Source organism: Vreelandella sulfidaeris Esulfide1 (assembly GCF_054072535.1).
On record NZ_CM133364.1, the window covers coordinates 2,576,860 to 2,634,530 of the forward strand.

The 57,671-nt window shown below is 53.4% G+C and carries 52 protein-coding genes and 4 tRNA genes (2 of these 56 only partly in view); 17 read left to right on the forward strand and 39 right to left on the reverse strand.

All coding sequences use genetic code 11. The features are described from left to right. The 4 genes from ACW44H_RS12085 to ACW44H_RS12100 all read right to left on the reverse strand — a co-directional run. Positions 1-1,508, reverse strand: the 5' portion of a protein-coding gene (locus ACW44H_RS12085) for an acyl-CoA dehydrogenase C-terminal domain-containing protein (protein ID WP_457504711.1). The gene continues 298 nt to the left of window position 1, outside the view; 1,508 of the gene's 1,806 nt are visible here — the first part of the coding sequence; it begins with the start codon at positions 1,506-1,508; its stop codon lies off the left edge, out of view. 261 nt (positions 1,509-1,769) lie between these two features. Next, positions 1,770-2,537, reverse strand: coding sequence for an SDR family NAD(P)-dependent oxidoreductase (locus ACW44H_RS12090; protein WP_457504712.1), 768 nt, complete (start codon positions 2,535-2,537; stop codon positions 1,770-1,772). 26 nt (positions 2,538-2,563) lie between these two features. After that, positions 2,564-4,234 (reverse strand): AMP-binding protein, encoded by a 1,671-nt coding sequence (locus ACW44H_RS12095; RefSeq protein WP_457504714.1) that lies wholly within the window; start codon positions 4,232-4,234, stop codon positions 2,564-2,566. A 191-nt stretch (positions 4,235-4,425) separates the two neighbouring features. Then, entirely contained in the window at positions 4,426-4,995 is a 570-nt protein-coding gene (locus ACW44H_RS12100; RefSeq protein ID WP_113270936.1) for a TetR/AcrR family transcriptional regulator, read from the reverse strand. A 126-nt stretch (positions 4,996-5,121) separates the two neighbouring features. On the opposite strand from ACW44H_RS12100, the gene ACW44H_RS12105 reads away from it, so the two are divergent. Beyond that, a complete protein-coding gene (locus ACW44H_RS12105; protein WP_113270935.1) occupies positions 5,122-6,309 on the forward strand; it encodes an acetyl-CoA C-acyltransferase in 1,188 nt (395 codons plus the stop codon). 84 nt (positions 6,310-6,393) lie between these two features. On the opposite strand, the gene ACW44H_RS12110 is transcribed toward ACW44H_RS12105, so the two are convergent. Then, positions 6,394-8,091: a methyl-accepting chemotaxis protein gene (locus ACW44H_RS12110; protein WP_113270934.1), complete on the reverse strand. Its 1,698-nt coding sequence runs from the start codon at positions 8,089-8,091 to the stop codon at positions 6,394-6,396. A gap of 24 nt (positions 8,092-8,115) precedes the next feature. Then, the gene (locus tag ACW44H_RS12115; protein ID WP_457504717.1) at positions 8,116-8,529 is read right to left on the reverse strand and encodes an arsenate reductase ArsC; all 414 of its coding nucleotides are present in this window, start codon (positions 8,527-8,529) and stop codon (positions 8,116-8,118) included. A 152-nt stretch (positions 8,530-8,681) separates the two neighbouring features. Between ACW44H_RS12115 and arsH the strand changes: the two genes are divergently transcribed. Further along, on the forward strand, positions 8,682-9,419 hold the full coding sequence (arsH, locus tag ACW44H_RS12120; RefSeq protein ID WP_457504719.1) for an arsenical resistance protein ArsH: 738 nt from the start codon (positions 8,682-8,684) through the stop codon (positions 9,417-9,419). A gap of 12 nt (positions 9,420-9,431) precedes the next feature. Next, positions 9,432-10,502 (forward strand): ACR3 family arsenite efflux transporter, encoded by a 1,071-nt coding sequence (gene arsB / locus ACW44H_RS12125; RefSeq protein ID WP_457504720.1) that lies wholly within the window; start codon positions 9,432-9,434, stop codon positions 10,500-10,502. A gap of 3 nt (positions 10,503-10,505) precedes the next feature. On the opposite strand, the gene arsJ is transcribed toward arsB, so the two are convergent. The 16 genes from arsJ to ACW44H_RS12205 form a co-directional block, all read right to left on the reverse strand. Beyond that, positions 10,506-11,732, reverse strand: coding sequence for an organoarsenical effux MFS transporter ArsJ (arsJ, locus tag ACW44H_RS12130; protein ID WP_457509021.1), 1,227 nt, complete (start codon positions 11,730-11,732; stop codon positions 10,506-10,508). 34 nt (positions 11,733-11,766) lie between these two features. Beyond that, positions 11,767-12,783, reverse strand: a complete 1,017-nt coding sequence (locus ACW44H_RS12135) for an ArsJ-associated glyceraldehyde-3-phosphate dehydrogenase (protein WP_457504721.1) — start codon at positions 12,781-12,783, stop codon at positions 11,767-11,769. A gap of 159 nt (positions 12,784-12,942) precedes the next feature. Further along, positions 12,943-13,782 (reverse strand): phosphate ABC transporter ATP-binding protein PstB, encoded by an 840-nt coding sequence (gene pstB, locus ACW44H_RS12140; protein ID WP_113270931.1) that lies wholly within the window; start codon positions 13,780-13,782, stop codon positions 12,943-12,945. A gap of 26 nt (positions 13,783-13,808) precedes the next feature. Next, a complete protein-coding gene (gene pstA, locus ACW44H_RS12145; protein ID WP_457504724.1) occupies positions 13,809-14,975 on the reverse strand; it encodes a phosphate ABC transporter permease PstA in 1,167 nt (388 codons plus the stop codon). An 18-nt stretch (positions 14,976-14,993) separates the two neighbouring features. Then, a complete protein-coding gene (pstC, locus tag ACW44H_RS12150) occupies positions 14,994-16,244 on the reverse strand; it encodes a phosphate ABC transporter permease subunit PstC (protein WP_113270929.1) in 1,251 nt (416 codons plus the stop codon). Between the two features lie 154 nt (positions 16,245-16,398). Next, on the reverse strand, positions 16,399-17,409 hold the full coding sequence (locus ACW44H_RS12155; protein ID WP_457504726.1) for a PstS family phosphate ABC transporter substrate-binding protein: 1,011 nt from the start codon (positions 17,407-17,409) through the stop codon (positions 16,399-16,401). 126 nt (positions 17,410-17,535) lie between these two features. Continuing rightward, on the reverse strand, positions 17,536-18,270 hold the full coding sequence (locus ACW44H_RS12160) for a sulfite exporter TauE/SafE family protein (protein ID WP_457504727.1): 735 nt from the start codon (positions 18,268-18,270) through the stop codon (positions 17,536-17,538). Continuing rightward, positions 18,267-19,463 (reverse strand): multidrug effflux MFS transporter, encoded by a 1,197-nt coding sequence (locus ACW44H_RS12165; protein WP_457504729.1) that lies wholly within the window; start codon positions 19,461-19,463, stop codon positions 18,267-18,269. Before ACW44H_RS12165 ends, ACW44H_RS12160 begins: the two co-directional genes overlap by 4 nt. A gap of 139 nt (positions 19,464-19,602) precedes the next feature. Then, entirely contained in the window at positions 19,603-20,121 is a 519-nt protein-coding gene (locus tag ACW44H_RS12170; RefSeq protein WP_457504730.1) for an STAS domain-containing protein, read from the reverse strand. Then, a complete protein-coding gene (locus tag ACW44H_RS12175) occupies positions 20,111-21,304 on the reverse strand; it encodes a PP2C family protein-serine/threonine phosphatase (RefSeq protein ID WP_457504731.1) in 1,194 nt (397 codons plus the stop codon). Before ACW44H_RS12175 ends, ACW44H_RS12170 begins: the two co-directional genes overlap by 11 nt. 8 nt (positions 21,305-21,312) lie before the next feature. Then, on the reverse strand, positions 21,313-22,182 hold the full coding sequence (locus ACW44H_RS12180; RefSeq protein WP_457504732.1) for an MlaA family lipoprotein: 870 nt from the start codon (positions 22,180-22,182) through the stop codon (positions 21,313-21,315). A 40-nt stretch (positions 22,183-22,222) separates the two neighbouring features. Next, complete coding sequence (locus ACW44H_RS12185; protein WP_457504733.1) at positions 22,223-23,344, reverse strand: beta-ketoacyl-ACP synthase III; 1,122 nt, start codon at positions 23,342-23,344, stop codon at positions 22,223-22,225. Positions 23,345-23,513: 169 nt separating this feature from the next. After that, complete coding sequence (gene hrpA / locus ACW44H_RS12190; RefSeq protein WP_457504735.1) at positions 23,514-27,518, reverse strand: ATP-dependent RNA helicase HrpA; 4,005 nt, start codon at positions 27,516-27,518, stop codon at positions 23,514-23,516. 131 nt (positions 27,519-27,649) lie between these two features. Beyond that, complete coding sequence (locus tag ACW44H_RS12195; protein ID WP_457504737.1) at positions 27,650-29,320, reverse strand: AMP-binding protein; 1,671 nt, start codon at positions 29,318-29,320, stop codon at positions 27,650-27,652. 204 nt (positions 29,321-29,524) lie between these two features. Further along, on the reverse strand, positions 29,525-30,304 hold the full coding sequence (locus ACW44H_RS12200; protein ID WP_113270920.1) for a class II glutamine amidotransferase: 780 nt from the start codon (positions 30,302-30,304) through the stop codon (positions 29,525-29,527). Between the two features lie 46 nt (positions 30,305-30,350). Then, the gene (locus tag ACW44H_RS12205; protein WP_113270919.1) at positions 30,351-30,776 is read right to left on the reverse strand and encodes a hypothetical protein; all 426 of its coding nucleotides are present in this window, start codon (positions 30,774-30,776) and stop codon (positions 30,351-30,353) included. 62 nt (positions 30,777-30,838) lie between these two features. Here ACW44H_RS12205 and ACW44H_RS12210 point away from each other — a divergent pair, with 62 nt between their 5' ends. Continuing rightward, positions 30,839-32,932, forward strand: coding sequence for a S9 family peptidase (locus tag ACW44H_RS12210; RefSeq protein WP_457504740.1), 2,094 nt, complete (start codon positions 30,839-30,841; stop codon positions 32,930-32,932). Between the two features lie 179 nt (positions 32,933-33,111). Then, positions 33,112-33,267 carry a hypothetical protein gene (locus tag ACW44H_RS12215; protein ID WP_457504741.1) on the forward strand — a complete coding sequence of 52 codons (156 nt, stop codon included), beginning with the start codon at positions 33,112-33,114 and terminating at the stop codon, positions 33,265-33,267. 11 nt (positions 33,268-33,278) lie between these two features. Here the strand turns inward: ACW44H_RS12215 and ACW44H_RS12220 are convergent, their stop codons facing one another. The 8 genes from ACW44H_RS12220 to grxD form a co-directional block, all read right to left on the reverse strand. After that, positions 33,279-33,734, reverse strand: coding sequence for a YcgN family cysteine cluster protein (locus ACW44H_RS12220; RefSeq protein WP_457504742.1), 456 nt, complete (start codon positions 33,732-33,734; stop codon positions 33,279-33,281). Between the two features lie 34 nt (positions 33,735-33,768). Beyond that, positions 33,769-34,344: an acyl carrier protein phosphodiesterase gene (locus tag ACW44H_RS12225; protein ID WP_457504743.1), complete on the reverse strand. Its 576-nt coding sequence runs from the start codon at positions 34,342-34,344 to the stop codon at positions 33,769-33,771. A 12-nt stretch (positions 34,345-34,356) separates the two neighbouring features. Next, entirely contained in the window at positions 34,357-34,671 is a 315-nt protein-coding gene (locus ACW44H_RS12230) for a YcgL domain-containing protein (RefSeq protein WP_113270915.1), read from the reverse strand. Further along, positions 34,668-35,804 (reverse strand): ribonuclease D, encoded by a 1,137-nt coding sequence (rnd, locus tag ACW44H_RS12235; RefSeq protein ID WP_457504745.1) that lies wholly within the window; start codon positions 35,802-35,804, stop codon positions 34,668-34,670. Before rnd ends, ACW44H_RS12230 begins: the two co-directional genes overlap by 4 nt. A gap of 46 nt (positions 35,805-35,850) precedes the next feature. Continuing rightward, complete coding sequence (gene recR, locus ACW44H_RS12240; RefSeq protein ID WP_113270913.1) at positions 35,851-36,456, reverse strand: recombination mediator RecR; 606 nt, start codon at positions 36,454-36,456, stop codon at positions 35,851-35,853. 3 nt (positions 36,457-36,459) lie between these two features. Continuing rightward, positions 36,460-36,786 (reverse strand): YbaB/EbfC family nucleoid-associated protein, encoded by a 327-nt coding sequence (locus tag ACW44H_RS12245; protein ID WP_113270912.1) that lies wholly within the window; start codon positions 36,784-36,786, stop codon positions 36,460-36,462. A 60-nt stretch (positions 36,787-36,846) separates the two neighbouring features. Further along, positions 36,847-38,865, reverse strand: a complete 2,019-nt coding sequence (gene dnaX / locus ACW44H_RS12250; RefSeq protein WP_457504747.1) for a DNA polymerase III subunit gamma/tau — start codon at positions 38,863-38,865, stop codon at positions 36,847-36,849. A gap of 154 nt (positions 38,866-39,019) precedes the next feature. Beyond that, positions 39,020-39,370 carry a Grx4 family monothiol glutaredoxin gene (gene grxD, locus ACW44H_RS12255; protein WP_113270910.1) on the reverse strand — a complete coding sequence of 117 codons (351 nt, stop codon included), beginning with the start codon at positions 39,368-39,370 and terminating at the stop codon, positions 39,020-39,022. Between the two features lie 167 nt (positions 39,371-39,537). Here grxD and argF point away from each other — a divergent pair, with 167 nt between their 5' ends. Further along, positions 39,538-40,458, forward strand: coding sequence for an ornithine carbamoyltransferase (gene argF, locus ACW44H_RS12260; RefSeq protein ID WP_457504749.1), 921 nt, complete (start codon positions 39,538-39,540; stop codon positions 40,456-40,458). Between the two features lie 201 nt (positions 40,459-40,659). On the opposite strand, the gene ACW44H_RS12265 is transcribed toward argF, so the two are convergent. Next, positions 40,660-40,735 (reverse strand) — tRNA-Ala (locus ACW44H_RS12265). A 231-nt stretch (positions 40,736-40,966) separates the two neighbouring features. Here ACW44H_RS12265 and uvrY point away from each other — a divergent pair. From uvrY to nadB, 7 genes are all read left to right on the forward strand, one after another. After that, positions 40,967-41,611, forward strand: a complete 645-nt coding sequence (uvrY, locus tag ACW44H_RS12270; RefSeq protein WP_113270908.1) for a UvrY/SirA/GacA family response regulator transcription factor — start codon at positions 40,967-40,969, stop codon at positions 41,609-41,611. 47 nt (positions 41,612-41,658) lie between these two features. Then, on the forward strand, positions 41,659-43,473 hold the full coding sequence (gene uvrC, locus ACW44H_RS12275) for an excinuclease ABC subunit UvrC (RefSeq protein ID WP_457504751.1): 1,815 nt from the start codon (positions 41,659-41,661) through the stop codon (positions 43,471-43,473). Positions 43,474-43,569: 96 nt separating this feature from the next. Next, positions 43,570-44,118: a CDP-diacylglycerol--glycerol-3-phosphate 3-phosphatidyltransferase gene (pgsA, locus tag ACW44H_RS12280; protein WP_113270906.1), complete on the forward strand. Its 549-nt coding sequence runs from the start codon at positions 43,570-43,572 to the stop codon at positions 44,116-44,118. A gap of 84 nt (positions 44,119-44,202) precedes the next feature. Beyond that, a tRNA-Gly gene (locus ACW44H_RS12285) sits at positions 44,203-44,277 on the forward strand. A gap of 85 nt (positions 44,278-44,362) precedes the next feature. After that, a tRNA-Cys gene (locus ACW44H_RS12290) sits at positions 44,363-44,436 on the forward strand. Between the two features lie 51 nt (positions 44,437-44,487). Further along, positions 44,488-44,574: transfer RNA gene (locus tag ACW44H_RS12295), tRNA-Leu, on the forward strand. Positions 44,575-44,867: 293 nt separating this feature from the next. After that, positions 44,868-46,457, forward strand: a complete 1,590-nt coding sequence (nadB, locus tag ACW44H_RS12300) for an L-aspartate oxidase (RefSeq protein WP_457504753.1) — start codon at positions 44,868-44,870, stop codon at positions 46,455-46,457. Here nadB and ACW44H_RS12305 read toward each other — a convergent pair. Next, positions 46,434-46,892, reverse strand: a complete 459-nt coding sequence (locus ACW44H_RS12305; protein WP_457504755.1) for a hypothetical protein — start codon at positions 46,890-46,892, stop codon at positions 46,434-46,436. The genes nadB and ACW44H_RS12305 overlap by 24 nt on opposite strands. After that, a complete protein-coding gene (locus ACW44H_RS12310) occupies positions 46,852-47,145 on the reverse strand; it encodes an FAD assembly factor SdhE (protein ID WP_113270941.1) in 294 nt (97 codons plus the stop codon). Before ACW44H_RS12310 ends, ACW44H_RS12305 begins: the two co-directional genes overlap by 41 nt. A gap of 206 nt (positions 47,146-47,351) precedes the next feature. Here ACW44H_RS12310 and ACW44H_RS12315 point away from each other — a divergent pair, with 206 nt between their 5' ends. From ACW44H_RS12315 to lapB, 3 genes are all read left to right on the forward strand, one after another. Further along, positions 47,352-47,648 (forward strand): integration host factor subunit beta, encoded by a 297-nt coding sequence (locus ACW44H_RS12315; RefSeq protein ID WP_007113226.1) that lies wholly within the window; start codon positions 47,352-47,354, stop codon positions 47,646-47,648. A 97-nt stretch (positions 47,649-47,745) separates the two neighbouring features. Continuing rightward, positions 47,746-48,051: a LapA family protein gene (locus ACW44H_RS12320; RefSeq protein WP_113270903.1), complete on the forward strand. Its 306-nt coding sequence runs from the start codon at positions 47,746-47,748 to the stop codon at positions 48,049-48,051. Then, positions 48,052-49,257 (forward strand): lipopolysaccharide assembly protein LapB, encoded by a 1,206-nt coding sequence (lapB, locus tag ACW44H_RS12325; RefSeq protein WP_457504758.1) that lies wholly within the window; start codon positions 48,052-48,054, stop codon positions 49,255-49,257. A 30-nt stretch (positions 49,258-49,287) separates the two neighbouring features. Here the strand turns inward: lapB and pyrF are convergent, their stop codons facing one another. Continuing rightward, positions 49,288-49,989 carry an orotidine-5'-phosphate decarboxylase gene (gene pyrF, locus ACW44H_RS12330; RefSeq protein WP_113270901.1) on the reverse strand — a complete coding sequence of 234 codons (702 nt, stop codon included), beginning with the start codon at positions 49,987-49,989 and terminating at the stop codon, positions 49,288-49,290. Between the two features lie 269 nt (positions 49,990-50,258). On the opposite strand from pyrF, the gene ACW44H_RS12335 reads away from it, so the two are divergent. Next, positions 50,259-50,543 carry a ComEA family DNA-binding protein gene (locus ACW44H_RS12335; protein ID WP_457504761.1) on the forward strand — a complete coding sequence of 95 codons (285 nt, stop codon included), beginning with the start codon at positions 50,259-50,261 and terminating at the stop codon, positions 50,541-50,543. An 84-nt stretch (positions 50,544-50,627) separates the two neighbouring features. Here ACW44H_RS12335 and ACW44H_RS12340 read toward each other — a convergent pair whose 3' ends face one another. The 5 genes from ACW44H_RS12340 to prpB all read right to left on the reverse strand — a co-directional run. Then, positions 50,628-52,124, reverse strand: a complete 1,497-nt coding sequence (locus ACW44H_RS12340) for a bifunctional 2-methylcitrate dehydratase/aconitate hydratase (protein WP_457504763.1) — start codon at positions 52,122-52,124, stop codon at positions 50,628-50,630. Positions 52,125-52,176: 52 nt separating this feature from the next. Continuing rightward, positions 52,177-53,385: a 2-methylaconitate cis-trans isomerase PrpF gene (gene prpF / locus ACW44H_RS12345; protein ID WP_457504765.1), complete on the reverse strand. Its 1,209-nt coding sequence runs from the start codon at positions 53,383-53,385 to the stop codon at positions 52,177-52,179. A gap of 29 nt (positions 53,386-53,414) precedes the next feature. Then, positions 53,415-56,024 carry a Fe/S-dependent 2-methylisocitrate dehydratase AcnD gene (acnD, locus tag ACW44H_RS12350; protein WP_457504767.1) on the reverse strand — a complete coding sequence of 870 codons (2,610 nt, stop codon included), beginning with the start codon at positions 56,022-56,024 and terminating at the stop codon, positions 53,415-53,417. A 70-nt stretch (positions 56,025-56,094) separates the two neighbouring features. Continuing rightward, a complete protein-coding gene (gene prpC / locus ACW44H_RS12355) occupies positions 56,095-57,222 on the reverse strand; it encodes a bifunctional 2-methylcitrate synthase/citrate synthase (protein ID WP_457504768.1) in 1,128 nt (375 codons plus the stop codon). 74 nt (positions 57,223-57,296) lie between these two features. Continuing rightward, a protein-coding gene (prpB, locus tag ACW44H_RS12360) for a methylisocitrate lyase (protein ID WP_457504770.1) crosses the window boundary here: on the reverse strand, positions 57,297-57,671 show its end. The gene runs 516 nt beyond the window's last position; only the last 375 of its 891 coding nucleotides appear in the window; the start codon falls outside the window, past its right edge; it ends in the stop codon at positions 57,297-57,299.

The following is a 57,671-nucleotide window of genomic DNA, read 5'->3' on the forward strand; positions in this document are numbered from 1 at the left end:
ATAGTCAGCTCACCCCACTCTGCATTTAGCTTGGAAAGCGGCACAACAAACTCTTTAAGCGCGGGATTATCAGCTTCAGCTTTACAGAACTTATGAATCTCCTTGGTAAACACTTTCAGAGTTTCGCCCTGACTCATGAGCACTTTACGGCCCAGTAGGTCGAGCGCCTGAATGCCGGTGGTGCCTTCATATAAGCGGGTAATACGCGCATCGCGCACCAACTGCTCCATGCCCCACTCTTTTATAAAGCCGTGGCCGCCATAAATCTGCACCCCTTCATTAGTGCTCTCAAAACCGACTTCGGTCAGAAAGGCTTTAACAATGGGCGTTAGCAGACCGAGCAGGGTTTCAGCGTGATCTCGCTCTTCACCTGGCTGCCCATGCTCAACAAGGTCAAGCATTTGGGCGGTGTAAAGCACCAGCATGCGCCCACCTTCGGCAAAGGCTTTCTGAGTCAGCAGCATACGACGGACATCGGGATGGACGATGATAGGATCGGCAGGTTTATCGGGCGCCTGCTTGCCCGACAACCCACGCATCTGTAAACGATCGCGCGCGTAGCTCAGCGAGTTCTGGAAACTGGCTTCAATCAAACCCAGCCCTTGAATACCCACGCCCAGGCGGGCAGCGTTCATCATAGTGAACATGCATGCCAGGCCCTTATTCGGCGGCCCGACCAGATAACCGGTGGCACCATCGAAATTCATTACACAGGTGGCGTTACCATGGATCCCCATTTTGTGCTCAAGCGAACCACAGCTAACGGCATTGCGCTCGCCAACATTGCCTTGAGCATCAGGCAAGAACTTGGGCACCACAAACAGAGAAATGCCTTTAGAGCCTTCCGGCGCGTCAGGCAGCTTGGCCAGCACCAGGTGAATAATATTCTCGGCCAGATCGTGCTCACCGGCGGAAATAAAAATCTTGGTGCCGGTAATTGCATAGGCGTCGCCATCAGCAGGCACAGCCCGCGTCTTGATCAAACCAAGGTCAGTACCGCAGTGCGGCTCGGTCAGGCACATGGTGCCCGTCCAGACACCTTCAACCAGCTTGGTAAGATAGGTCGACTTCTGCTCATCGGTACCATGATGCTTAAGTGCATCGGCTGCACCGTGTGATAAGCCCGGATACATTCCCCACGCGAGGTTAGTGGCACAGATCATTTCCGAGAGTAGCATCGCTAGCGAAGGTGGCAGCCCCTGCCCGCCATGCTCAGGGTCGGCTGCCAGACTCGGCCAGCCACCTTCTACGTACTGCTGGTAAGCTTCTTTAAAACCATTAGGCGCTTTAACTTCGCCCCCTTCTAGTAGGCAACCCTCTTCATCGCCACTTTGATTGATGGGAAGTAGTACGTCACGGGCAAAGCGGGCCCCCTCTTCCAAAATGGCGCTGACGACATCAGGCGATGCTTCGTCACCGCTTGGCAGGCGCGCATAGTGGGTGGGGTAATCAAGCATTTCGTCCATGACGAAACGCATATCGCGCAGAGGGGCCTGATAACTGGGCATCGCATGTCTCCTAAAACGGGGGGATTGAAAGCCTAATGAATGATTCTGACCAAACGGCATTCAAACACATGTTTGAAAACTAGCGTGGGCGCCCTGCAGAGTCAAGCGACTGTTTGAATTTACTCTCTTAAACCACTACAACTTTAGTCGTTCAGTCTCTTAACATTAGGATCTTCATGTCCCTTGCCTTTGAGCACTCGACACAAAAAAACTCGCCAGCCAAAAGCTGACGAGTCATTTTAGAACCGTTACTCGAAAGGATTACTGCATCCGAATACCGCCGTCTAGGCGAATCACTTCACCATTGAGCATGGCATTGGTGATGATCTGCTCCGCTAGTTGTGCAAACTCATCCGGTCGACCCAACCGTTTAGGGAAGGGCACTGCAGCCGCTAAGGCCTGAGCAGCCTCATCAGGGATCTCGCTCATCATTGGCGTTTCAAACACACCAGGCGCAATCGCCATGACTCGAATAGCATGCCTTGAAAGCTCGCGCGCAGCGGGAAGGCTCATACCGACAACACCGGCTTTAGAGGCACTATACGCGCACTGCCCTACCTGCCCATCAAAAGCAGCAATAGATGCGGTATTAATGATCACCCCGCGCTCACCACTCTCTGTGGGGTTATTTTTAGCCATCGCCGCTGCCGCCAGGCGCATAACGTTAAAGGTACCGACCAGATTGATATTGATCGTTTTCGCATAGCTTTCTAAGTCAGCCGGGTTACCCTCGCGATCAACCAGCTTCGCCACGCTAACCACGCCCGCACAATGCACTACGCCTGAAAGGCCGCGCTCACCACCCAACGCTACCGCCGCATCGATCGCCTGCTGCATTTGCTCAGCAGAGGTGATATCTGCCATAAAGGCACGCGCATTTACCCCCAACTGTTGTGCATGACTGTTGACGCTATCGTTCAGGTCGCATAACACCACACGCGCGCCAGCGGCGACTAACCGCTCGGCGGTTGCTGCACCCAACCCTGAGGCGGCACCGGTAATTAAAAAAGTACTGTCCTTAACCTGCATAACCGTATTCCCTATGGTCGTTGTATTTATTCGCCAGTCTTAGCATCTTCCGCCGCCTGGGCACGCAATTTAAAACGCTGAATTTTGCCGCTTGGGGTTTTGGGCAGTTCATCAACAAACTCAATAATGCGAGGAAACGCGTGCGTGGAGAGCCGCTCGCGGACACGCTTGCGGATCTCTTCAGCCAACTCATCGCTGGCCTCAAAGCCTTCGCGCAGCACAACATACGATTTAATGACTTCACCCCGAATTTCATCGGGCTGCCCTACTGCTGCTGACTCTGCGACGGCAGGGTGCGTCATTACACTGTTCTCGACATCCGTTGGCCCAACCCGATAACCCGCCGTGGTAATAATATCGTCGTCACGTCCCGCAAATTGGAAGGTGCCATCTTCGTTGCGTATAACCACGTCACCCGTGAGGTAATAACCTTCCACAAACGGATTCTTCTCTTGCCAGGTATAACCCTGAAAAAAATGCGCGGGGGAGTTCTTGATATCCACGGCGAGCACGCCAGGCTCTCCGGCAGGCAGCTCATGATACTCTGCATCCAAAATCGCCAAGCGATAACCCGGCATCGGCACACCCATCGCACCCACATGCTTAAGGTGATCAAGAGAATGATGGTTGTTACAGGTCATTCCGGTTTCGGTTTGGCCGTAGTGGTCCATGACCGGGCAACCCAGCGACCTCTCCACCCAGGTGACCACTTCAGTATTCAAAGGCTCACCTGCCGAGCTGGCTGCACGCAGCTCTAGCGTTTCATAGGCGTCATCGAACAGGCCCGATGCTTTCATCAGGCGATATGCGGTCGGGGCGGCGGCAAAATTGGTAATGTGGTGACGTTTCATAAACGCCAGCGCTCCTTCGGCACTAAACCCTGCTTCGCAGAAATGAGTTGTCACACCCAACAGCAATGGGCCTGCGATGGCATAGTAAAGACCATAGGCCCAGCCAGGATCGGCCATGTTCCAGAAGCGGTCATCGTCACGTAGGTCAATGGCGAGTTCCATATAGATTGCAAAAGCGGTCATCCCCGCCAGTGGAACAGCAACGCCTTTCGGCTTGCCCACGGTACCCGAAGTGAACATTTGCAAGAACGGTTCTTCGGGTGAGAGTCGCGGCGGCTTATCGCTCATTGACGTATGCGTCAACGACGCTTGCCAATCATGGTCATCCGCGTGCTCTCTGGTTGCGCCGCCTACTGCCAATACTGGCGGGCATTGGCTGAGGCCATCGAATTTATAGCGATTGGCGTGATCGGTGATCACTAGTTTAGTGCCCGCACGTCCGAGCCGATAATCGACGGCATCGGGCCCAAATGCGGTAAACAGAGGCTGGTAAACCGCGCCAATCCGCCATGTCGCCAGCACCGCAATTAATAATTGTGGTGACCGCGGTAGCATGCAAGCAATGCGGTCGCCTTTGCCTAGCCCTTGGGCTTGAAACCACCCCGCCAACTTAGCGCTGTACTCGTCTAACTCGGCGTAGGTCAAGGTATGGATGGCCCCTTGGGTATCCTCTTGAACCAGCGCTAGCACATCGCCACGCCCGGCTCGCACATGGCGACCACAGCAGGCTTCATAAGCATTAAGCAAGCCGTCCCGATGATCATCCAGGCGGGCAATGACATTATCAATGGAGAAGGTATCTAGGTAATTCTGGTAGTCGGGTAAGGATTGTGGTGTCGCTGTCATGGTGGCTCTCTTATGTAGTTGGTAATGAGCACAGAGTAAAAAGGGCAGCTACGTATTCCGTCGTTATAATTATCCGTTGACGTTAACGGAAGCCTTAAGTTAAAAACAACGCTAAAAGTAATCGTCGCAGAGAGCAAGCACTCTTCTAAAATGTAAGGTTAGACGTTGGTCGAGGCGTCGTCAGCAAAACCTCAAGTCGAGGCAGGCATGATCATAGCGACAAGCTCATCAGCAAGGTCATCAGGTGAGCGGGGGCCATTGGGGTCGTACCAGCGCACTGTCCAGTTCAATGCGCCAAGCACAAAGCGGGATACAAGAAATCGATCACCACGGATGAGGCCTGCCTCAAGCGCATCATCAATGACGGTAACCCAGAGCGCCTCGTAGGCATCGCGTAAATGGCTAAGATGGGCACGCGCCTCTGGGTCAAGACGACGCCACTCAAAAAGCGCCACAACGTGCGCATTACGGTCAGTGAAGAGGGTTTCGAGATGAGCACGGGCCATGGTGCGCAGACGTATTTCAGGATCGGCGGCGCACTCATCCAAGGCTTTGCGGGCAATTATCAACGCATTTTGAGTGCCCTCTTCGATGACCGCTGCGAGGATTTCCTGTTTATCTTTAAAATGATGAAACAAGCTACCGGATTTAATACCCATTTCCTGCGCCAGCATTCGCACGGTGGTACGGTCAAAGCCCTCTTGGACGAATAGCTGAGCGGCCAGACGCGTCAATTCCTTGCGGCGAGGGGATGCATTCATTACATTCATGTCATTTACACTAGCGCTTGCTTGGTTACCTTTGAGAAAACCACAGCACCGCTTACGGGTCAACGTATCACCCACTACACACTATGATAATCACAATAAATTTGAAGGAGATGAGTCATGAGCAACCCCACCGACATTGTATTCTTAGCTGCTAAACGCACGCCCATGGGCGGCATGATGGGTAGCCTTGCGAGCATGACGGCACCACAGCTTGGCGCCGTCGCTATTAAAGCAGCGATCGAAGCATCAGGCATCGATCCTGCCGCGATCACCGAAGGTATTATGGGCTGCGTACTGCCAGCAGCGGTTAAGCAGGGGCCCGCTCGTCAGGCAATGCGACAAGCAGGTATTCCAGATGCCAACGGGGCCACCACCATCAATAAGTTATGTGGTTCCGGCATGAAAGCAACGATGCTTGCACACGACTTAATTAAAGCGGGCAGTGGCGATATTTTGCTCGCCGGGGGTATGGAATCCATGTCCAACGCCCCGCATGTACTTGCCAAGGCACGCGGTGGCTACCGGCTGGGTCATGGCGAACTGAAAGACCATATGTTTCTGGATGGGCTGGAAGATGCCGAAACGGGCAAACTGATGGGTGTATTTGCTCAGGATGTCGCCTCTGATCGCGGTTACACTCGCGAACGCCTGGACGATTTTGCAATTGCCTCGCTTGAACGCGCCATGGCAGCCACCAACACAGGTCACTTAGCGACCGAGATGGCCCCCGTCACTGTTACGTCCCGACAAGGCGAAACCTTGGTCGAACACGACGAGCAGCCCTTCCAAGCTAAGCTCGACAAAATACGTCAGCTGCGCCCCGCCTTTGCTAAAGACGGTACGATTACCGCCGCCAACGCTAGCTCAATTTCCGACGGCGCTTCCGCGCTTATTTTGGCCAGCCAGGCAGCGGCAGATCAGCATGGCATTAAGCCACTCGCCCGAATGCTGGGACATACAACCCATTCACGCCACCCCAGTGAATTCACCATTGCCCCTGTGGGGGCGATTGAAAAACTGATGAAAAATCTGGGCTGGGGCGTTAATGACGTAGACCTATTCGAGATTAACGAAGCCTTTGCGGTGGTTACACTGATGGCCATGGATGACTTGGACCTTCCCCATAGCAAGGTCAACGTCTTTGGCGGTGCCTGCGCCCAAGGCCACCCGATTGGGTCTACCGGCTCGCGCATTATCGCCACGCTGATTCACGCGCTGCGCACAAAGGGTGGCAAACGAGGTATAGCAAGTTTATGCATTGGTGGCGGCGAAGCGACGGCCGTGGCCGTCGAGCTAATCGATTAGCCAGCGATCTTTTAGGCTAATTCACCTCGATTAACGCCCTGGCGCCATGTCAGCCAGGGCGGTTTAGCAAATCGATGATCAACCTTATGAGGCGACAAGCAAACAGGCTTTACCTTCATCCTGCTGAGGACGTGCTATGGCTGATCCCTCTTGGCTAAGCTGCTCCCATTCAGGGTATTCGACACCATCTTGTTGAGCATAATGTGGACTTGCCCCAGTGGTGTCCTCGGTAACACTAAATTGACCAGCATACTCGCGCATCTGTAACGCCTCTTGGGATAGCCCTTCTGCGCTGTGGGCAGCCTGATTGACTAAGCGCATGGTCTCTTGTGTGGTGGTATCAATTTGCACGACCGCCTGATTGACCTCTTCAATGCCACGCCGCTGCTCTTCTGATGCATGAGCAATTTGCGTCATTAGCGTATTCACGTTACTCGCCGCCTGCATGATGGCACGGGTATGTTCACCTGCTTGCTGCGACAATATACTGCCTTGTTGGATACTCGCACTTGACGCTTCAATACGAGTTCGAATCTCGCTGGCGGCATTCGCACTGCGCGTTGCCAGCGCACGCACTTCATTGGCGACTACCGCAAAACCACGCCCATGCTCACCGGCACGCGCCGCTTCAACCGATGCATTGAGCGCTAAAATATTGGTTTGAAAAGCAATGCTTTCAATCATTCGAATAATGCTTTGGATCTCGTCGGAATGACCATTTATCGCCTCCATGGTGGCAATAAACTGGGTAATCACTTCATCACCCTGCTGTGCCTTATGGGACACATCCGCCGTTGACCGATTAACATGGGCCGCACTTTCGGCATTCTGATTAACCGTGGCGGTAAGCTGTTCCAAGCTCGCTGCCATCTGCTGCAAGGCGGACACTTGGGTATCGGTTTGGCTCGCCAGGAGTTGGTTCTGTTCGGTCATCTCCTGGCTGTTGCTATACACCTGCTGGCTACTGGTAGTGAGGCGATTAACAGTCGTTGTCAAAGCGAGCTGCATACTGGCTAGCTCACTAAACAGCTGACCAATTTCATTGGATGAGTGCGCCGTTACCGGCGCAGACAGATCCCCGTTAGCTATGCGCTGGAAGTGCCCAGTGATCGTCTTCAATGGGCGCAGCACGTTTTTACGCACGCCCCATACCACTACCGTCACTACCAAAAGCGCAGCACCAAGCGCTGCAATCACACCCCAAAAAAGTAGTGATGAGACCTGCTCAAAGCGTATAAGCAAGGCGTTTCCCCGCTGAGCGGAAGCGTCTAAAAAAGCCTCGGCGCTTGCCACAAAATGCTGACTACTCTCATCCACCCGCGACTCACCCGAGAAAAAACCTGATACGTCGCGCTCTTCAAGCATCATCATTTGAAGGCTGAGGTTATTGTTAACAAATGATTGAAAGTTTGACGCTAACTGATCAACTAACGCCTGCTGCTCTTGATCAAAGTCGCTGGCTGTAAATTGATTGAAATTCTCAGTCGCGGCATCAAGCAACCGCTGGGCTTCTTCTATCAATGGGTCAGGTCGATCGAACGACGGTGTGCGAATTAACTCAGCCGCACGATTCATCTGAATACGCGCACGCAAGAGCTGGGAGTAGGCGCTATCCAGGTGGCTAATTTGTGCCATGTCCCGTTCATGAAGCGACGTAAATGCTTCACGGCCAAAATGGTTGGCGAACAAACCCAGTGCGCCAATGACGACCACCAGCCCGCTAAAGGCAACTAACACGAGCGTCCAACTGGCTTTGACGCTTAAGTTGTTAATCCATTTCATCTCGACCCGCCCCTTTCAGTAAGATTAAGCAGTTGCGTGGAGGGGCAGCCAGAGCTGCAGACGCCGACGAATCTCTAATAGCGCCTGCTCATAAGCATCTGACTTGCCGATCAAACGAGGGTCACGAATATCCCAGGACAGCACTTCGCCCGCCTCCCCTTGCCAATCGCGGCAGGCTTGCTGGGCCTTGTCACAGAGCACAACGACAAAATCGAAGGTCTCGCTTTCAAACTCATCCAACGATTTACTGCGCAAGCCTTCGGTAGGGAGGCCGTGCTTGCGCAACGCTTCAAGCGTCAGCTGATGAGGCTCATCGGGTTCAGAACCGGCACTAAACGCTTCAAAACGATCATCTGCCATATGGCGAAGCAGCGCCTCTCCCATTAGAGACCGTGCAGAGTTAGCATTGCAGAGGAATAACACGCGGCGCTTCGCCATAAATAAACAGCCTCTTATGTAGTTAATGGCTGCTACTCTACGCCGGCTTCATGACGGCAATATTGCAGGGCACACAGTTGCCCTAGAAATATACGAAAAAACATATATGATGGAGTCATTAAGCTAATAAGAGACAATCCGAGTAAACCGCGATGACCTCACCGACTGATTTTTCCGACCTGAATGATCTGCCTAATATAGACGCTGCACTCTTTGAACCGCCCAGCAGCGAACAGCTGGGTATTCCACATAGCACTGAACACGCACCTAAAATATTGCTGCTATACGGCTCTCTGCGTGAGCGCTCTTTCAGCCGGTTAGCGGTTGAGGAAGCCGCACGCTTGCTCAATGCCATGGGCGCAGAAACAAGAATCTTTGATCCCAGAGGGCTGCCATTACCGGATGCTGACGATGCCAGCCACCCCAAAGTCGATGAGCTACGCCAATTGGCCCAATGGTCAGAGGGGATGGTGTGGTGCTCTCCGGAGCGACACGGCGCAATGACCGGCATTATGAAGGCTCAAATAGACTGGATACCGCTTGTCTTGGGTGGCGTCCGCCCTACTCAGGGTAAGACATTGGCAGTCATGCAGGTTTGCGGTGGTTCGCAGTCCTTCAATACGGTCAATCAGCTACGTATCTTGGGGCGTTGGATGCGTATGCTGACGATTCCCAATCAGTCCTCTGTGCCCAAAGCCTTTATGGAGTTTGATGAGAAAGATCGGATGAAGCCTTCACCGTTTTATGATCGTATCGTGGATGTCATGGAAGAGCTGGTGAAATTCACCTTACTAGTGCGTGATCGCAGTGACGTGCTGACGAATCGTTATTCGGAGCGCAAAGAGAGCGCTGCAGAACTCTCCAAGCGCGTTAACCAGCGCGCCATCTAATAGGAGCTTCATATGCCAGCACTATATGACGACGCCTCGCCCTCCACCACCGAAGGCATGGGCGTGTTTGAACGCTACCTTACGCTATGGGTAGCACTCGCCATTGTGGTGGGCATCCTAGTTGGACAATTTATCCCAGCGGTACCGGAAACGCTTTCTCGCTTTGAAGTGGCGCAGGTGTCGATTCCGGTAGCGGTACTCATCTGGGCAATGATATTTCCCATGATGGCGCAAATTGATTTCACTTCGATTCTGGGCGTACGCCGTCAGCCCAAAGGTTTGATCATCACTACATCGGTGAACTGGTTGATTAAACCCTTCACTATGTTCGCCATCTCTTGGCTATTTCTGATGGTGATCTTTCGACCGTTTATTCCCGCCGACCTAGCCAGTCAGTATCTAGCCGGTGCAATTCTGCTGGGCGCCGCGCCGTGTACCGCCATGGTGTTTGTATGGAGCTACCTGACCCGCGGCGACGCCGCCTACACCCTGGTGCAAGTGGCGCTCAACGACCTGATCATGCTGTTTGCCTTTGCCCCCATTGTGGTCTTCCTACTAGGCATCTCCAATATTCAAGTGCCCTGGGACACCGTCGCCCTGTCGGTGGTGTTGTATATTGTGATTCCACTGGCAGCGGGCTATATCACGCGGCAAAGCTTGATTAATAGGAGCGGCGCTGAGTGGTACGACAACGTGTTTATGAAGCGCGTTAGCCCGATCACCCCCATTGGCTTGATCATTACCCTGGTGCTGCTATTCGCTTTCCAGGGCGAGGTCATTCTCAATAATCCGCTGCATATCGTATTGATCGCGATACCACTGATTATTCAAACCTTTCTAATCTTTTTTATTGCCTATGGCTGGGCTAAAGCCTGGCGATTACCGCATAACATTGCCGCACCGGGGGCGATGATCGGCGCCAGCAACTTCTTTGAACTGGCGGTGGCAGCGGCTATCGCGCTATTTGGCTTACAGTCGGGCGCTGCACTGGCCACGGTCGTCGGTGTATTGGTTGAAGTCCCTTTGATGCTCGCGCTGGTAAGAATTGCCAATAAAACCCGGCATCATTTTCCAGCTGGATGACTTTCACTGACGCGTTTTAGAATCACTGCCTTGTGGCAACGCTAGCGCCATTAAGGCACTCGCTGCCACTAAGGCCGCGGACACCCACAGGCAGGCACTCAGCCCATAAGCCATATACAACCAGCCCGACAGTAGCGTGCCCATCAATCTCCCCATGGCATTGGCCATATAGTAAAAGCCGACATCCATGGAGACGCCATCGGCGCGAGCATAATGCACGATCAAATAGCTGTGCCAGCTGGAATTGATCGCAAACAGCACCCCAAAGGCGAGCAACCCAACCACCAGCCAGCCCACTTGCGCCAAGGGCAGCATCGCCAACAAAATCGCCAATACCGCCAGCGCCGCCGCCCAACCAGCAGTAAGCGCCCGCGCATCCCCTCTGATTAGCCGGGTTAATTTAGGTGCCTGGGTTTGTACACCGCCATAACCGATCACCCATATCGCCAGCAGTCCGCCCACCGTCCAGTGTGTCCAACCATGCTGGTCGTATAAAAACACCGGTAGTGCTACGACGAACCACACATCCCGCGCCGAAAACAGGCAAAAACGCGCCGCAGAGAGCACGTTAATCGCGCGTGACTTTGAGATAATTTCTGAGAACTTGGGCTTTATTTTTTGGCGGCCTAAATCCGCCTTGAGCCGTAGCAGTGAAAGTAGCAATACGCCACCCAGCATCACCGCCATCACAAATACGGCGGCCTGGAAACCAATCAACGTTAACAGCAGCCCGCCGACAAAAAAACCCAGCCCTTTTAGCGCATTCTTAGAGCCGGTTAGCATCGCTACCCAGCGGTAAAGCGCGCTATTGGCATTGACGCTCTCTTTGGGCACCAACACCTTAACCGCACTTTTAGCGCTCATTTTATTAAGGTCTTTGGCAATCCCCGACAGCGCCTGAGCGGCCATTACCCAAGCGACTGTCAACAGGCTAGCGGGCACCATCAGCATGGCGAGGGCAATAATTTGCAGTCCCAGCCCTACGTTCATCGTGCGGTTGAGCCCTAACCGCGCACCCAACCAGCCACCTACCAGGTTAGTCACCACGCCGAAAGCTTCGTAAAACAGAAACAGCATGGCTATTTCTAGCGGCGAGTAGCCCAACTGGTGAAAGTGCATGACCACCAGCATGCGCAAGGCGCCATCCGTGATCGTGAACGCCCAGTAGTTGCCGGTAATCAGCATGTACTGGCGCACCTCGAAAGGTAGCGCCTTTACCCTTCCCAGCATTGATTCAGCCACGAGCCACCTGCTCACCGCCTACCTACTCACGCCCGACGATTAGCGCCAGCTCAGCGGTACGATTGGCGTAGCCCCACTCATTGTCATACCAGGCATAGAGTTTTAACTGAGTGCCGTTGACTACCATGGTAGAGAGTGCATCAATAATCGAGCTGCGCGGGTCGGTGCGGTAATCAATCGATACCAGCGGGCGCTCTTCGTAGCCCAGGATACCGGCAAGCTCACCATCGGCGGCAGCTTTAAGCGCCTGATTAACCTGATCTACCGTCACTTCCTGCGCAAGCTCGAACACCATATCGGTAAGGGAAGCGTTAGCCAGGGGCACACGAATCGCATGGCCATTTAGCTTACCTTCCAGCTCTGGAAAAATGGCTGTGATGGCTTTTGCTGAACCGGTGGTGGTGGGTATTAAGCTCATGCCGCAAGCGCGCGCACGACGCAGATCTTTATGCGGGGCATCCAGAATCGTTTGGGTATTGGTGATGTCGTGCACGGTAGTCATGGAACCGTGGCGGATACCAAACGTTTCCTGAATGACCTTGACCACCGGTGCCAGGCAGTTGGTGGTGCAGCTGGCAGCAGTGACGATCTTATGTTGAGCTGGGTCGTAAAGATGATCATTTACTCCCACCACCACATTGAGCACGCTCGCTTCTTTCATAGGCGCACTCACTACTACACGTCCGACGCCTTGGTCGAGATACGCTTGAAGCTTTTCAGTGGTTTTCATTTTGCCAGAGCATTCGATAACGACATCGCTGCCTGACCAGTCGCTATCGGCAATTGCTTTATTAGCGCTAAAAGCAATAGATTTACCATCGATAACGATCGCGTTATCAGTTGCCGCGATGCCCTGCCCTGGGACCCAATGGCCGTGTACCGAATCAAACTCCAGCAGGTGGGCAAATGTTGCCGCATCACCGCCAGGGTCATTGATACGTGAAAGCTCAACGCTGCCCGCCTCAATCTGCGGCCACAGACTGCGTAGCGTTAAGCGCCCAATACGCCCAAAACCATTAATACCAATACGCAGTGCCATAATGACTCCTAATCTTAATTTGCTCGGCGCCCGTTTTGCTGCGCTATCTGTATCTCGAAAGCTGCCCCAAATATACGCCAAAACATATATTTGTGATTAAAAAAATACAAAATCAAGCAGGCCCACTGTTCTATTGTGGGCCTGCTAAGTAGGCGTTAATTAGCCATAACGACCGGAGATATAATCTTCGGTTTTTTTCTTGGCCGGGGTTGAGAACATTACTTTCGTATCGTTGTACTCAATGATTTCCCCCAGGTGGAAAAAGGCCGTATAGTCCGCTACCCGCGCCGCCTGCTGCATGTTATGCGTCACCGTAATAATGGTGAACTGCTCTTTCAGCTTATCCATTAAATCTTCGATAGTCGCTGTCGAAATTGGGTCAAGCGCTGAGGTTGGCTCATCCATCAGAATCACATCGGGTTGAACCGCAATGGCACGGGCAATACACAACCGCTGCTGCTGACCACCTGACAGAGAGGTGCCCGGTTCCTGCAGTTTGTCTTTCACTTCGTTCCACAGCCCCGCGTCGCGCAATGCTTTTTCAACCAGTTCATCCTGCTCAGCTTTACGGCTTACCAAGTCGTGCATACGCGGCGCGTAGGCTACATTTTCATAAATGGATTTCGGAAAGGGATTTGGCTTTTGGAATACCATCCCTACCCGCCGGCGCAGCGCCACTTCGTCCATTTTAGACGCGTTAACGTCACGCCCATCCATCTCGACCAACCCTTCCGTACGCACGCTAGGAATCAAATCGTTCATGCGGTTGAGGCAGCGTAAGAAGGTCGATTTACCACACCCGGAAGGGCCAATCAGCGCCGTCACATTTTTCTGGAATAGATCAATATTAAGATTCTTCAGCGCTTGGTTTTTGCCATACCACAGGTTCAAATCGCGGACCCGGATGCTTAAATCATGGCAGGCCTGATTGTTACGTGTATAGGGCTGCCCAACGGCTGGTTCATGCTGGTCGTTCATTACAGGTGCTTGGCTATTCATAGCAATGTCCTCTATAACGCACTGGCCTACCAGCGGCGCTCAAATTTCTTACGTAACACAACGGCAAAAGCGTTGAGTGAAATGAGTATGGTGAGTAGTACCAAAATACCGCCGGCCGTTTTCTCTACGAACGCCTGCTCAGGTTCACCTGACCAAGTAAATATTTGCGCAGGTAACACTGTCGCTGCTTCGGTAAATGAAGCGCTCACATCAGGAATAAACGCCACCATCCCAACAATAATCAGCGGCGCCGTTTCACCCATCGCTTGCGCAAGGCCGATAATGGAGCCGGTCATAATGCCAGGCATGGCTAACGGTAAAACATGATCACGTACGACCTGCCAGCGTGAACAGCCTACCCCAAATGCAGCGTGACGAATGGAATCCGGCACACTGCGCAGCGCTGTCCGCGTGGAAATGATAATGACCGGCAATGTCATCAGCGCAAGCGTCATACCACCGGCTAACGGCGACGAACGCGGCACTCCGAAGAAGTTAATAAAGATCGCCAAACCTAGCAAACCGAATAGGATCGACGGAATCGCGGCCAGGTTATTGATATTGATTTCAATAGCTTGGGTAAAGCGGTTATCCGGCGCGAACTCTTCCAAATAGACCGCCGTCATGACGCCAATAGGAAACGAAATTGCCAGCGTTACGATCATGGTCATCACGGTACCGACCACGGCCGATAAAATCCCTGCATACTCAGCAATCTTTGAATCACCATTGGTAAAAAACGTTTTATTAAACCGTAAATCTACCTTGCCAGACTCTACCAACGCATCAATGGTCTCTTGCTGCTCGGTGCTCAATCTATTGCGGTGGCCCTTTAGGTATTGATCCACCTCGCTGGTCGCCAACACCCACTGTTCTTCACTGGTACCGATCATGCCGGGATTGTTGCGAAGCTCCATCGGGATCACACGCACCATCGTTCGACTGATAATGGGAAGTAACTCTTCATCGAACGCTTGGCGTCCGTCGGTTGCTGCTTCTTCGGTATAGTTGATCTCTACTTGTACGTACGCTTGCTGGAAAGCAGGCAGCCCCTTAGTCAGCATGTCGGCAAAAAACAACACTAGGAATAAGCCTGCCAGGCCCAACGATCCCATGGAAATCCACTTTAAGCGGGCAGATTTGCGGTGACGCCGCTTAAGCTGCTGGCTGATTTCGTCAAAAGTATGGCTCATCGAAACAGTTCCTCAGCGTTAAAGGTTATTCACGCGATATTTTTCGCGGAAGCGACGGATCATCAGCACAGACACCAAGTTAAGTGTGAGCGTGACAGCAAACAGAACTAAACCAAGTGCGAAGGCAGACAGCGTCTCCGCGCTTTCAAACTCTTGGTCGCCCGTCAAAGCCGCCACAATACGCACTGTCACCGTGGTCATATCTTCCAGCGGATTAGCGGTCAAGTTGGGGCGCATACCTGCGGCCATTACCACTATCATGGTTTCACCCAGCGCCCGCGACATACCTAGCAGCGCTGCTGAGATAATCCCTGGCAACGCGGCAGGGATGACTACATCACGAATGGTTTCCCCTTTAGTCATCCCCAATGCCAGCGACCCTTGACGCATGCTATCCGGTACCGAGTTGATCACATCATCGGAGAGCGATGAGATAAACGGTATGATCATAATACCCATCACCACACCTGGCGCGACGGCGTTATTGTAAGAAGCATCAAGGCCAAAAAATCCGGCGATGTTGACGATAATCGGCGCCACCGTAATCGCCGCGAAAAAGCCGTATACAACAGTGGGTATACCCGCCAATACTTCCAAAACCGGTTTCGCGATAGTGCGCACATTACGCGGCGCGTACTCTGACATGTAAATCGCTGACAGCAAACCGATAGGCACCGCCACCAGCATAGCGATGGCGGTAATCATAAAGGTACCGGCGAATAGCGGTACTGAGCCGAATTCTGCACCAGCCCCGTCTCCACGACCCGCTGATGCTAAAAAGCTTGCGCCGGGATTCCATGTAGTGCCGGTAATAAATTCCCAAAAGCTGTGCATTTGGAAAAAACGCAGCGCCTCGGAAATGATCGAGAACAAAATACCGAACGTCGTGAAAATCGAGATTAACGCTGCCCCGGCCAAGACCAAGCGGATTACCCGCTCAATGGCCTGACGGGCGTGAAAATCAGGTTTGACTTGATTCAGACTCACCATCAGCCCTATGGCTGCTATCACTAAGCTCGCCGCCAGCAGATAAAGCGTTGGAATGTCTGCGCCCATTATTAGCAAAACAAAAGCGCCCAGCGTACTCACTAGCACGGCTGGCCCGGCGGTCGAGAGCACGGTAAACCAAGCGTATTGATCTGGCTGAGCAAACATAGCCGTTCCAGCACTGCGTAGGCGGGCGGCTTTTGAACGGCCAGCAAAAAACGCTAGCAGCCCCAGCAGCAGTAACGCACCGCAAAAAATCAGAAGAAGCTGGTTAGTCTGCATCGAATTTCTCTCGCATTACCTAATGAAATCGTATTGGCGACTACTTTGGGGCACAAACATTACAGCAATGTGACAAACGCCAATATATAACTGCCGCAAAGACGAAAGGCCGACAGCTTACGCTGTCGGCCATTTTTATTTCTAACGAAACTAATTACTTAAGAACATCTGCTGACATGGTAGTGCGGTCTGCTACCGCCTGACGCCACTCTTCACGCTCATCTTCCGGCAGAACGATCAGGCCGATATCACGCAGGTAACCATCTTCGCCAATCATCTGCTCGCTCATAAACATGTCGACATAGTCATACATTGGCGGCACTTCTTCAGCGTGCTGGTTCTTCACATAGAACCACAGTGAGCGTGCAATCGGGTATTCACCTGAGCTAATCGCATCAGCCTCTGGCGCGACACCTTCAATGCTGGCGGCGCTAATCGTGTCAGTGTTCTCTTCGAGGAAAGAGTAGCCGAAGATACCAAAGGCACCGGTGTCTTCAGACAGGCGCTGAACGATCAGGTTGTCGTTTTCACCGGCATCAATGTAAACACCGTCAGAGCGAATTTCGGTATAGGCTTCTTCATACTCGTCCATCTCTTCAGAAGCCGTTTCCATGACCAGTTCTTCAAACGCGTCACGGGTACCAGAGGTAGTCGGCGGACCATAGATGGAGATTTCACGGTCTGGTAGCGATGAGTCGATATCACTCCAATTGGTGTAGGGGTTATCGACCAGCTCGCCGTCCTGAGGCACTTGTGCCGCAACGGCCAGGAAAAGCTGCTCTAGAGTAAACTCAACGTCATCATTGGAGCTTGATTGGCCCAAAACGATACCGTCAGAACCGATTTTAGCTTCGGTAATGTCCGTAACGCCGTTCTCTTCACAACGCTCGAACTCAGACACTTTCATGCGACGTGAAGCGTTGGTGATATCAGGGGTGCCTTCACCTACACCATTACAGAACAGACGCAAGCCGCCGCCCGAACCGGTTGATTCGATAACAGGCGTGGGATTACCAGTCGTAGCACCGAACTCTTCAGTTACGTAGCTGGCAAATGGATAAACGGTACTGGAGCCTACGATACGGATTTGATCACGTGCTTGAGCAACACCGGCAACGCTCATAATGGCAGCCGCGAGCACGGTGGTTTTTAGAATACGGTTCATGCGAAATACTCCTGTTCATGTAGGGATCTGGCCTTCGCAAGGCATACCTTGCACTGGTTCGATGACAACTTCATGACAGTGAGTAAGTGGTGAGAAATTATTACCAGGCGGGTTAAACCAAATTCTTCATCGCCACAAAAGTGCTAATGCAGCGAAGGTACATAAGGCCAGCGATGCGCCTTGTAATAGGCGCCTATCCAAGCGGTGCGCAATAGCATCAGCGATAGCATTGCCGATCAACACCGAGGGTAAAAAAGTAAGCGCGACCTGAAAATGCCACAACTGGATCTGATCAGCCAAGGCGAGGGTGATTAAGGTCAACATTGAGGTCAAGATGAAAAAGGCGGCAAGGTTTCCCCGCACGCGATCAGCTGGCAAGCCGTGCATTAACAGCACCATGGGCGGACCGCCAATAGCAGCAACGGTGCCAAATATGCCAGATACCACACCGGCACCAAATAGCGTTATTCGGTTGACCGGCAATCGAAAGCGACACAGTGTAACGAGCACAGCAAACAGCACGATGACCGCAATCAGTTTTTCTAGCAGAAACATGGGAGCGGCGAGTAATAGCCAAATTCCCAACGCATTGCCAGGCAGGCGCCCCACTAATGCCATGCCGATAGAGTCGAGCCGCACCTCGTGCCAGTAGTGACGCACCATCAACAGCGAGACGGTAAAACCAAACAGCACGAGAATAACGGGCACCAGTTTTGGCTCAAGCATCAGCAGCAGAGGCGCGCCGATAACGGCCAAACCGAAGCCGGTCGCGCGCTGGACGAAGGCTCCCAGCAGCAGCACGGCTGAACAAGCTAACCAAGTATTGAGCGGTAAGTTAACCCAGGCCAGCAGGCTATTCATCCCTGTTGCTCATTTACGGCGGGGGCCCTGGTTAGTTTGCGTACGCCAATATTCCCCAGCAAAGCGGCACCCAGCATCGTCAGTACCATTGGCCAAAGATGCTCAACTTCAAACAACCCCACCATTACCCCAGCCAGAGCACCACAGGTAAATTGTATGCCTCCTAACAGTGCCGTTGCCGTAGCGCTAATATGGCCAAAATGATCCAACAACGATGAGATTGCGTTGGGCGTAATTAGTCCTATCATTCCGGTAAACAGCATAATCAGCGGCACCACAATCACTAGCGACGCAATATTGAGGGCGGTCACTGCGACTAGCCCCAGCGCAGCTATTAACTGTACGAGGAGTCCCAAGCGTAAATTTTGTTGCGGTGTACGCTTGCGCAACAAATGGATATTGACCCGATTAGAAAGCGCGATGACCACGACGTTGACGCCAAAAACGAGCGGATAGACACCGGGAGACAGGCCAAAATAGTCAAGGTAGAGAAACGGCGAAGCGGTCACAAACGCAAACAGGCCAGCGAAAGAGGCTGCCACTGCGCAAATATAGCCCATGCCTTCACGATGCTTAAGCACGCTAGCATAGTTGCGTATGACTTGGCGCGGTGATGCGGCGGGTAACGACATATCACGAGTCTCAGGCAGTCGTGTTCCCAACAACCACAGTAAAAAGGCGGCATAGACGGCTAAAAAAACAAAGATTAGCCACCAACCGGCAACATGCAGCAGCAAACTGCCCACGGCTGGCGCCACCAGCGGCGCCAGCATCATAATCATCGCCATGGTGGACATCACCTTGGCGGCCTCGCGCCCGCTAAAGCAGTCGCGCACTATTGCCGCCGAATTGACCACGCAGGCTCCGCCCCCCAGTGCTTGTATAAACCGCCATGCCAGCAATGTGGGCAAACTGTCCGCCATCGTAATGGCTAAGCTCGCCAGCATAAACACCACCAGTCCACCTAGAAGCACTGGCTTTCTGCCCATGCGATCCGAAAGCGGGCCAAAGCAGAGTTGGCCCAGCGCAAAGCCGAACAAAAATACGCTGATGGAGAGTTCAGTACGATGAATACTGGCCCCGATGCTCTCGGCAATTATACCCATGGCAGGCAAATAAGCGTCGATAGCAAAGGGTGCCAGCGCCGTATTGGCGGCCACCAACAGTGCTACCCGGCGAGGATTAAGATCCATGGGTCTCCTTAAGGCGATAATGCACGCACTGGAATAGATAGGCCGCTAATCATAGCCGATTTTAAGGCGTTTGTCGGGGTGGGTACTATCGAACAATAGCCCTTGGAGATGGCCAGGGGCTTATCAAGGTAAGGAGAGCTTAGTTGTGCGTCGTGGCGTCTTGCGACTCAAGCATCTCAACCAGCGGCTGAAACTGCTCACGGTTATGCTCGTTCATATGCATTAAAATACGGTGGGCTTCCAGAATGCGATCGCGTAGTCCTTCCTCGTCAGCGGGTTCTTCAGGCAACTCTTCAAGGGCATCGTTAAGAGTGGTTGGCTGCTGTAACGGCGCTTCCATCAGCGTGAAAAAGCGCGCAAAGCCCATCACATCCAGCATCTGCCGTACATCAGGATTATCGACAATAATTGTCGGCGACTGCTCCAGGCGTCCTTTTACCGCCATTGCGACCTTAGCCAAAAAGCCAAGCGCCGTAGAATCTACGTTGGTAGCTTCGCGCAGGTCAATCAATACGGCACGCAGACCCGGCGTCTCGGCGAGACGTTGGGCTTGGGAATCCAACGTGGCGCAGAGCGTCAAGCGCACATCACCACACAGTTTTAAAACAAAAACACCAGAATCGAACGCCGCTTTAATGCGGCCTTCTTCAATCAGCATGACCAAATCCGCTCACCATCATGATTGTTAGATCATCGGGTAAAGCATCGCGCTCTTGGTTGGCATCAAACTCCGCATCTCCTTCTGCAAGAAGTGCGTTTGTTTTGGCTAGCCGTTCGCGCAACTGCTCAAGCGTGACACTCTCGCTTACTAATTGCTCAAGTTCCTTGAGCCGCGTGTCGAGCGTTTTACCCGGCAAGCATTCCAATACTCCATCTGAGCAGAGCCATAGACGAAATTTATTCGGCAATGCACAACTCAGGGAAGGATACTCCACATCGGGGAAAAGGCCTACCGGCATTCCCTCACCTTCTAAACGGCGTAACTCTCCCTCTGCCGCTAAAAGAGGCATGGGAAGCTGTGCGCCGAGCGAATAGTGCAGAGTATGCGCCTCATGGTCAATAACACCGACAAATAAGGTGGCATGTTTGCCAATGTCGGTGCCCTGCAATTCACGGTTCATCGCCTTTAACCAATCAGGTGGCAGATTCTCCGGCTGCTGACCATCCCACTCACTCAGCCAGCGGTTGCATAAATATTTGAGCAGAACGGTAACAAACGCCGATGAGGCGCCATGCCCTGACACATCGGCGAAATAAAAGGCACTGTAGCGCTCGTTATAGCGTTGGTAATCGAGGAAATCACCGGACAAATAGAGCGAAGGCGCAAATATGTAGTCGTAATATACCCCGTTGATCACTTTGGGCCGCAGCGGTAACAAACGCCGCTGAATATGCCCCCCGCTCTGCTGATCCATCCGCAGCAACGCCAGGTGTGTCTCTAGGCTCTCATTTAACTCCGCCAGCCGCGCATGGTCACGCTCGCGCTCCAGCGCCAAATCGTTGAGTTCAATGGCCTTGCGGATCATTCGTCGTAGCAGCTCGGCGTGACGCAGGGGGTGGACTATATAGTCCACTAGCCCTACATCAACTGCTTTGATCAAGTCGGCGTCCTGACGCGAGTCACTAACCACCAGGGTCGGCAGGCGGCGCGTTAACTGCGACCACTGCTGCCTGGATACTGCACGAGCATGAGCAACAATAAGTGCCGTGTCAGCGGGCAAGTGTTCGATGTTATCCGCTGCATACACCCACATACCATCACAGGTAATCGCTTCAGCCAGTGCATCGCGCTCATGACCTGGTTCGTCGATCACCGCGATCAACTGCTTAGTATGAGCCATTATCAGCCTCAATCGGTGACGTCATTGTCACCAAAGTCGCTATTATCCCCATCACTGTTATCAACGTCGCTGTCATCGAAGTCGCTGTCATCGAAGTCGCTATCATCGAAGTCGCTATCATCAAAATCAAAGGTGTCACTGGCAAACGGATCATCACCCAATTCCCCATCGTGCACCTCAAATTGGCGGCTCTGTAAATAAGCATCACGAATAAAACGATAGCGATCACCACGAATCAACTCTTCCTGATCAAGCAAACCCGCACGCGTGTCAATCAGATTGAGTGCGGTAAGGCTTACTCGAACAGTATCGTCGTCGACATAGGTAACGGGATAGGCTGCCATATCAGCCGGCATACCGGTGGTGTCCCGCAGTGTGCTGGGGCCGAAGAAAGGTAACACCAGATAACGCGAATCTTCCCACCCCCATACCGCTAACGTTTGGCCGAAATCTTCTTCATCGGCGGTAATTTCCATACGGGTTGCAGGATCAAGCAGCCCGCCAAAACCTACCGTGGTGTTAATCAAAAAACGGGATGTGGCGAGACCCGCGTTGGCCGGTTTACCCTGCAGCACGCTATTGAGCGCATTACGCACTTCACCTAAGTTGGCGAAAAAATTGCCTACCCCGGTTTCCACCGGGTCAGGGGTAATGGTGCGATAGCCTCTTGCCACTGGCTTCAACGCATAGCGATCCAGCACATCGTTAAACGCAAACACTTTACGGTTAAAACCCTCCCATGGATCGTCAGGGTTTGCATTTTCCGCTGTTTGTGTGCTCGCGCAGCCACCGGTTGCTAGTAGCGTCACCAACAGTAGCGGTAATGCTTTGATGCGCAGCGAAAGCGCCGTTTTTTCGTTACTTAACCACTGCCACATGACATTTTCCTTTTTAATTGTGCAGCACGTATACAGAGGCTTAGAGGCGGCGAATGACGACACTGCCAGCGCTATAACCTGCCCCAAACGAACAAATCACACCAACATCACCCTCCACTAGCTGCTCGCGATGGAGATGAAAAGCAATGATGGAACCCGCTGAACTGGTATTCGCGTAGCGATCCAGAATGATCGGTGCCTGGGTTTCGCTTGGGTCGTAACCCAGTACTTTGCGGGCTATTAAATCGTTCATGTGGCGGTTGGCCTGATGTAGCCACATGCGCTTAAGATCGTCACCGCTTAATTCCAAAGACGCCAGATGCTCCGTGATCAATTGGGCAACCATCGGACAGACCTCTCTAAATACCCGCCTTCCTTCCTGCACAAAAAGCTTATCCAACGCCAGCGGGTCGCTGTCCGTTACCCGGTTGAGAAAACCAGCATTATTACGGATCGCATTGGAAAACTTGGTTATCAGGCGTGTACCAAGGATCTCAAATTGCTCATCGGCAACGGCGACGGCGCTGCTTTCAAGTACCATCGCGGTACAAGCATCACCGAAAATGAAGTGGCTGTCACGGTCTCGGAAATTCAGGTGCGCCGAGCAAATTTCCGGGTTAACTACCAGTGCACGCTTTACGCTGCCAGAGGCAATCGCGTTTGCAGCCGTTTCCAAGGCAAACGTAGCAGAGCTGCAGGCCACATTCATGTCAAACCCGTAACCACTGGTACCCAAGATTTGCTGTACTTCTACCGCCACGGCGGGGTAAGCACGCTCTAAATTCGAGCAGGCGACGATAACCAGCTCAATGTCCGCGGCATCTACCTTAGCAGCGGCCAATGCCTGTCGGGCAGCAACAGCTGCCATCTCGCACTGGATAGAAGGTTCATCATTGCCCCGGTGAGGCAGTTTAGGCCTTAGGCGCTGTGGGTCAAGAATACCCGACGCATCGAGCACATAGCGGCTCTTAATACCTGAGGCTTTTTCGATAAACTCGCTGCTGGAGTGAGCCAGCGGCTCTCGCTCACCTCGCGCAATCGCCTCAGCGTGCTGCTCATTTTCAGCGTCTACCCACGTGTTAAATGCCGCCACCAGGGCCGCATTATCAATGGCGTGTTCCGGTGTATAGAGTCCTGTACCGGTAATCACCACATGTGTCATGCCTATCTCCTCTTAGCGGCTTGCCGACGTGACTGGCCATCATCAATAGCGAGCGCGTAACTTACGGCGAACCCATACTGTTACTGTGTGCGTAAAATAGCGGTTTTTCCAGCAGCTTTTTCAACCGCTATTCTCAAATACTCATTCCAACGGCTTCTCCGGCAACTCACTAAGCGCTAACTATTTCTTGCCAACGCTTTTCAAGTCGCTTCACTGAGACTGCCATATGGGTGCCTAATTGCTGGGCGAATAGTGAGACCCTAAGCTCTTGCAACCACCAGCCAAAAGCAACCAACTCAGGGTTTTCCACTTGCCCTCGCCGTTCGCTTTCGCGGCGGGCATCAAAACGGGCTTCTAGCGCTTGGACGTCCTGCATCATCATTAGATCGCGGCCACGCTCACGGGCAGCTTTTTCAAGCCGAATCAGTGCCGCCTCGGTATAACGTGGATATTCATCCAGCCACTCTCCGGCATCACGAATAAAGCCCGGGTAGACCAGACGCTGCATCTGTGCACTAACATCGCTATACACCAGTGCCAAGGCAAAATTGAGCTTACCTTTTAGTACTTTGCTGACTGCAAGGTGGCCCTGCAGCGCGGCATCCACCTTCACTAGCAGTGCTTTGGCCTCGCCAACGAGCTGGGGCTGTGTCTCTTTTAGCCGCAGTCTGAACTCGTCATCTGAGCGCGGCAGTGGGTGCTGAGCAACCACCTGAGTAAACACGGCCAACAATAGATCGTCGATCAACGCCTGCTTGCTACCCACTTTGGCAAACAGCAGCGCGCACTTCTCTACTCCGGGCAACTGTTTGATCACTTTGGCCTGTTCGGGCAGCTTGGCGATGGCTAGCCGCGCAATGCCTTCCTGATGGGCGGCCTCTGCTTTTGCCGGGTGATCAAACAAAGCCACCTTGAACTCGCTGGCGTCGGCTACCAGGGCAGGATACGCCTCTACGCGAATGCCTGCCTGGGTAGTCACACGTGACGGGGGGAGCGGCGTTTTGGGTAGGCCTGCAACAGCAGGCTCATGACTGACCTGTTCAGCCAACGCCTGCACACCAGCGCTGGCTGCCGCTTCAAAGCGTTGCTCTAACGCACGGAGATCACGCCCCTGCCCAAGGGTTTCGCCTGCGTGATCAACTACACGAATATTCATGATTAAATGCGGTTCGAGCAGGTCTAAACGCCAGTCGTCGGGGTGTACCCGTGTCGATGTACGGCGTCGAATAAATTCCCCTAGCGCCTCGGTTAACGGGCGTTGGTCGGGCACCAGGGTTTCAAGTGCCGCGTCGACCCAATCGGGAATCGGCACTACTTGGCGGCGAATACTTTTGGGTAACGATTTCATCAGTGCAATGCATTTTTCGCGCAGCAATCCTGGCACCAGCCACTCTAGTGCGTGCACAGGCACCTGCGGAAGCATCGCGGCGGGTACGGTCAACGTGACACCATCGTCCTCCGCTTCGGGATCAAAGTGGTAGCTAACCGGGTACGCTACACCCGCCAGGGTTAAATGATCGGGGTACTGCGCCTGGGTGACGTCCCCGGCGTCACGCGCTTTAAGCGAATCCAGATCGAAATGCAACAATTTGGGGTCGCGTTGTTCGGCTTGCTTACGCCAATGCTCAAACCCCTTGCCATTGACGATTTCGGCCGGAATTCGCTGGTCATAAAAATCAAACAGCGTGTCTTCATCGACCAAAATATCACGCCGGCGAGCGCGATCTTCCAGTGCTTCAACTTCGTCAATCAACGCTCGGTTATGATCAAAAAAAGCGCCTTTGGTCTGAAACTCACCTTCGACCAGCGCACGACGAATAAACAAATCGCGTGATTCTTGTGGTGCTATCGGGCCGTAATGTACCTTGCGCCGCGCTACGATCGGCAGACCAAATAGTGTTACCTGCTCAAAAGCCACCACCTGCGCGCGCTTCATTTCCCAATGCGGTTCGCTGTAGCTACGCTTAACCAGATGCTGTGCTTGAGGTTCAATCCACTGTGGATCTATTTTGGCCACAGTACGAGCAAACAGTCTCGATGTCTCCACCATTTCGAATGCCATGATCCACTTCGGCGATTTTTTAGCCAATCCTGAGCCGGGGTGGATCATAAACTTCCGGTTGCGGGCGCCCAGATACTCCCGGTTCTCAATCAGCGTACCCAGATTGGAGAGTAGCCCAGACAGCAGCGCCTGGTGCACTTTACCGGAGGTTTTACGCCGTGCTTGGCGTGCTTGCTCTTCGCTCTCGTCTTCATCCCGCGGCGTCGGCGCGGGCACCTCAATATCCATATCGCGCAGCAATTGGCGGAGCTGGCGGAAGGTGTCGTGCCACTCGCGCATACGCAGATAGTTGATGTAGTGCTCACGACACCAACGGCGCAGCTGATTACCCGACAGCGCCTCACGGGCATTTTCAATGCCGTGCCACAGATTCAACAAGGCGACGAAGTCTGAATCGGGGTCATGCCAACGCTGATGCGCCTGATCGGCGGCTTGGCGTTTATCTGCTGGCCTATCTCGAGGGTCCTGTATGGCCAAAGCCGAGACCACAATCAGTACATCGCGCAAGCTACCGACCTCGGCGCCCGCCAACACCATTCGTGCCAGGCGTGGATCAATCGGCAACCGCGCCAACTTACGACCAAGCGGTGAGAGGTGCTGCTGTTCATCCACCGCACCAAGCTCAAACAGCAAACGAAAGCCGTCTTTGATAAAGCGACTATCGGGCGGATCAACGAACGGAAATGCTTCTATATTGCCGAGCTTAAGACCCAGCATCGATAGAATTACCGACGCCAAGTTGGTGCGCTGAATCTCAGGATCGGTAAAGCCAGGCCGGGATAAAAAATCTTCTTCGCTGTAGAGGCGAATACAAACGCCTTCGGCGATCCGACCACAACGTCCTTTACGCTGGTTAGCGCTGGCTTGGCTAACCGCTTCCACCGGCAGACGCTGGATCTTAGAGCGGTAGCTATAGCGGCTAATACGCACGAGGCCGGGATCGATCACGTAGCGTATCCCAGGCACCGTCAGCGATGTTTCGGCGACATTGGTAGCAAGCACGATTCGCCGCCCACGGTGGGACGCAAATACGCGATTTTGCTCTTCGTTCGAAAGCCGGGCGTAGAGCGGTAGAATTTCGGTACCTTTCAGCTCGGCACGGCGTAGGGTATCCGCTGTTTCACGGATTTCACGCTCGCCGGGCAAAAATATCAGTACGTCCCGAGGGCCGTGCAGCCAACCTTTCTCACGTTCAATGGTTTCAATTTCTTCCACCGCATGCAAAATTCCCTCTTGCAGAGTGCGGTCTTCTTCATCGTCCTCGTCACGCACCAGAGGCCGATAGTGCACCTCGACGGGATAGGTCCGCCCGGTGACTTCCACCACTGGCGCTGGCGTTTTCGTCGTTCCGAAATGTTGGGCAAAGCGCTCAACATCAATGGTCGCCGAGGTAATGATAACCTTTAGGTCGGGCCGCTTGGGGAGCAAGCGCTTGAGGTAGCCAAGCAGAAAATCGATATTCAGGCTTCGTTCGTGGGCCTCGTCGATAATAATCGTGTCATAACGCAACAACAGCGGATCATGTTGCGTCTCGGCCAACAAAATTCCGTCGGTCATCAATTTGACTAGTGTGCTCGGGCTACTCTGGTCGGTGAAGCGGACCTGATAGCCGACTTGGTCGCCCAGGGTGACTTCCAGCTCATCTGCCAAACGACTGGCCACGCTACGGGCGGCCAAACGACGTGGCTGGGTGTGACCAATCAAGCCCCGGCGACCTCGCCCCAGCTCCAAGCACATCTTAGGTAGCTGGGTGGTTTTGCCGGAACCGGTCTCCCCCGCCACCACCACAACCTGATGATCGCGTATGGCGTTAAGAATATCTTCGCGACGCTCTACCACCGGCAGGTCTGGCGGATAGTTAAGCGTGACTTGCTGGGCCTCACGCTGGCTAAGTTGCTGCCGAGCGCGACTGATCTCGCGCTGCACTTCCTGCAACCCACGGCTAATCGGCTTGTTATCTCGCAGACGTCGGCTCAAACCGGCCAGGCGTCGTTCCAGCCGTTCTGCATCGCGCAACATCACTTCACCTACGGCCTGTTTCAGCGCAGCGAGGCGTTGGCTATCGGAGGGAGCTGGAGATGTCTCGGTGGTCACGATTGAGTCGGCTTCCATTCGCTTGGGCATTTAACAAGAGATTTTAGTAAGAGTTATAAAAAATCAACCCGCTCAATTGAGCGGGTCGTATAGTGTAACGCTTTCAGCTCCGAGACGCCTAACCACAGCACTGAGACGTCATTTAAAGGTTACACTTTTGTGGGTTCTTCGTCGCGAAGTTGACGGCGTAGCACTTTGCCCACGTTAGTTTTAGGCAATTCATCGCGAAACTCGATGTACTTGGGCACCTTGTAACCGGTGAGCTCTTTTTTACACCACTGGCGTAGCGTCTGCTCATCAAGCTGACTATTCTTACTCACTACAAACAGTTTGATCGCCTCACCAGCATTTTCATCCGGCACGCCGACCGCCGCTGACTCAAGCACATCCGGGTGAGCAGCCACTACATCCTCGACTTCATTGGGATACACATTAAAGCCAGAGACCAGAATCATGTCTTTTTTGCGGTCCACAATCCGGATGTAACCATCCTCCTGAAGGATGGCAATATCGCCGGTGTGGAACCAGCCATCCTCATCGATAGAGGCACGGGTTTCGTCTTCGCGCTGCCAATAACCTTTCATTACCTGCGGCCCTTGGACGCATAGCTCTCCTGGCTCGCCCATTGCTACGTCCTTACCGTCTGCATCCACGACTTTCACTGCAGTGCCCGCCACGGGCTTACCAATGGTGCCTAGTTGAATCGCATCGGTGGGGTTAAAACTAACGATCGGCGATGTTTCAGTCAGACCATACCCTTCAGCAATCGGGCAACCCGTGGTTTGTTCCCAGCGCTGTGCCGCGGCTTTGGTCAGCGCCATGCCGCCTGAAATAGTCAGCTTCAGCTTGGAAAAATCGAGCTGCTTGAAGTCGTCCCGATTACACAGTGCATTAAATAGCGTGTTGAGGCCGATAAAGGCAGTGAAGGGCAGCCCTTTGAGCTCTTTAACAAAGCCATCCAGGTCACGTGGATTGGTAATGAGCAAAGAGTGATTACCTGTCTCCATCAAAAACAAGCAGTTAACGGTAAACGTATAAATATGATAAACCGGCAGTGGCGCTATGACCATTTCTTCGCCATCGGTCAGGTGGGCGCCAATAGCTTCACGGGCCTGCAACATATTGGCAACCAAGTTACGGTGCGTCAGCATTGCCCCTTTCGGTGTCCCTGTGGTGCCACCGGTGTATTGAAGCGCTGCTAAATCGTCGGGCGTCTTCTTGACCTCGGTATGGTTAAGCGAACTGCCTTTTTTCAGCGCATCGCGAAAGCCAATCGCCCCAGGCAGCGAATAGGCCGGCACCATTTTCTTAACGTGCTTTACCACCGCATTAATTAACCAGCGTTTGGGCACGTCGTGCAAATCGCCAAGCTGGGTAACTAATACATGCTTGATATCTGTTTTATCAAGTATTTTCTCAAGCTTATCCGCCATATTGGCCAAGATGAGAATGGCTTTCGCGTTGGAGTCTTTGAACTGATTTGCCATTTCCCGCTCGGTATAAAGCGGATTGGTATTGACCACCACCAAGCCTGCCCGCAGCGCGCCAAACACCGCCACAGGAAACTGCAGTACATTGGGTAGCTGAATAGCAATACGATCCCCGGGGACAAGGTCGGTTTCATGCTCTAGCCAAGCGGCAAAATCTGCAGATAAGCAATCAAGGTCGGCGAACGTGAGCGTTTTTCCCATGCAGGAAAAGGCTGGCTTATCCTTAAAACGTGCTACTGCGGTATGAAAAACATCCGTGACTGAATCGTACTGATCCAACCCTTCAAGCGCTGGGCCACGTAAAACGGCGGCGTTGGCGTGTTCGCTCATGGGCAATCTCCGCTAATCGTGTCGGCGTGATCACCGACCTTGTTGTTGTCACTAGGCTATTGTGGCTAAGTTCATCGGCCCAACGATATACGACCCACGACAGGCTGTAAAACGTTCGATTAAAACTTACGTTTCAACTTTAGCCTATTTGAAAGCACCGAAAAAAAACAAGCCTTCTCTCAATAACGTAAAGGACTCAGTCTATTATGGGCAATAACGCGCCTGGATTTCACCGTCGCACCAAACCAACAGCTCCCCCGGCACCATACGCTGCCAGACTTCATTATGAGTGAGAGGCTCAGTAGCAATTACCGACACAATATCATCAGGGGTGGTGTGTTCAGCGAAATTAACCGTCATTTCAGCGTCGGAAAGCTCGGCCTCACCGAAGGGAGCGCAACGCTTAATGTGGACCAGCTTAGTGGTGCAAAAAGTATACAAATACCGGCCATCAGACAGCAGCATATTGAAGACGCCCAGCGCTCTTAGCTGCTCACATAGCTGATGCAAGCATTTCCACAGTGTTTCAGGCTCAGTAGGCGGCGTAGGGAAAGTGCGCCTCAGCTCTCCCAATAACCAGCAAAAGGCGTGCTCACTGTCCGTGTTACCGACAGGCGTATAATTGCCTAATGCGAGACTCTCCCAGCCACTTAATTGGCCATTGTGCGCATAGCACCAAGGCCGACCCCACATTTCACGAGTGAAAGGATGGGTATTGGCGAGCCTAACGCCGCCCACGTTAGCTTGACGAATGTGACTGATCACCACGTGGGACTTAATCGGGTAGTCGCAAATCAGCCGGGCGATAGGTGAATCAACCGACGGATGTGGGTCACGAAAATCGCGGTAACCGCCCTCTTCGTAGAAGGCAATTCCCCAGCCATCTCGATGAGGGCCAGTGCCCCCACCGCGGTGCAAAAAGCCCGAAAAGCTAAAACAGATATCGGTGGGCACATTGGCACTCATGCCAAGCAGTTCACACATACGCTTCACACATGCCCAGATACCAACCAGCTTCCTAAGTGATTCATCAACCAATCACCGGTTCACGACGGCGTGGCGCTTCGTCATCATCGGCACGCTCCTCTTCCTGGGCAATATACTCAACTTCGCCAGGCCGACGCCACCACCACAATGCGACACCTATCAGCGCGCCTAGCGCCACACCCAACACCAGCCACATCAAGCCGCCACGTAATGCGGCGCCGTTGTTTTCTAAAAAGCCAACCGCTGCCACCATCGCCGAAGGTGCCCAACCGGTATAGAATTCCCCCTCCTCTATGAGCGGTAACCGGAAACTGGCGGGTGCCCATATCGCCCCAGCGACAGCCCAGGTCAGCACTAAGCGTGGCAAGCGAGGCAGAAAAGTGAACGCAAAGTAGACCGCGACAATCACTAACAACGACAGCCCGTAATAACTCAACCACAGCAGTAATGTTGAATCTGCAAACAGCATAATAACCCTCATGTGGGTGAACTCACCCGACGTTAATTTCTCGTTATGGTACCTATCAATTTATGAAAGCACAGCAAGGCATACACACAGGTTTACCCGCTGCGCGCTATTATCGCGCTAATGACCCGCAATGGCACTGGCTAGAAGCGCGCAACGACCCAGAAGTCACCGCCTTTTTAGAAGCCGCCAACCAACAACAAGCCGATTGGTTTGCTCCGCTCGCTCCGTTAGAGGAAACGTTATACCAGAGCCACCTCGCACGCCGCGAATTAGCTGTGACCAGCCTTAAGACAACGCTTGATCACTTCACGTTCTGGAGCAAGACTGGCGCCGAGGACAACTACCCAAGCTGGTGGCGTCACCCCAATAGCCAACCTGAACAACATGAATGTTTTTTCGATGTTAGCGCCCGCGCCGCAAAGCACGATTTTTACGACATGGGCGATATGGCCCTCTCACCCGATGAACAGTGGCTAGCCTGGACAGAAGATACCCAAGGCGATGAGCGGTTTACACTCTGGCTGAAAGCACTCCCCAGCGGCACGCCCATACCACTGCTTAACGATATTGGTGCGGGCCTGTGCTGGGCAGAGGACCAAACCGCCACCACGGCCACCCTGCTGTTTACTCGCTTTGATGACACGCAGCGACCCGATAGTGTTTGGCGTTTACCGCTGTCGCTAGCCGATCCTAGTGCTTCAAAAGAGCCCGTACTGGTGCTACGTGAAGAGGATCCAGAGTTTTGGCTCGGCATCGGCAAAACGCGTTCGCGGTCATGGCTGCTGCTTGAAAGTGGTTCAAAAGACACCAGCGAAATCCACTTGGTGCCCGCCCACACCCCTGCCACGAAGCCGCTATGCATTCAGACGCGCCAACCGGGGGTTGAGTACAGCATCGACCACCGCCCAGGTTTTTATTATCGCCTACATAACCAAGCAGGCGCTCATTTTCAACTCGATTATTTGCCTGATAGCCAGCCTGGCTATTCTCAAGCTAGTTGGCAAACATTAATTAGCCACCGTGAAGAGGCCACGCTGGAGGGCGTTGATGCGTTTTCTTGGGGACTGATGCTGGCTGAACGTGATCATGACCAGGCGCAGGTGCGTTTGCGGCGGTTGGTACTTGACGCACAGCATGACTGCACACTGGATGAATACCTGACATTGCCCGAGCAGCCCTGTTCGCAGATGCTTGAAGACGAGCCGCACTTCGATAGTCAGGTATTGCGCCTACGCGAAGAATCTTTTACTCAGCCACCCAGCTGGTTCGCGCTCGATCTGACCAACGGCGAACGGACACTGCTGAAACGCGCACCTGTATATGGCAACTTGCAGCCGGAACAGTTAATAAGCAAGCGTCTATGGGCGACAAGCCAGGATGGTGAGCAAGTCCCTGTCTCGGTGGTCATGCGTGCCGACCTGGCCGATCAGCCCTTACCCACGCTGTTGTATGGCTATGGTGCATACGGCGAGGCTCTCGATCCCTGGTTTTCCATCGCTCGGCTGGAACTGCTTGAACGCGGCGCGGCTTTTGCCGTCGCCCACGTAAGGGGGGGTGGTGAACGCGGTGAGCCCTGGTATTTAAACGGCAAGATGGCCCATAAAGAAAACAGCTTTAACGACTTTATGGCTGCCCGCGAAGAGCTGATTGAACAGGGCGTTAGTGACTCACAGCGAATTGTGGCCTATGGCGCCAGTGCCGGGGGGCTACTGGTGGGCACTTGTATCAATCGCGCCCCTGAAGCGTTCTGCGCCGCCCTACTAGACGTACCGTTTTTGGATGTGCTGCGTACTATGCAGAACCCCGATCTTCCTCTTACTACTGCGGAGTACAGTGAATGGGGCAACCCGGAAGAACCGGAAGTCGCCACCCGAATACGCGATTATTCGCCTATCGATAACATCCAGACTCAGTCATATCCTGCGCTTTGGATTGAAGGCAGTTGGTTTGACACCCGCGTCAGCTATTGGGAACCCGCCAAGTTTTATGCGCAAGTGGCGCAACAACAGCAGGGCTCAGCGCCTATTTTGATGCGCACGGATATGAGCAGTGGACACGGTGGCGCCTCCGGCCGCTTCAAAGCTTGGCGGGATGCCGCGCGCCAAGACGCGTTTATCCTTTGGGCGCTAGGTTTGGCACAGCCCTCGCCAACCTAGCGAGAGCTACTAACTAAGTAAATTTTCCAGGCGTTATTTTAGCAGTGCAAAGGCACTGCTTTTTAATGATAAGATGAATTTTATGAAAATAGTTTCCAAAAACTATTCCATCATCATTAATCTTACGCCATACTATACGTTAGTCGTATAAACTATCGTTTAGTCTTTAGGTGAAGCAAATGAACCATCAAGAGCACTTTCCCACTATCTGGGACACACCACGTAAACCAAAGGTAAAGGTAGCTAGCCCAACGCCCGATAAAAAAATTCTTACCCCGGTTAAAGAAGCGTTTTTATCTATTTGGGATACCCCTAAGCGACAGCCCAGTGCTTAAAACGGTAGGAATTACATAGGCAACACGGCAATGATGTGTGACTCTAGCTGCTGCTCTGGCACTTCGTCCTGCGACACGGCAAAGCTACGCACGCTAATACCCTTGCGATGCACACGCTCGGCGTCATTGCTTAAAAGCGGATGCCAACCTGCCAGTTTGCGCCCTTCCGCCACGCGCCGATAGCCACAGCTTTGTGGTAACCAAGTGAACTCTTTAACCAAGGCCGGTGTAAGCTGGGTGCAGTCAGGAACGCTGTCAAAACGATTAGAATAATCGCTACATTGGCAGCTTTTGATGTCTAACAAGCGACAGGCAACGTTAAGCACCGCCAGTTCCTGGGTGTCCTCATCATGCAACTTTAACAGGCAACATTGCCCGCAGCCGTCACACAGCGCCTCCCACTCCGGTGGCGTCAGTTCCTCCAGAGTAAAGCGCTCCCAAAAGCGTTCGCGCATCGCTGTTTCCATCGACTTCTCCTTCATGACCACACGGAAACACGTTTTATGTTGGTGTATCGGTGTGGCTTAATTCAGCCAACAGCGTTGGCCATAATGCTTGAAAATCGTTCTCTAGCACTCGGTAATCGTCACGCAGCCAGGGCACCAGGGCGGCAAGCTGATTGGGGCCAGACAAACGGCGCCCGATCCCCGCTATCGCGCGGCAAGTAAAATCAAAATCAGCGTAGCCTCTTAACCAGTCATGCTCGACGAGTAACGGCATCATACCCGCCAGCCGGTTCGGCGCAGAGCGGGTAGAGAGCAGCCGATAGCATCGCCCAATAATCTCTTCCTGATCTACCTGCCCCGCCGTATCCCGCGCCAAAAAGTGGTCCCACATCATGTCCAGGGCAATACCCGCATAGCGTCGCTGGCCGGTTGGCGCGCGCCGCCGTGCATTCACAACGCTTGGATGACTATCCACCCATGCATCGACACGGCGATGATGGCGAATCCCCTGAGCCGTGGCAACGGGCCAATCACTTAAATCGCGCCCTTTAACTCCATCGGCGATTAAATTGCCATAGAGAAAATCATCGCTACCCGCGCTGACCAGCCAGGCATGGGCAAGAAAATTCATAAACGGCTGTCGTTACTCTTCATCTGCACGTGCATCAAAATGAGAGGCAACGTGTGCCCGATGCACATCAAGCAAATAAGCCTCCTTGGGCGGCGGCATTTGCAAATAAAAGCCTTTATCTTTAATTCCTTCCACGACATCCGCTGCCTTTACCCGTGACAATTTTTTGTCAGCGGTCAGCAACATGGTAAAAACCGACACAGGCTTGCCGAAGGTTTCAAGCAGTGGTTCAGGGACATTTGCTAACCCTTGACGCTTATCGACGTATAAATACATTTCATCTTTGCGTGAGCTTTTGAAAACTTCGCAAATCATTTTGTCGCTCATAATGATCGCTCCTCAAGGGCCTGGGCCAGTGCATCATTCAAGCACTCGCCCCGCCAACCAGTCGGCCAAGAGAAAGGCTCCCCGGCCAAATCCTGCATCACCAGCGTTTCAATATCGCGCCGACGCATCAACATTTCTGGCGCTACGCCCAAGTCACTGGCTTTGGCAGTCACCGCCTTCTTGAGTGCTTTAAAGCGGGACTTGAACGACGGATGCATGGGGTCTGGCCAGGGTGACGGCAAGGTAGCTTCGTCGCAGTGCTGGGCTTGTTTCACCATCGCCAGCAGTGCATCGCCCTCTTTTTTAATTAGCACTGGCTTAACGCCTTCCACTTCTGAGAGCTCGAAGCGATTACCGGGCATCTTTTCGGCGATTGCGAATAACAGCTTGTCACTGATTAACCAGTTGCGCGGCAAATCACGACGGCGTGTTTCGCCTTCCCGCCATGCGGTCATCAGCCGATACGCCTCCATTTGACGAGGCATCAAGCGCCATAGTTGGCGTTGGCGGGTATACCACTGTTGATCGTTATCAACGCTGCGGCCTGCCTGTTCAATCAAACTGGCGCACTCAGCCTCCACCCACTCGCGACGACCTAACGTAGCGAGCTTTTCAGCCTGTAGCGTCCAAACTTTTAATAAATAGATAACATCCAGCGCGGCGTAATGGCACTGCGCAGGTGTTAGAGGGCGCACTAGCCAGTTTGAGCGTGTTTCCTCTTTTGGCAGGGTTTCACCGACCCAAAATTCGACCAGTTTTTGGTACCCCATGCCCGGGTTTTCACCCAAAAAGCCTTGCACCACCTGGGTATCAATTAGCGGTACCGGCAATACGCCCGCCCAGTGCTGAAAAACCTCCAGGTCTTCGCTGCAAGCGTGAAGCAACTTAATCGCACTATTTTGCAGCAGAGCGCGGAATTTATCGGTACAAGCGATGGCGACCGGATCAATCAGATAAGCCAGCTCACCTGCGGTAAATTGGATCAGCGCAGGCACTGGAAAGAACGTGTTCTCTCGAAAAAACTCGGTATCCAGAGCAATCACAGAAGCATCGGCTACTTGATCGCAGGCGGCATCAAGCGCCTTTGGGGTATCAAGCCATTGAAAAGAGGGAGTAAGAGAGGACAAAAGCATTCTTCCAAGTTGGCGCAAACGCCTAAGCGCTTGCGTTTAGATAGGCTTATTCGCTGGCAAAAGGCAGGCGACCATTAAACGCACGGCTCAATGTGCCGCCATCAACATACTCCAGCTCTCCGCCCATAGGAACACCATAGGCAAGCCGCGAAAGTTTAACGCCGTATTCTGCTAGCTGCGAGGCAATGTAGTGTGCCGTCGCCTCCCCTTCGATCGTAGGGTTAGTCGCCAGCACCACTTCTTCGACCAACCCTTCTGCGACGCGCGCTTCCAGCAAATCCAGCCCAATTGACTCGGGGCCGATACCGTCTAGCGGCGAAAGATGACCATGCAAAACAAAATAGCGGCCTTTAAAACCTCCCGCCTCCTCAATCGCTAGTTGATCGGCAGGCGACTCCACCACACAAAGCAAGGCATCATCGCGTCGTGGGCTTTCACATAGTAGGCATACTTCGGCTTCAGTGAGCGTTCGACATCGTTGACAGTAGCCTACTTCTTCAATCGCTTGTTGGATGACCGCAGCAAGGCGTTGCCCACCCGGCCGTTCACGCTCAAGTAAGTGCATTGCCATTCGCTGAGCCGTTTTAGGCCCAACGCCTGGCAGTACGCGAAAAGCATCCATTAACTGCTCAACGAGAGGAGAGAATCGCATTGCTTAGAATGGCATCTTAAAGCCGGGCGGCAAATTCAAACCAGCCGTCGCTTCTTCCATTTTTTGTTTAGAGCTAACTTCCAATTTGCGCACAGCATCGTTGACCGCCGCCGCTAACAAATCTTCCAGTAACTCTTTGTCCTCTTCCATGACACTGGGATCGATAGACACGTTTGAAACATCGTGTCGACCGTTCATCGTCACTTTGACCATACCTGCGCCCGCTTCACCCTGCACTTCGGCTTTGGCTACTTCTTCTTGGGCACGCTGCATCTTTTCTTGCATTTCTTGGGCTTGCTTCATCAAGTCGCCCATTCCGCCTTTAAACATGGCTATATCTCCAAGGTGGTTAAAAGGTACAGCTGATATCATAGGTATATAAAGTTGAACTTAGCGCATCTCATCGGCAGGCTTAACACTGGATTCTATCAATGTTGCGCCAAATGCCTGCTGTAACTTCTGTACATGGGGGTCGTGATTGAGTAGATCAACCGCATTCGCGTGACGCTCTTGATTAAGGCGATCTTCACGTTGTCTGGGTGTTTCCAAATGGCTCGCTAATTCGGCAACGTAGAACGCTATCCGCCGCGGCATACCCTGTTCTTTCAATGCCCGCTCAATACGCGTCTGGTGCACTTCCGCCTGCATTGCCTCTTGACTAGGGTCTAAACGGAGCGTCAGCAGGGCACCGTCATCACTTTCCACTAAACAGTTGCCCGCTAAATTGCGCGTTAAGCCGCCCAGGCCCAGTGAATCAAAACATTGCAGCCATTGTGCATTATCCAGCTTGCCAGTCGTGGCCGTAACGGCAGGCGTCTCTACCGGCACAGAAACAGGCGCTGGTGTATCGGCTGGTTCTGGCGTTAAAGGTGCCGTTGGTTCCGGAGACGCTGGTGCTTCAGAAGCTGTTGCTAGCTCAGGAGTTTGCTGGGCAACGTCAGCCTCGGCCGCCTCACGTTCAGGCGTTGTCATTTCACTCTCAACAGCCCAGGGAGGCGGCTCTTGGGCAGGCGATTCTTCTTGATAAGACGACGCTTCTTGAGCCACTGGCACGGAAGACTGTGAGGCCACTTGGCTATTACTAATCTCCAGCCCTGATGAGACTGAGCTTGATTCTGCCTCAGCTTCTGGCGCTGACTTCACTTCTGGCAAGGGTTCCGGGGGTGATGAGGCCGTATCAGCAACCTGCACGGAAGCATTCGCCTCATTAGCCACAGCTTCTGAGGGAGCCACAGTTTCTGAAGGAGCCCCAGTTTCTGAGGGCTCGCGGCGCAATGGTAGCTGCGTACGTGGTGGTTTCGGCACACCCTGGGGGCGGAACGCCAGCATGCGCAGCAGCGTCATCTCTAACGCGCTGCGTAGATCAGGGGCATGCACCATGTCGCCACGCCCCTGGATACCGATTTGGTAATAGAGCTGAATATCTTCAGCGGTAAAGCGGCTCGCAAGTTGCAAGATAACGTCACGGTCACCGTGACTGTTATCAACGGCGTCCGGGACCATCTGTGCCACTGCCAAGCGGTGCAGCATGCTGGAGAGTTCATCCAACACAGCGGCAAAATCCGGCCCCTGCTCTGCTAACTGCGCCACTTCTGCCAATAACCGCTGTACATCCACATCGGCCAAGGCTTCAGCCAGGGCGAGAATATGGCGATGATCCAGTGTGCCCAGCATGGCGGCTACATCCGCGTGGCGAACGGCGCCCTGGCCAAATGCGATCGCTTGATCGGTAAGACTCATCGCATCGCGCATCGAGCCTTCCGCGGCCTTGCCCAACAGCCACAAGGCACTCTCATCAAACGCGACGCCCTCCTCCCCTAGCACATAGGTTAGGTGCTCCACCACGCGTTCTGGTGGCATATGCTTAAGAGTAAATTGGAGGCAGCGCGAGAGCACCGTCGGCGGCAGTTTTTGCGGATCGGTGGTGGCCAACAAAAATTTAACGTGAGGAGGTGGCTCTTCCAACGTTTTAAGCAGCGCATTGAAACTGCTGGTCGAGAGCATGTGCACCTCATCAATCAGGTACACTTTGTAACGCCCCTGAGTCGGTGCGTACTGCACGTTATCCAGCAGCTCGCGGGTATCTTCCACTTTGGTTCTTGACGCCGCATCGACCTCAATTAAATCAACAAAGCGCCCATCATCAATCGCCTGGCAACTGTCGCACCACCCACAGGGAGTAGAAGTAATGCCTTCATCGCCACGCCCGTTGGCCGTACAGTTCAAACACTTGGCAAGAATACGCGCCAAGGTGGTTTTACCCACGCCACGTGTACCTGTAAATAGGTACGCATGGTGCAAGCGGCCCTGATCAAGGGCATTCACCAAGGCGCGTTGAACATGGGTCTGACCAACGAGTTCGTGGAATGTGCGAGGTCGCCATTTGCGGGCCAGAACCTGATAGCTCATGAAGCTGTCTTTCCTTCGGCGGGCTAACTTACCTCACGCTTAGGCAGCGCGAAGTAAGTGCCACGATGCATAACAAAACAATGCGTGAACAAGCGTCATTCTAGCGGCTGCACCGCAGCCCGCCAACCGCCTGGGGCGGAGTGTTTGGCAACCACTAGGCGTTATCACTACCTTCCGCAGCGCCGGCGCGCTGAGCAGCCGCTTTTACCAGCTTTTCGAGTTCGCCGCTTTGATGCATTTCAACCACAATGTCGCAGCCCCCTACCAGCTCGCCTTCTACCCACAGCTGAGGGAATGTCGGCCAGTTGGCAATCTTGGGTAATTCAGCGCGAATATCCGGATTATCGAGAACGTTAACGAACGCAAAGCGCTCGCCGCAGCTCATCAGCGCTTGAACGGTCTGGGCAGAAAAACCGCACTGCGGCAGTTGGGGCGAGCCTTTCATGTAAATCAGGACCGGGTTTTCGCTAATTTGGCGCTGAATGTTTTCGGCAGTCGTGCTCATAAAATTTCCTCGCTTATCAATGGCCGAGCCCACACACTTAGCACTTAAAAAGTACCTGAATAGAGCGCTCGGCTTTAACGTGTCAGTGGTATTCTACGCATGCCGTTCGCGTTGCGCATCCCCTGCAGCATAGCTAGGATAGTGTTTTTGCGCGGAGAGAATCTCTTATGGCGACACGCCATTTCCTGACCTTGTTAGATTTGACCCCGGACGAGCTGGATTATTTGATCCAGCGCGCCATTACGATTAAAACCAATCTTAAAGCCCAAGGTCCTGTTTATACACCATTAACCAACCGCACCCTGGCGATGATTTTTGAGAAATCATCAACGCGTACGCGGGTTTCATTTGAAACGGGAATGGCACAGTTTGGCGGCCACGCGCTATTTCTCTCTCCCCGCGATACCCAACTAGGCCGCGGCGAGCCAATTGAAGACACTGCTCGCGTCCTGTCTGAAATGGTCGATGCGGTAATGATCCGCACCTTTTCACACGCCGGGCTTGAAACCTACGCCAGCGCCAGCAGCGTCCCCGTCATTAACGCACTCAGCGACGACTACCACCCGTGCCAACTACTCGCTGACATAATGACCTGGACCGAACTACGTGGCAGCGTAAAGGGTCGCACAGCGGTATGGATTGGTGATGGCAACAACATGTGCCACTCGTGGATCAATGCCGCTCGCCAGTTTGGCTTTCACCTGCGCATCTGCTGCCCGAAAGGCTATGAGCCCCGTGCCGACATCATGGCGGCAGCAGGCGATCACATCTCTTTATTACATGACCCACAAGCCGCGGTTAAAGAAGCCGACCTGATCACTACCGATGTCTGGGCCTCGATGGGCCAGGAAGAGGAACAGGCTAAACGTGAAGCAGATTTCGCTGGCTTCCAAGTAACAGAAGCCATGCTGGATCAGGCGAACCAAGATGCGCTGTTTCTGCACTGCCTGCCTGCACACCGCGGCGAAGAGATCAGCCAAACGCTTCTTGAGGACCCGCGCGCCGTCGTGTGGCAGGAAGCAGGTAATCGCCTGCATGCGCAAAAAGCATTGATTGAGTTCTTACTGCTAGGCAGGGTTGCTGAGTAAGTTGCTGAAAAATAACAAGTCAGCAAAAAACTGCTGAACTTACGCTTTTTGAATACGAAAAAAGCCTCGTTTAATCAACGAGGCTTTTTTCTATAATTTGGTGAAGCGGAATTCAGTAAAGCTGCATATTGGTGGAGCCTAGCGGGATCGAACCGCTGACCTCAACACTGCCAGTGTGCGGAATTCAGTAAAGCTGCATATTGGTGGAGCCTAGCGGGATCGAACCGCTGACCTCAACACTGCCAGTGTTGCGCTCTCCCAGCTGAGCTAAGGCCCCACATACTGTACTTTTTGACAGCGAGGCGGATACTACGTTGAACCTTCCCCTCGGTCAAGTTTTTGCACCTTCAGACCTAACTAATTCCCCTTTGCCTTCAGCTGTGGCACTCTATACGCGACTAATTAAGATCTACATGCAATTAACAAGATCTATATGCAATTAAAAAGATAGAGTAGCGAACAAGGCCAACGCCTGAGCCCATGATGTTTCCATGCAGGAGCCTGCCCCTTGATCAGTGTACTTATCGCCGATGATCATCATCTAGTAAGAACTAGCATTGCTCACCTGCTAAACGAAGAGTGTGACATTAAAATTGTGGGCGAGGTCGATGATGGCGAAACCGCGGTGACACAGTGTCGCCATTTGAAGCCCGACATCGTGTTAATGGATATTCGCATGCCTGGCATCGGCGGGCTTGAAGCCACTCGGCGCATTCACCGTACGATGGCAGACGTTAAGGTATTAATTCTAACGGCGCATATGGAAGACAGTGTGCTGCGTCGCATGTTGGAAGCCGGAGCCTCAGGCTTTCTAAGCAAAGGCGCGGATGCGATAGAAATGACCGATGCCATACGCCAAGTGTTCCACGGTCGCCGTTACGTAAGCCAGGAAATTGCTCAACGTTTGGCGCTCTCCCACTTTACCAATGAAGATAATCCCTTTAGCCACCTCTCCCACCGTGAGCTTCAGATTGCCCTCATGATTGTTAACTGCCAGCGCGTACAAGATATCTCTGATCGCCTGCATTTAAGTCCTAAAACAGTAAATACCTACCGCTATCGACTCTTTGATAAACTACAGGTTGCCACTGACGTTGAGCTGACTCATTTAGCGCTCCGTCATGGGCTGGTCGAGGGGTTTGACGCTACCTAGCTATAACCCCAACTCCCCCTGCTGTTATCGGGTACCGACACGCTGACATGACTTTTGATTCAAAACAGTTCTTGAGCTCGGTAAGCACCTCTCCTGGGGTTTATCGTATGCTTGATGAACAAAGCAATACGCTCTACGTGGGTAAAGCTAAGCGCTTAAAAGCACGCTTGGCCAGCTATTTCCGTGGCCAGTTAAACACCAAAACCCAGGCCATGGTTGGACGCATCGCCGACATCCAAGTCACCGTGACGCGCACTGAAACCGAAGCGCTTCTGCTCGAACAGACGCTAATCAAACAACTGCGTCCGCCCTACAACATTTTGCTCCGCGATGATAAATCTTACCCTTTTGTTTTTGTTACTGACCGCCATTCGTATCCTGCGCTCGAGTATAAGCGCGTCCGCCAACGCAGTGATGATGGTCGCTATCTAGGCCCCTACCCTAGCAGCGGGGCCGTGCGTGAAAGCCTTGCGTTGATGCAAAAAATATTTCGAATCCGCAATTGTGAAGATAGTGTCTTTGCCCACCGTTCACGTCCCTGTTTGCAGTATCAAATTCAGCGCTGTAGCGCCCCTTGCGTCGATTATATCTCTGCTGAAGATTATCAGCGCGACCTTGAACACGCCGTAATGTGCCTGGAAGGTAAAAGCGAGCATGTTACCGAAGAATTGATGAAAGCGATGGAAGCCGCCAGCCAAGCTCTCAATTTTGAGGAAGCCGCTCGCCTGCGCGACCAAGTACAGCAATTGCGGCAACTTCAACAGCGTCAGTTTGTCGACACGGGCGGCGGCGATGCCGATGTTTTTGCTCTCGCTCAACGCCCTGGCGCGCTTGGTGTTTCAGTGCTAAGCGTTCGCGATGGTCGGCTATTGGGGGCACGCCATCACACGCCTAAAAACGATCTGGACCTACCCCTTGAGACGCTGCTCACTGAAGTCGTTAGCCAATACTATTTTGGCCAGCCGCATAACGTTCCCAATGAAGTCATTACGAGCCACCCGCTGGACGATAGCGAGCTTATCGCCGAAGCACTGACTCAGCATGCAGGAAAACGCATTCGTGTAACCAGCCAAGTTCGCGGCTACCGTGCGCAGTGGCAACAACTTGCCATTACCAACGCGGAACAACAGCTGGCCTCACAACTGGCCAATCAAACACAGCTGACCCAGCGCTTTACCGCGCTACAGAAAGCACTGGGCTTAGCAGAGACGCCGCAGCGCTTGGAGTGTTTTGACATTAGCCACAGCCATGGCGAAGCGACCGTTGCCTCCTGCGTCGTGTTTGATCATCAAGGCCCGCGTAAAAGCGACTACCGCCACTTCCGCATTGAAGGAGTGGCTGCCGGCGATGATTACGCCGCCATGCAGCAGGCTCTCACACGACGCCTCAAGCGGGTAAAAAGCGGGGAAGCAGTCGCCCCCGACATCCTGATTGTCGACGGTGGCAAGGGTCAGCTCAATATGGCCCGCGACGTGTTTCAAGAGCTCGATATCACCAACATTATCTTGTTGGGTGTAGCCAAAGGCACAACGCGTAAAGCAGGGCTTGAAAGCCTGTTTTTAGAAACCGCCGACAACCCACTCAATCTGGACCCGGCATCCCCAGCCCTGCACTTGATCCAGCACATCCGCGATGAGTCACACCGCTTTGCCATTGCAGGCCACCGCGCCCAACGTGACAAAGCGAGACGCACCTCAACGCTGCAGGATATACCGGGCATCGGCCCTAAACGCAGGCGGGAACTGCTGCGTTTTTTTGGTGGACTGCAAGGGGTGCAAAAAGCCAGCCGCGACGAACTCGCCCGTGTACCTGGCATTAATGCCTCGTTAGCCGAGAGTATTTACCGGGCACTCAACGGATAAACTCCTCGTTGGCATGGATGCTATCGGCCAAGGGGGATAGAATGAGCCCCAGACACTTCGAATCCTCTGATTTTCCGGCAAGGATCGCACCCTGCGATGAATATACCTAACATACTAACATTGGCGAGAATCGCCTTTATTCCGCTACTGGTGGTGCTGTTTTATCTGCCCTTCAGCTGGAGCATGCCCGTAGCGGCAGGCCTTTTTGGTCTGGCCTCGATTACCGATTGGCTGGATGGCTATTTAGCGCGACGCTGGAATCAGTCAACGCCTTTTGGCGCTTTTTTAGACCCGGTAGCTGACAAGCTCATGGTCGTCGTCGCTCTGGCACTCTTAATTGAGCGCTTTGATAGCGCAGTGTTAACGCTACCCGCCCTAGTCATTATTGGCCGTGAAATTGTCATTTCCGCGTTACGCGAGTGGATGGCCGAAATGGGCAAGCGAGGCATGGTGGCCGTGTCATGGGTAGGCAAACTGAAAACAACGCTGCAAATGGTTTCGCTGCTAATCTTGCTGGCACTTCCTCCCGCCCATGAGTTTGCTCTTTTAGGCATTGTGGTGCTCTATGCCGCCGCTATTTTAACGTTGTGGTCGATGTTTCAATATCTGAAAGCCGCCTGGCCGCACCTTAGCCGCTCCATGTAAGCTGCTGATAAGTAAATAAGGAACTCTAGCTAATTCATTGATTGACAAGCTGGTGGCGATCCGTATAATTCGCCCTCGAGTCGAGCGGGAATAGCTCAGTGGTAGAGCATCGCCTTGCCAAGGCGAGGGTCGGGAGTTCGAATCTCCTTTCCCGCTCCAACTTGGATAGCGTGGTAAAGCAAGAGTGGTCGTGAGCTGGAACGCCAGCCCGGTCGATCTCCTTTCCCGCTCCAACGACTCTTGAGGCTGGATGGCAGAGTGGTTATGCAGCGGACTGCAACTCCGTGTACGCCGGTTCGATTCCGACTCCAGCCTCCATCTTTGTACAGCTGTGTTGTTCTAAACAGCGAAACAGCATTGTGATGTTCTGCCCGGATGGCGAAATCGGTAGACGCAAGAGACTTAAAATCTCTCGGGGGCAACCCCGTGCCGGTTCAAGTCCGGCTCCGGGCACCATTATCTAGCATTAATTTCTCTATCTTCGCTTTCCCTATCTTTACTTTTTCTGCACCTCTCCTTCTATCACTGGCTACTTCCACAGCCATTTAGCTCCTATTTTGATTACCTCTTCACGCTGCATTTAGCCCAGCCTTTTCCGGCGCGCGAACAACGTTCTTTTCTAGTCCTCAAACATCGCTAAACATTAATCGCTACGCTATGATGCCTGCCTTCTGTATTTTAGCGCTATGCAAACGCTAGCTATATTTAGTGTGTGCAAGATTTCGGTCAGCATGAAGGAGAGCGGTCACATGACCACGCCAACATCCGATGTACTTATCATTGGCGGCGGTGTCGCTGGATTAACCCTTGCTCTGGAAATTGCTGATCATCTATCAGTGACCCTGGTTCGTCCCGCTCAAGATGATCACGGCGCCAGCCGATGGGCACAAGGCGGCATTGCTGCAGTCCTCTCGCCAGATGACGACCTAGAAACGCACATCAACGACACGTTAATTGCTGGCGATGGGCTATGTGAAACAGAGGCGGTGCGCTTTACTGTTACCCACGGCCCCGCTGCCATACAGTGGTTGATCGATAAGGGCGTTCCTTTTACGCCAGAGACCGACCCTGCAGCGCGCTACCCGTATCACCTGACCCGCGAAGGCGGCCACAATGCTCGGCGCATCATCCACGCCGACGATGCCACCGGTCGCGCTGTAGTAGACACCCTATTAAACAACGTTGCACAACACCCCAACATTACTCAGCGCAACGACCTTACAATCGTAGGTCTGTTGCAAGATAACCAAGGTGCCTGCCGCGGTGCCTATGGCTGTGATGCTCACTTACAATGGCGCTCGCTGACTGCACGCTACACTGTCTTGGCCACCGGCGGAGCAAGTGGCCTTTACCGCCATACCACCACTCCCGCGCCAAGCAGCGGCGAAGGCATGATGATGGCTGCAGCGCTTGGTGCACGGCTAGTTAACCTAGAGTTTCAGCAGTTTCACCCAACCTGTCTGTATGACCCAGAAGGCCCGGCGTTTTTAATTAGCGAGGCGGTTCGCGGTGAAGGGGGGCATTTGCTTGATGAATATGGCCAGCGTTTTATGCCAGCGCTGGATAAGCGCGCAGAACTAGCCCCCCGCGATGTGGTCGCTCGCGCTATTGATGCCGAAATACAGCGGGGCACGCGGGGCCATGTGTGGCTGGATATTCGCCACTTGGGGGAAAAAGCGATTTACCACCACTTTCCCACTATTTTGTCCCACTGCGCCTCACGAGGCATAGATATCACGAAGCAAGCTATTCCCGTGGTGCCTGCGGCTCATTATAGTTGTGGAGGTGTCGCCACTAACCTGCAAGGCGCTACAGACGTTACAAACCTATATGCCATCGGTGAAACAGCCTACACGGGATTGCATGGCGCCAACCGAATGGCCAGTAACTCATTACTAGAGTGCTTAGTATTTGCGCACAGCTGTGCTAACGCATTGAAGGAACAAGGCGACGCCTCTCCAAGTGTCGAATTTGAGCCTCCGGCACAAGCCGCAGCCATTGCCTTACCCAAAACAGTGTTCAACGATATGCGTCATCGCATGCGGGCTATCATGAGCCAGCAGGTTTCTATTGTGCGCAGTACTGCCGGGCTAAGCACCGCCTTGAAACATTTGAAGGCACTGCTAACCCGCTTGGAAGAGATGGAAGGAGCGCTAGCAGACCCCGAAGGCAAACGCTTACAGCAAGCGCTTCAATTAGCACTTTTAACGGTGCTGGCGGCACAGCAGCGACATGAGTCAAGAGGACTGCACTTCACCACCGACTGGTCCCAACAGCAGTCGCTGGCCGTCGCCTCTTCGCTTACCATGAAAGATTTAGCGGCCTGGCCGGTGGAATAACTGCCTCACCTCACGCAGGCTTTCAGAAGGTGCGCTATCGGGCCACAGCCAAACCCGCTGCTTCCCGATATAAAGCCCTATTAACCAGGGCCCTAAATAGTCACAGCGCACCTGATGCTCTTCACCCAGCTCTTCATTTAGCTTTTCGCCCACTTCCTCACTGAGCATCGGTCCACTCCCTACCGACTTCCGATTACGTGTCAGCAGCCAGCGGCCATGAAATACCGACGCTGTCGATGTTAGTGAAAGCAGTCCTTCCGGTTGATATAGATAGGCGCGCCAACCAAGAGCAACGCCTAGCACTATCAGTGCCAAAGCGGCTAGCTTACCTCCCACCCAGTAGCCCAGCATCGCAATGACCATAAACAGACAGCATTGCGTAAGCTGCCACAGCCTAGAGGGTACGATAGGCAGAATTATCGGTGGTTTCAGCATGCTCAACGATCATTTGTACGATACGCCGCTGGCTGGGTTCTTCAGGCCACTCGCGATGCATTAGCCACACAAAAAGGTCCTGATCCTCACCTTCAATGAGCTGCTGATAGGCAAGCTGGTCCGCTTCACAAAGGTGGTCAAAACGCTGTTCAAGAAAAGGGATAAGCAGCAGATCAAGCTCCCACATACCACGCCGAGAGTGCCAATAAAGCCGTTTGCGCAAAATGGCAGCAGGGGAATTGTCGTCGTTCAACGTCATCCGCTCCAATCAAATAAATGAGGAGCCAGTATACCTAAGCTGTGGGGTCGCGCCAGCGCCCTCCTTCGCCTATGCTGTTAATGAGTCTAGAACCTTGTTTTATCTGAATTGTTTTATATTCAATTGAGCAGTATGCTGAATTGAATATTAATGAGGTCGAGAGTGCGTCACGGCCTTCAATGTTCGCAGGGAGCTAACCGATGACTAAATCTGAATTAATCGAACAAATTGCGATGCGTCAGCCGGAATTATCCGCCAAAGACGTTGAAACGGCAGTGCGTATTATTCTGGACGATATGACGGATTCTCTCTCCAGCGGTGGACGCGTTGAGATCCGTGGCTTCGGCAGTTTTTCTTTGCACTATCGGGAACCGCGCGTAGGGCGTAACCCAAAAACAGGTGATGCGGTTGATCTTGAAGGCAAATATGTGCCGCATTTTAAGCCTGGCAAAGAGCTACGCGAACAGGTAGATGCTAGTCGAGCACTCGGTTACTAAACGCGGCTATGGGTTATCCGACCTTCAGCGGGATGACGTCGCCGCTTGAGTCGTACACAATAGCGTTACCGTGAACGTCACAGACTAGGAAATTCAAATGCGTTGGATCAAAGGGCTGATTCTGGCCGTCATTTTGCTGATAGTAGTACTCGTAGGTATTCTGTTTGCCGTTAATAATCAGCAAACGATTGCCTTGAACCTTATTTGGCTAGAGCTACCCGCTATATCGCTCTCGGTCTGGCTGCTCGCGACATTAGTATTTGGTGTCGTGCTGGGCATGCTCGCAATGTTAGGCGTCTACGTCCGATTAAAAGCAACCCTGGCCCGTAGTCAACGACAGAATAAGCAGCAACGTAAAGAGCTCGATAGCCTACGTACCCAGGGGTTCAAGGAACTGGCATAAATGCTGGATGTCGCGCTGCTAAGCGTATTGGTGGCCGCCATTGCCATCGGTTACGGGTTAGGTTACCGCCAAGCTGGGCGTCGCCGACATCGTTCTCAACTGCCAGCTCAGCCCTCACAGGCACTATCGCGTGATTACTTCGTCGGGCTTAACTATTTGCTTAACGAGCAACCCGACGAAGCAATCAATATGTTCATCAGTGTGCTCGCCGTTAACAGCGAGACGGTGGATACTCACATCGCCTTGGGCAAACTATTTCGTGCCCGTGGCGAGGCCGACAGAGCGGTTAGCATTCACCAAAATCTATTGGCTCGCCCTGCCCTTTCACAGCACACCAACGAACAGATCCAGCTGGAACTTGCTCGGGATTTTATGGCGCTGGGTGTTCATGATCGTGCGCAGCGCATGCTCAATACTCTGTTGGAACATAGCGGCAATGATGACCACCGCTACGCCGCCAAACAGCTGCTAGTCGACTTATTAGAGCGTGAAAAGTCATGGCAGCAAGCAATCGATGTTGCTCAACCCTTGCTTAAACAGCATCCGAAGATGCGTCGCCCTGCGGCGCACTGGCTATGCGAGCTGGCATTGGAGGAAATTAGTGAAGCCAGCCGACCGCTGGCGAAAAAGCATCTCAAAAAAGCCCTGCAGTTGGATGAGAAATGCGTTCGTGCCAGCTTATTATTAGCTGAGCTAGAGATGGACAACGGGCATTATACCCGCGCTATTGAGCGATTAGACAGCATTCCGCACCAGGACACAGCCCACACTCCCACCATGCTACCTGCTCTCAAGCACGCCTATTTGCGTAATAATGATGAAGCAGGCTACGAAGCCCACCTCTACCACCTGCTTGAACAAACCCCTTACACCAGTATCATTATTGCGCTAGGGCAGCTCGTTCATCAGCGTGACGGCGTTGACAAAGCCATTGAATTGATCGGCGAACGCCTGCGCGCAGTACCGAGCCTAGGCGGGCTGGATTATTTGATTGACCTGTATATTGAAAGCCAGCGGCTTAGCGGAAAAACCTCTCCGGATACGCGTCTACTATTACTAAAGCATCATACCGATGCACTCCTTCTTAACCGTACGCGCCACCGCTGCCAACGCTGTGGCTTCGCCAGCGATTCCCTACAGTGGCAATGCCCCAGCTGTCGCTTTTGGGGAACAATTAAGCCGGTTATTGGTGTCGAGGGAGAATAGTCACCATCTCAGTGTATCAATCAACACCAACTATCGACGCCCTAACTCCGACTCAATCGCCTCCAGCGCCTCCATAGGGTCTGCGGCCTGAGTAACGGGTCGCCCGATCACTAAGTGGCTACTACCCGCTTCAATGGCTTTGCTAGGAGTCATAATTCGCTGTTGGTCATTCGCAGCTGCAAAGCTTGGCCGAATACCAGGTGTTACCTTCAAGAACGGTTCACCGCACGACACATGAAGCTGCGAAGCCTCTTGGGCGGAACAGACCACACCGTGTAAGCCACTCTGTTTTGCCAGCAACGCCAAGCGCTCCACGTGCTCAGCCAATGAGACATTGATACCAATATCGGCCAAGTCATCAGCCTGCATACTGGTTAATACAGTGACGGCGATTAAATGGGTAGTTAAGCCACGTTGTTCCAGGCGCTGTATGGCGGCTTCCATCATCCGCCTGCCACCGCTGGCATGGACATTGACCATCCAGACGCCCTGCTCCGCTGCCGCCTGCACTGCACTCGCAACGGTATTGGGGATGTCGTGAAATTTAAGATCTAAAAACACCTCAAACCCACGCCCATGCAACGCCTCAAGCACGGCAGGGCCGCTGCGAGTGAATAGCTCTTTACCGACTTTAACCCGGCAGCGAGCAGGGTCTAACTGATCGGCCATACAGAGCGCTGCGTCTAATGACGGGTAATCAAGCGCAATAATTATCGGGGAATCAGTGGCCACAATATCGCTCCAAATATGTTTTCAGCCATTATATCAGGCTCCCTACTCTCCTCGCGCCCTCGTGATGTAAGCCATTTGCCATACGTCTCTAGCTAAAAACTTACAACGACTGTCATATATCACTGACATAAACGTCCACGCTATAACGCTAAGTTAGTAGTGTAGTGGCGTTTATCTAGCTAATTGGTAAGTCAAGTACAAGTAATCACCGCTTTTAAACTTCGCTCACGCAATAAATGCAACCTATCGTTATTAAAAGGATCTCGAGGATGACTATGACACTTAAAAGAATCTTTGCCGCATTACTGTTCTCTATGAGCTTAGGGTTCTCCAGTGGCGTGCTGGCCCAAGACGTAGCCCCCATTAACGTTAATACCGCTGATGCTGAACTGCTGGCCGAATTGCCTGGTATTGGGCCAAGCCGAGCCGATGCGATCATTGAAGAGCGCGAAACGAATGGTGCCTTCGAAAGCGCTGATGACCTTGCCCGCGTTAGCGGCATTGGACCAGCAACCGTTGACCGCATGCGCGACCAAGTAGCGTTTGAAGAGTAAATACTAGCCAGTTGATCACTACCACAGCCCGGTAGCGCTAAAGCATACCGGGCAATTATAAATACAATTTTTTAATACAAGCCCTTAAATGACCCACAGGTTCATAAAAGTGTGCACGGGCATGGCTTCAAGAGCCGCTTGTTCATTGCATACCTCAGCAATTTTCTTGCATCGGCTTGCTGGAAAACGTGTCGCTAAGTGTTGCTCAAATTTAGCTACCAACAACGGCATACCCTCCTCCCGCCGACGCTGGTGACCAACAGGATACTCTACGACGACTTTATCAGTTGCGCTGCCATCATTGAAAAAGACCTGTACTGCATTAGCGATAGAACGCATTCCGGGGTCGTGATAAGCCGCCGAATACTGGGCATCCTCCTCAACCACCATTTTGTTACGCAGCACATCGATCATCGGATGGGCGGCATGAAAGCTGTCTTCATAATGGTCAGCGGTGAGTGTGCCAAAAATAAGGGGGACCGCGGTCATATATTGCAAACAATGATCGCGGTCCGCCGGGTTAGCCAATGCACCAGTTTTGGAAATAATCCGAATAGCCGAATCGTGGGTAGTCAGTACGACTTTATCGATCTCGGCCAAGCGATCTTTAACCTGCGGGTGAAGCGCCACAGCGGCCTCACAAGCCGTTTGGGCATGGAACTCTGCCGGGAATGAGATTTTGAACAGGATATTCTCCATCACATAACTACCGAACTCGCGTTGAAAACGTAGACGGCGGTCAGGTTCCGGCTTCAGACTCAAATCTTTATTGGCGTGGCTAAACAGCACATCGTAAAAGCCCCATTGGGGCGCTGACAGTGCACTGGGAATGCCCATTTCTCCACGCAAGGCGATATCCGCCAAGCGAACGCCTCGAGAGGTGGCATCACCCGCGGCCCAACTTTTACGCGAACCAGCGTTGGGCGCGTGGCGGTACGTCCGTAGGCTCTGGCCATCAACCCACGCATGGGAGAGCGCCGACAACAACTGCTCACGGTCAGCGCCCATCAGCTTTGCGGCGACCGCAGTAGACGCCACTTTTACTAATACCACATGATCGAGCCCAACGCGGTTAAAACTATTTTCCAGTGCAAGCACGCCCTGTATCTCATGGGCCATGATCATGGCATTAAGCACATCGCGCATTACCAGCGGCGCCTCGCCTTGGGCAACTCGCCGTTGGGAAAGGTGGTCGGCCACAGCGAGTATAGCGCCAAGATTATCCGAAGGGTGGCCCCACTCAGCGGCAAGCCACGTATCGTTATAGTCCAACCAGCGAATGATACAGCCGATATCCCATGCCGCTTTGACCGGATCAAGACACAGCGAGGTGCCCGGCACTCGTGAGCCAAACGGCACCACCGTGCCTTCCACTATTGGTCCCAGGTGCTTGGTACACTCAGGGAAGCGCAGCGCTAACAGCCCGCAGCCGAGTGTATCCATCAAGCAGTAGCGCGCGGTTTCCAACGCCTCTGAGGATTCAACCTGATAATTTAAAACGTAATCGGCAATGGCCTGCAGCTCGGGATCGTAATCCGGGCGCACATTGGCTTCGGACGTGGCGGACGGTGTGGTGGGCATAGTGCTCTCCTTCGGCTGAATCACTTACTCAGTATGGTCTAAGGCGCGCTTTCTAAAAGCTGTCGCCGGGAATCCTTACCGTTCCTTCCATCAACACCCGCGCACTGCGACTCATCACTGCCTGTTCGATATGCCAACGTCCTTCCACCTGATTCGCTTCAGCGCCTACACGCAGGCTACCAGAAGGGTGTCCAAAGGTGACCGCATTACGCTTAACACCCGATTTACCACCGTTCGCCGCCAAGTTCACCAACGTACCTTCGATCGCGGCGGCAGCTGCAATCGCAACGGCGGCCGTGCCCATCATGGCGTGGTGCAGTTTACCCATGGAAAGCGCCCGGACCAGCAGGTCAATATCGTCGGCGCTCACGACTTTACCGCTTGATGAAACGTAATCCGCCGGTGGTCCGACAATAGCCACTTTCGGTGTATGCTGGCGGTTGGCGGCTTCGCTGATATCGCTGATCAATCCCATACGCACAGCGCCGTGTGCACGAATGGTTTCAAACATCGCCAGCGCTTTACTATCGCTATTGATCGCGTCCTGGAGTTCGGTGCCGGTATAGCCAAGATCAGCAGCGTTAATAAACACTGTTGGAATACCGGCATTGATCAGGGTGGCTTTCAGCGGCCCCATCCCCGGCACTTCCAAGTCGTCCACTAAGTTACCGGTGGGAAAAATCGCCCCCTCCCCGTCTGCGGGGTCCATAAAGGCTACCGGAATCTCAGCCGCGGGAAAGGTCACGCCATCGAGTTCGAAATCACCGGTTTCCTGCACCTCTCCATTTACAACAGGCACTTTAGCTACGATAGTTTTCTGAATATTCACCTGCCAAATTCTTACCTCGACGACCCCGTTTTGTGGCAGGCGTGCTGGATCAACCAGGCCGTTGGCAATCGCAAAGGGGCCTACCGCCGCCGACAGGTTGCCGCAATTGCCGCTCCAATCTATAAAGGGTTTGTCGATGGATACCTGACCGAACAGGTAATCCACATCATGCTCCGGCGACTCACTCTTAGACAAAATAACCGTCTTACTGGTGCTCGAAGTTGCCGCCCCCATACCATCTATTTGTTTTTCGTAGGGGTCGGGGCTACCAATGACTCGTAGCAATAGCTTATCCCGAGCGGAACCGGGCTGCTGGGCCGCTTCGGGTAAATCGCTGAGTTTAAAGAAAACGCCCTTGCTGGTGCCGCCGCGCATATAGGTCGCGGGGATTTTTATTTGCGGCACGTTGCTGGTTTGCGTTATATCGGTCATCTGTTTTTCACTCCGAGAGGCAACATCTATTAAGCCGCCGTGGATTCAAGGAAGTCCTGGGCAAAGCGCTGCAGTACGCCACCCGCAGTGTAAATCGACACCTCCTCAGCGGTATCCAGACGGCACTTCACCACGACACGCTCACTTTCACCATTATGCCGATGAACCACGAGCGTGAGCATCGCACCTGGCGAAACAGCACCTTCCACATCAAACATTTCGGTGCCATCCAAGCCTAATGTTAGGCGAGTGGTGCCGGGTTCGAACTCCAGCGGCATCACACCCATACCAATCAGGTTAGTGCGGTGAATACGCTCAAAGCCCTCCGCGGCAATCGCTTCCACGCCCGCCAGCGCCACGCCTTTGGCCGCCCAGTCCCGCGAGGAACCCTGGCCATAATCTGCGCCCGCGATAATGATCAGCGGCTGCTTACGAGCCATGTAGGTTTCGATAGCCTCCCACATGCGGGTAACTTCACCTTCGGGCTCTATTCGCGCCAACGAACCCTGTTTTACGCTGCCATCGGCATCACGCACCATCTCATTAAATAACTTGGGGTTGGCAAACGTGGCGCGCTGAGCGGTAAGGTGATCGCCACGGTGGGTCGCGTAGGAATTAAAGTCTTCCTCCGGCACCCCCATTTTGGCCAGATACTCACCTGATGCGCTATTAAGCTGAATAGCGTTGGAGGGCGAGAGGTGATCGGTGGTGATATTATCCGGTAGAATCGCTAGCGGGCGCATACCTTTCAGGGTACGTTCTTTGGCCATATTGCCTTCCCAATAGGGCGGGCGACGAATATAGGTGCTCTGAGGCCGCCAGTCATACAGTGGGCTCACTTGGGCACGGGCGCTTTTGTCCAAGTCAAACATAGGAATATAGGTCTGCCGGAACTGCTCCGGCTTTACCGATGCTTTCACAATCGCATCGATCTCTTCATCGGCTGGCCAGATATCCTTTAAGGTAACGGGGTTGCCTGCCTGATCCACACCCAGGGCGTCCTTTTCGATATCAAAACGAATCGTGCCTGCAATCGCGTAAGCGACTACTAGCGGCGGTGAGGCCAAAAAGGCCTGCTGAGCATGAGGATGAATCCGCCCATCGAAGTTACGATTACCGGAAAGTACGGCGGTTGCGTAGAGATCGCGCTCGATAATCTCCTGCTGAATTTTGGGATCCAGCGCCCCGGACATGCCGTTACAGGTGGTGCAGGCGTAAGCCACGACTCCGAAGCCAAGGTTTTCAAGCTCGCTCATCAATCCGGCTTCTTCCAGGTACATCTTGACGGTTTTCGAGCCGGGCGCCAGCGACGACTTCACCCAGGGTTTACGCAGCAAACCTAGCCGGTTGGCATTACGTGCAATCAGTCCGGCGGCGACCATATTGCGCGGGTTGGACGTGTTGGTACAACTTGTAATAGCGGCAATAATGACGGCACCGTCAGGCATCTTGCCCGCTTTCTCTTCTTCGCGTGCTGCTTCGAGGCCCACTGCAATGCCGCGCTGAGCAAGCTCTGAAGTAGGCAGATGGGCGTGGGGGTTCGAGGGCCCGGCCAAGGTGCGGTGTACCGATGAGAGGTCAAAGGTCAGCACACGTTCGTACTCAACCTCGGTCAAACTGTCCGCCCACAGGCCGGTGTGTTTGGCATAGGTTTCCACCAGCGCGACCTGCTCATCTTCACGGCCGGTAAGCTTCAAGTAGTCGATAGTTTGGCCATCGATGTAGAACATCGCTGCGGTCGCGCCGTACTCGGGCGTCATGTTGGAGATAGTGGCACGATCACCGACGGTCAGTGCATTGGCTCCTTCGCCAAAAAACTCAAGGTAAGCACCCACTACCCGCTCTTTGCGCAGGAACTCGGTAATCGCCAGCACCATGTCGGTGCCGGTAATCCCCGGCTGCAGCTTACCGGTCAGCTCCACGCCGACGATATCCGGCAGGCGCATCATGGAGGCGCGTCCCAACATTACACTTTCGGCCTCGAGACCACCGACACCTACGGAAATCACGCCGAGGGCATCCACCATAGGTGTATGGCTATCGGTGCCCACACAGGTATCCGGGTAGGCAATACCGTCGCGGTTCTGTACCACTGGCGACATCTTCTCCAGATTGATCTGGTGCATAATGCCGTTGCCGGGCGGAATCACATCGACGTTCTCGAATGCCGTCTTGGTCCAGTTGATAAAGTGGAAACGGTCATCGTTGCGGCGGTCTTCAATGGCACGATTTTTCTCGAAGGCGCCCTCTTCGGAGCCTGCATGTTCCACCGCCAGTGAGTGATCGACAATCAGCTGGGTCGGCACCACCGGGTTGACCTTGGCGGGGTCACCGCCCTTTTCGGCGATGGCGTCGCGCAAACCAGCCAGGTCGACCAGCGCGGTCTGGCCGAGGATATCGTGACAGACGACGCGCGCCGGGTACCAAGGGAAGTCAAGGTCGCTCTTGCGCTCGATCAGCTGTTTTAGCGCATCGGTGAGAAGCTCGGGATCGCAGCGGCGCACAAGCTGTTCCGCCAGCACACGAGAAGTATAGGGCAGCTGCGCATAGGCACCGGGCTGGATATCTTCCACCGCCTCGCGCGCATCAAAAAACTCAAGCGCTGTGCCAGGCAGCGGTTTACGGTATTGGGTATTCATAGCAGGCAGACTCACAAGAAGGAGGAGCGGAAAAAAGCCCGGCGTCCAAGTCACCGGGCAGCAAGGCGGTTCAGTCTCGCGCTTCTATCGGCACCCACTCGCTCTTCTCGGGGCCGGTGTAATCGGCACTAGGACGAATAATGCGGTTGTTGGCACGCTGTTCGAATACGTGGGCCGCCCAGCCAGTCAGCCGCGACATAACAAAAATCGGTGTAAACAGCTTGGTGGGTATATCCATGAAGTGGTATGCACTGGCATGGAAAAAGTCTGCGTTGCAGAACAGTTTTTTCTCACGCCACATGACCGCTTCGACTCGCTCAGAAACCGGATAAAGCACTTTGTCGCCGACATCGTCTGAGAGCTTCTTGGACCAGTGCTTGATGATCTCGTTGCGTGGGTCGGATTCGCGATAAATCGCGTGACCGAAGCCCATGATCTTGTCCTTGCGCTCCAGCATGCCCATGATCTTGCTTTCCGCTTCTTCCGGCGACTGCCAATCTTCGATCATCGCCATGGCTGCTTCGTTAGCGCCGCCATGCAGTGGACCGCGCAGGGAACCGATCGCCCCGGTCACGCAGGAGTGCATATCGGAAAGCGTCGAGGCACACACCCTAGCAGTAAAGGTAGAGGCGTTGAACTCGTGTTCGGCGTAAAGAATCAGCGAGACGTTCATTACCCGCGCATGCAGTTCAGAGGCAGGTTCGCCGCGCAACATATTGAGGAAATGGCCGCCGACTGAATCATCATTCGTTTCGGTATCAATGCGTACGCCGTCGTGCGAGAAGCGATACCAGTAGCAGATAATCGAGGGCAGCACCGCTAGCAACCGGTCGGCGACGTCTTGCTGCTGATCAAAGTTTTCCTCGGTCTCAAGATTACCCAGCATCGAAGTGCCGGTGCGCATCACATCCATCGGGTGCGCATCTTTAGGAATTTGCTCAAGCACTGTTTTCAGCGCATCGGGCAGCCCACGCAGGCTTTTCAGCTTGCTTATGTAGTGGTCCAACTCATCCTGGTTGGGCAACTTGCCCTTTAACAGCAGGTAAGCGACTTCCTCGAATTTAGCTTTTTCGGCGAGCTCTTTGATATCGAATCCACGGTAGGTCAGGCCTGAGCCGGTTTTGCCTACCGTACACAGCGCGGTGGAACCGGCGCTCTGACCACGCAGTCCTGCACCTGTCACGGGTTTATCAGCCATGGTGTGTCTCCTATTACTGCTTTTATTTTAAATTGTGTTTTTCAAATATGATCGAACGTTAACTGGCGTTTGGCTTACTGGTCGTCGCCCTGTTCGGCAAACAGTGCGTCGAGCTTTTGTTCAAAGTCGTGGTAGTTCAAAAAATCGTAGAGCTCGTCGCGAGTCTGCATCAGTGGCACGACGTCTTTTTGATGGCCGTTGTCGAGGATGCTTTGATAGACCTGAAGCGCCGCTGCGTTCATGGCTCGGAACGCAGAGAGCGGGTAAAGCACCATGCGACAGCCAACGTCGCCCAACTCAGATTGGGTAAACAGTGGCGTAGCGCCGAACTCGGTGATATTGGCCAAAATCGGCGCATTGACCCGTTCACAGAAAGCTTTGTAATCATCCAGCGTGTGGACCGCTTCGGCAAAAATAGCATCAGCACCCGCCTCTACGCAGGCGTTGGC

Coding starts and splice junctions, on each gene's coding strand:
- ACW44H_RS12090 (WP_457504712.1), bottom strand. CDS start 2,537: ATGCAGGTTAAGGACAGTACTTTTTTAATTACCGGTGCCGCCTCAGGG.
- ACW44H_RS12095 (WP_457504714.1), bottom strand. CDS start 4,234: ATGACAGCGACACCACAATCCTTACCCGACTACCAGAATTACCTAGAT.
- ACW44H_RS12100 (WP_113270936.1), bottom strand. CDS start 4,995: ATGAATGCATCCCCTCGCCGCAAGGAATTGACGCGTCTGGCCGCTCAG.
- ACW44H_RS12105 (WP_113270935.1), top strand. CDS start 5,122: ATGAGCAACCCCACCGACATTGTATTCTTAGCTGCTAAACGCACGCCC.
- ACW44H_RS12110 (WP_113270934.1), bottom strand. CDS start 8,091: ATGAAATGGATTAACAACTTAAGCGTCAAAGCCAGTTGGACGCTCGTG.
- ACW44H_RS12115 (WP_457504717.1), bottom strand. CDS start 8,529: ATGGCGAAGCGCCGCGTGTTATTCCTCTGCAATGCTAACTCTGCACGG.
- arsH (WP_457504719.1), top strand. CDS start 8,682: ATGACCTCACCGACTGATTTTTCCGACCTGAATGATCTGCCTAATATA.
- arsB (WP_457504720.1), top strand. CDS start 9,432: ATGCCAGCACTATATGACGACGCCTCGCCCTCCACCACCGAAGGCATG.
- arsJ (WP_457509021.1), bottom strand. CDS start 11,732: ATGCTGGGAAGGGTAAAGGCGCTACCTTTCGAGGTGCGCCAGTACATG.
- ACW44H_RS12135 (WP_457504721.1), bottom strand. CDS start 12,783: ATGGCACTGCGTATTGGTATTAATGGTTTTGGGCGTATTGGGCGCTTA.
- pstB (WP_113270931.1), bottom strand. CDS start 13,782: ATGAATAGCCAAGCACCTGTAATGAACGACCAGCATGAACCAGCCGTT.
- pstA (WP_457504724.1), bottom strand. CDS start 14,975: ATGAGCCATACTTTTGACGAAATCAGCCAGCAGCTTAAGCGGCGTCAC.
- pstC (WP_113270929.1), bottom strand. CDS start 16,244: ATGCAGACTAACCAGCTTCTTCTGATTTTTTGCGGTGCGTTACTGCTG.
- ACW44H_RS12155 (WP_457504726.1), bottom strand. CDS start 17,409: ATGAACCGTATTCTAAAAACCACCGTGCTCGCGGCTGCCATTATGAGC.
- ACW44H_RS12160 (WP_457504727.1), bottom strand. CDS start 18,270: ATGAATAGCCTGCTGGCCTGGGTTAACTTACCGCTCAATACTTGGTTA.
- ACW44H_RS12165 (WP_457504729.1), bottom strand. CDS start 19,463: ATGGATCTTAATCCTCGCCGGGTAGCACTGTTGGTGGCCGCCAATACG.
- ACW44H_RS12170 (WP_457504730.1), bottom strand. CDS start 20,121: ATGCTGATTGAAGAAGGCCGCATTAAAGCGGCGTTCGATTCTGGTGTT.
- ACW44H_RS12175 (WP_457504731.1), bottom strand. CDS start 21,304: ATGGCTCATACTAAGCAGTTGATCGCGGTGATCGACGAACCAGGTCAT.
- ACW44H_RS12180 (WP_457504732.1), bottom strand. CDS start 22,182: ATGTGGCAGTGGTTAAGTAACGAAAAAACGGCGCTTTCGCTGCGCATC.
- ACW44H_RS12185 (WP_457504733.1), bottom strand. CDS start 23,344: ATGACACATGTGGTGATTACCGGTACAGGACTCTATACACCGGAACAC.
- hrpA (WP_457504735.1), bottom strand. CDS start 27,518: ATGGAAGCCGACTCAATCGTGACCACCGAGACATCTCCAGCTCCCTCC.
- ACW44H_RS12195 (WP_457504737.1), bottom strand. CDS start 29,320: ATGAGCGAACACGCCAACGCCGCCGTTTTACGTGGCCCAGCGCTTGAA.
- ACW44H_RS12200 (WP_113270920.1), bottom strand. CDS start 30,304: ATGTGTGAACTGCTTGGCATGAGTGCCAATGTGCCCACCGATATCTGT.
- ACW44H_RS12205 (WP_113270919.1), bottom strand. CDS start 30,776: ATGCTGTTTGCAGATTCAACATTACTGCTGTGGTTGAGTTATTACGGG.
- ACW44H_RS12210 (WP_457504740.1), top strand. CDS start 30,839: ATGAAAGCACAGCAAGGCATACACACAGGTTTACCCGCTGCGCGCTAT.
- ACW44H_RS12215 (WP_457504741.1), top strand. CDS start 33,112: ATGAACCATCAAGAGCACTTTCCCACTATCTGGGACACACCACGTAAA.
- ACW44H_RS12220 (WP_457504742.1), bottom strand. CDS start 33,734: ATGGAAACAGCGATGCGCGAACGCTTTTGGGAGCGCTTTACTCTGGAG.
- ACW44H_RS12225 (WP_457504743.1), bottom strand. CDS start 34,344: ATGAATTTTCTTGCCCATGCCTGGCTGGTCAGCGCGGGTAGCGATGAT.
- ACW44H_RS12230 (WP_113270915.1), bottom strand. CDS start 34,671: ATGAGCGACAAAATGATTTGCGAAGTTTTCAAAAGCTCACGCAAAGAT.
- rnd (WP_457504745.1), bottom strand. CDS start 35,804: ATGCTTTTGTCCTCTCTTACTCCCTCTTTTCAATGGCTTGATACCCCA.
- recR (WP_113270913.1), bottom strand. CDS start 36,456: ATGCGATTCTCTCCTCTCGTTGAGCAGTTAATGGATGCTTTTCGCGTA.
- ACW44H_RS12245 (WP_113270912.1), bottom strand. CDS start 36,786: ATGTTTAAAGGCGGAATGGGCGACTTGATGAAGCAAGCCCAAGAAATG.
- dnaX (WP_457504747.1), bottom strand. CDS start 38,865: ATGAGCTATCAGGTTCTGGCCCGCAAATGGCGACCTCGCACATTCCAC.
- grxD (WP_113270910.1), bottom strand. CDS start 39,370: ATGAGCACGACTGCCGAAAACATTCAGCGCCAAATTAGCGAAAACCCG.
- argF (WP_457504749.1), top strand. CDS start 39,538: ATGGCGACACGCCATTTCCTGACCTTGTTAGATTTGACCCCGGACGAG.
- uvrC (WP_457504751.1), top strand. CDS start 41,659: ATGACTTTTGATTCAAAACAGTTCTTGAGCTCGGTAAGCACCTCTCCT.
- pgsA (WP_113270906.1), top strand. CDS start 43,570: ATGAATATACCTAACATACTAACATTGGCGAGAATCGCCTTTATTCCG.
- nadB (WP_457504753.1), top strand. CDS start 44,868: ATGACCACGCCAACATCCGATGTACTTATCATTGGCGGCGGTGTCGCT.
- ACW44H_RS12305 (WP_457504755.1), bottom strand. CDS start 46,892: ATGCTGAAACCACCGATAATTCTGCCTATCGTACCCTCTAGGCTGTGG.
- ACW44H_RS12315 (WP_007113226.1), top strand. CDS start 47,352: ATGACTAAATCTGAATTAATCGAACAAATTGCGATGCGTCAGCCGGAA.
- ACW44H_RS12320 (WP_113270903.1), top strand. CDS start 47,746: ATGCGTTGGATCAAAGGGCTGATTCTGGCCGTCATTTTGCTGATAGTA.
- lapB (WP_457504758.1), top strand. CDS start 48,052: ATGCTGGATGTCGCGCTGCTAAGCGTATTGGTGGCCGCCATTGCCATC.
- ACW44H_RS12335 (WP_457504761.1), top strand. CDS start 50,259: ATGACTATGACACTTAAAAGAATCTTTGCCGCATTACTGTTCTCTATG.
- ACW44H_RS12340 (WP_457504763.1), bottom strand. CDS start 52,124: ATGCCCACCACACCGTCCGCCACGTCCGAAGCCAATGTGCGCCCGGAT.
- prpF (WP_457504765.1), bottom strand. CDS start 53,385: ATGACCGATATAACGCAAACCAGCAACGTGCCGCAAATAAAAATCCCC.
- acnD (WP_457504767.1), bottom strand. CDS start 56,024: ATGAATACCCAATACCGTAAACCGCTGCCTGGCACAGCGCTTGAGTTT.
- prpC (WP_457504768.1), bottom strand. CDS start 57,222: ATGGCTGATAAACCCGTGACAGGTGCAGGACTGCGTGGTCAGAGCGCC.